The organism is Nocardia sp. CY41 (genome assembly GCF_009829325.1).
Lineage (GTDB): Bacteria > Actinomycetota > Actinomycetes > Mycobacteriales > Mycobacteriaceae > Nocardia.
Map to the genome: position 1 here is coordinate 112,994 of NZ_VUOS01000021.1, position 57,671 is coordinate 170,664.

The following is a 57,671-nucleotide window of genomic DNA, read 5'->3' on the forward strand; positions in this document are numbered from 1 at the left end:
ACCGGGCAGCATCGACCCCGCCATGGCCCCGGCCGGCGGAGGGATGCTATCAGCGCAGGTGAAGCTGCCGTTTATGTTGTTATCCCGCCGCACGCGCTGCTCACCCGGTGCTGATATCCCGCGCCGGGCAGCGGTGCGGGCCCCGAGATAGCTGGGCCGGATCGACTCGCGGCGCCCTGGCCGGTACCGCGACGCCGGAAACACGTAGCCGCCGGTCTTCCCGGGACGCCGCGCAGTCCGATCTCCAAGGCTGGGATCAGCCGAACGCCCCGCTGCCCGGCGGAACGCGAGCCCGTCACCCGCGATTCGACCGGTCGGGTGTCGATTTCGTGTGCCGGACGGCGACTGGTAACCTCGACCTTCGGCGCTGCGTTACCCGTCCACCTCGGGTATGTCGCGCGCTCGACGAACTTTCCCAGGACAGACCTACCAGACAGGAACACGAGGAACCGGCGTGGCCAACATCAAGTCCCAGCTGAAGCGGATCCGCACCAACGAGGAAGCGCGCAAGCGCAACCAGTCGGTCAAGTCCGCGCTGCGCACCGCCATCCGCGGCTTCCGCGAGGCCGCGGCCGCCGGTGACAAGGAAGCCGCCGCCGAGCGCCTGCAGTTCGCCAGCCGCAAGCTGGACAAGGCCGCCTCGAAGGGCGTCATCCACGCCAACCAGGCCGCCAACAAGAAGTCGGCGCTGGCGCTGGCCTTCAACAAGATTTGATCCACCCGGTACCGCAGGCCGGTACCGCGCTCGTGCTGTGACGCAGCCGCCGTGGCCTCGATGACCACGGCGGCTTTTGTCGTGCCCGGGCGGCAACCTGGCTGTGAGGCCGTTCTACCTGGGCTTTCAAGATTCGGCCCCCGCCGTGTCAGAGGTTCCAGCTACCATTCCGCGCATGGTAACCGTGTATGCCAATCAGACGGTCGTCCGCGCCGAGGATCTGCCGGACGTGATCCGCGCGGCCGAGGTGCTCGGCTTCGGACTGAAGATCGAGAATGTGCTCGTTCCCGACGACGACGGCGGTTACTCGTTGGAGTGGATCGTCACCCGGGACGAGGACGTGCCCGCCTACGAGGAGTGGGAAGGCCGCTACGAGGACGCGGACGACGACGGCGAACTGGTGCTGAGCTCGGCGGAATGACGCCCGGTCACGGCGCATCCAGGGCGGCGACGAGCCGGTCGAGCGCCGACTGGGATTCCGCGTCCGCGGCGCGGTAGATGATGATCCGCTGGTCGGGATCCTGCACGGGCATCAGCACCTCGTAGCTGACGACCAGCGGACCCACCAGCGGATGCCGCAACGGCTTGTTGCCCCGCCCCTGCACCCGCACGTCGTGGCGGGCCCACGCCTGCTCGAACTCCGCGCTGTACTCGGTGAACTCGGCGATCAACTCGGCCAGCGCCCGGTCGTCCGGGTGCGCGGCCCACGCCGCGCGCAGATCCGCGATGCCCTCCCGGATGATGCGTTCCCGCTCGACATAGAAATCCCGCATGCTCGGGTCGAGCAGGCACAGCCACATGGAGTTGCGCTGCCGCTCCGGCAGCGCGCCGAAATCCGTGATCAACGCCGCCATCTCCCGGTTCCAGGCCAGGATGTCGTAACGGTGATTGACCAGCATCGCGGGCAACGGCGAGAGGTCACACACCAGCATGGCCAGCGCGGGCGAGGGCACCGTGCTCGGCTTGCCGTGGTCGGGCTGCCGCTGCAGCGCCAGATCGAACAGGTAGGCGCGCTCGTCGTCGTTCAGGCACAGCGCCCGCGCCAGCGCGTTCAGCACCTCCACCGACGGTCGCAGGCCCCGCCCCTGCTCCAGCCGCACGATGTAGTCGGTACTCACGCCCGCCAGCTCGGCGACCTCTTCCCGCCGCAACCCGGGGGTCCGGCGCGTCTGCCTGCGCTGCGGCAAACCGAGATCGGCCGGCGTCAACCGCTCCCTGCGGGCACGGAGGAACGCTGCCATCTCGTGCACCCGATCCGCCCCACTGCCGGACCCCGCGTGGGTGCGCGGACTCCCACTGCCCGGCCCGAGATCACGGCGCTGAGCCGGGTCCGGGCCACTTCCGGGGCCGCCAGGGTCAGGCGAGCTGCCACCGCCTGGGCCGCGCTCGGGACCGAGACTTTCGGCCGGGTCCGCGCCCGGCCCTGGCCCACTGTCGTTCCGTGGGCCGCCGTCGGCCCTGGGATCGTGGTGCTGCGCCGACGCGGCGCCGCTCCCGGGCCCACCATGGTTACGCGGGCTGCCGCGGCCGGGCCTGAGGTCGCGGCGCGGTATGGGGTTCACCGTGCCAGTCATCACCGTCGATCCTACGGCTGCCTAGGACTGGGCTTCCCAGGATGAAGCTTCCCTTACTGGGCCGCGCGCGCCGTTGAAAACTGGCTTCCGACCACATGGCATCGCGAAACACAAGGAGCTGGACATGTCCGGAGCCCGCACCCTCGACACCTACCGGCTGCTCGGCCGCTCCGGCCTCAGGGTGTCTCCCCTGTCCTTGGGAACCATGACCTTCGGCGCCGACTGGGGCTGGGGCGCGGACCGGGACGAGGCCCGCAAGATCTTCGACACCTACGTCGACCGAGGTGGCAACTTCATCGACACGGCCAATCAGTACACCAATGGCACCTCAGAGCAACTGCTCGGCGAATTCACCGCGGACAACCGCGAAAGCCTGGTGCTGGCCACCAAATACACCATGCTGCGCCGCCCCGGCGACCCGAATTCCGGCGGCAACCACCGCAAGAGCATGGTCGGTTCGGTGGAGGCCAGCTTGCGCAGGCTGAAAACCGATTACATCGACCTGCTCTACCTGCACGCCTGGGACTTCCTGACCCCGGTCGAGGAAATCCTGCGCGGCATGGACGATTTGGTGCGCTCGGGCAAAGTGCTCTACGTCGGCATCTCCGACGCACCGGCCTGGCAGATCGCGCGGATGCAGACCATCGCCGACCTGCGCGGCTGGTCACCGCTGATCGCGCTGCAGATCGAGTACAGCCTGATCGAGCGGACCGTCGAGCGTGATCTCATCCCGATGGCACGCGAACTCGGGCTCGGCGTGATCCCGTGGTCGCCGCTGGCCAGCGGCGTGCTCACCGGTAAGTACAGCCGCGCCGACCTGGACCACGAAGTGGACGGATCGCCCGAGGGCAGCCGCAAGAACGTGGCCGCCGCCAACGGCTCGCTCACCGAACGCGGGCTCGCCATCGCCGACGTGGTGAAGCAGGTCGCGGGCGAGATCGGCAGAAGCCCGTCGCAAGTGGCGCTGGCGTGGACGCTGCTCGATCCCGCGGTCACGTCGCCGATCATCGGCGCGCGCACCGCCGCGCAACTGGAGGACAACCTCGGCGCGCTCGACGTGGAGTTCGACGCCACTCAGCTCGCCCGGCTCGACCAAGCCGGCGCGGTGGAGCTCGGATTCCCGCACGAATTCCTGAACCGCCCGATGACCCGAAGCGTCACCTTCGGCGATCTGAAAATCGAAGGGCGCGGCTGATCATCGCTGCGCGTGCGGCGAATCACCCTTCGATCAGTTCGGGGCCTCCGCACCGTCCACATCGGTGACAACACCGACCGCGGAGGACGACCATGGACTTGGACAAGATCACGAACTGGACGCGCGCCGAACGTCTCGGGCTCGCGGACTTCCTCGACGACCTGGACTACCCCGAGTGGGCGGTCGAGTCCCTGTGCCCGGGCTGGACCGTGCACGACGTCTTGGCCCACCTGACCCTGTCCAATCGGGTCACCCTCGGTGCGACGATCGCTGGAATCCTCCGGGCGCGTGGCGACTGGAACCGGATGACGGAGCGGATGGCGCGCGAGCGAGCGCGTCGGTACTCACCCACCGAACTGATCGCGCAATTGCGGGAAGGCGCCGCGTGGACCCGGCGGGCGCCAGGAGCAGGGCCACTGGACCCGCTGGTGGACACCATGATTCATGGGCAGGACATCGCCCGTCCGCTCGGCCGGCGACGCGTCGTGCCCGTCGAGCAAGCCGTCGTCGGGCTGGAACACGTGCTGCGCAGCCGGTTCTACGGCAGCCAGCAGCGGCTGCGCGGTATCCGTCTCGTGGCCACCGACGCGGAGTGGTCGTCGGGTACCGGGACAGCCGAGATCGGCGGACCGCTCAGCGATCTGCTGCTCGTGGCGACCGGTCGCGCGGCGGGGCTGGCCGGGTTGACCGGCACGGGTGTAGAACGGCTCACCAGCGCGTTACAGGCCCGTGCCCCGATGCCGTAACGAACCAAACTGTTTCTCCACAGTAACTTTGGTTGTCCGATCGGACCACCGGACCCCGGTCCTGGATTACAGCGAGGACTCCGAGCATGGCACATCGCTGGTGCCGGGGCGCGAAGACGGCAGGTGCCCTCCGGCGTCGCGCCGACCGTGGTGAAACTCCAGCGACGCCTCGTACTCCGCGCGCGTCCTCGACCCCGGCCAGTTCTCGCTGCGACCGGCATGCCGACGTGGCACTGATCGTGTGAGCTGATCACTCGACCTGGTCGATGTCGGCGGGCTGATCGAATCAGGCGCGATCAGCCCGTCCCGTGCAGATCGAGGATTCGGGTGAGGGCGTGTTCCAACGCGTAGCCCGTATCGGCGGCGCCGCCCTTCACATCGGCGTTGAGGGTGGCGACGACCTGGAGGGCGGAGCCGATGGTCGCGGGGGTCCAGTTGCGGGCCTGGGCTTGCGCCTTCTTCACCTTCCACGGCGGCATGCCGAGTTGCTGGGCCAGTTTGAACGGATCACCGCGGCCCGCCGAGCCGACGCGCGCGATGGTGTGCACCGAGTCGGCGAGCGCGTCGGCGAGCAGGACGTGCGGCACGCCACGGTCGTTCGCCCACCGCAGCGCCTCCATGGCACCGGGGCGATCGCCGGCCACCGCGAGTTCGGCCACGTCGAATCCGGAGACCTCGGCCTTGCCCGAGTAGTAGCGGCGCACGGCCGCCACATCGATCTTCCCGCCGGTGTCCGCGGCCAACTGCCCGCACGCCGCCGCCAGCTCACGCAGGTCCGAGCCCACTGTCTCCAGCACCACTTGGACGACCTCGCCGGATACCCGCACGCCGGCGGTGCGGAACTCACCGCGCACGAACTCGACGCGCTCGGCGGCTTTGGTCAGCTTCGCGCAGTCATGAGTAACGGCCCCGGCTTTCTGCAAGGCGGGAGCGAGCGCCTTGGCCCGGCCACCTCCGGAGTGCAGAACGACGAGCACCACGCCCTCGGGCGGGCTCTGCGCAGCCTCGGTGATCACCGCGACCGCGTCCTTGCCCGCCTCGGCCGCGGCCTCCAGGATGATCACCCGGTCTTCGGCGAACAGCGACGGGCTCAGCAGTTCCGCCAGTTCCGCGGTGCTGGCGTCCCCCGCGCGCAGTCGATCGACGGGCACCGCGTCCGGATCGGGAGCCAGCGCCCGGATCTGCGCGGTCAGCGCGCTCAACGCCCGCTCGATCAGCAACTCTTCTTCCCCGAGTACCAGGTGCACCGGCGCTGGTCGCTCGCTCACGACAGCGTTTCCCCGAGACAGGAGGGCACCGTGCTCGACGGCATTGCCGGATTGCTCTGTTCGCCGCGCTCGTCCACAGCCCGATCCTACGATCCGGGACCGACACCTCACCTCCCCCAGCCCACCGGATATCGTGGCCCCGCCACCCGGCAGACCGCGATGCTCGGCTCCCGCCGACCCCATCGGACCGAGCCACGGCTCGCACTGCGCCCGAACTTCTGTCCGCCACGGCTCCCGGCGGTTCCGCGCTAGCGGATCCGGCCCACCGAATGGCATCCGAACCGCATCGCGTTCCTGCACCCGACGGGGCTCGCAGTAACCGGATCCCACCGCACCCCAGGGGGCCACAGCATCCGGATGCACCCCAGGGGGCGCAGCATTCGGCCGCTCGGGTCGCCGTCAGAGCGGTAGAGGCCCGATCGCGTGGGCTTCGAGTCGCCCCTGGCATCTCGTGCCCGCCGGTCGTCATCGCGCACTCGTCACGCGGAGGTTGCCGTCGCTGCCGGAGACCACGAGGTCACCTTGCCGATCGGTGCGGACCACCGTCGCGCCGAGGGCGGACAAGTCCGCCAACACCGCGGCATCGGGATGTCCGAAGGTGTTGCCGACGCCGACGCTGACCAGTACGAGCCGAGGACGCACCGCGTCGAGGAACTGGCGTGTGGTGGTGCGTGATCCGTGGTGCGGGAGTTTGAGCACGTCCGCCTGAATGGGAAACCCGGGCCGCATCAGCGCGCGCTGGGCGGACGCCTCGATGTCCCCGGTGAGCAGGAGGCGTCCTGCGGGCGTGCGGGCGGTGACGACCACCGAACGGTCATTGGCGTCCTCGGTTTCGGCGCCCCGAACCGGTCGCGGGCCGTTTGTGGACGGCGCGAGCACCTCGAGCTCGATCGACCCGAAACTCAGCAGGTTTCCGGCCGACAATTCCACCAGCGGCACGCCCGCGCCTCCGGCGATGGTCACGACCTGGGCGAGACCTGAGACAGGGGCGCCCACCTCACCCGAGGAACGCGCCGGCCTTCCACTCGCGTATTCCGCTGGGCTACAGGCTATTTGCGTATGCCACTCCCGTTGAGAAGGACGACGATCTGCGGGCGACACGCTTCGCATCCCGCTCTGACCGACCAAACGGCTTCGGTCATCTTCCCCATAGGTTTTTCCGAAACCGGTGCGGCCGTATCCGCCCGCAGCCGGTGTCGGCGGGGAACCGCATCCGAGACCGACGTCCGGAGGCACCCGATGGGCTTCGCCGGGTGACGCAGGCGGCGGAAGCCCGTCGAGTTCGTGAATTCCGACGGCTATCGCGTCGACCGCGCGACCATGCAACGCGCCGGCGAGCCCGTCGATATGGTCGGCGTGCGGATGGGTGAGGATCAACAGGGGGATGCGCGATATGCGCAACCGGTCCAGACAGGTACGAATCGGGCGCGGGTCCGGCCCCACATCGATCACGACCGCGGCGCCGGGGCCGACCGACAGCGCCAGACCGTCTCCTTGTCCGACATCGCAGGCCGCGAAGACCCAGCCGCTGGGCGGCCAGCCCGGATGCCAGATCCGCACCGGCACCAGGACCACCGCGACACCGAGCACCATCGCGGCGGCGACCCGCCGCACGGCTCGGGCACGCGAGGCCGCGACCACGATCGCTACGACGACACCCGCGACCACTCCCCCGACCGCTCCGCCCGGCACCGCGACGGAGGCGCCGGGCAGCGCCGCCGCCTGGCGGGCCACCCACAGCAACCACCACAGCGGTGGCGCAGCGCAGCGCAGGACCAGGTCGGCGAGGGGTGACCACAGGCTCGCCAGCACCGCTCCGCCCGCCCCGGCGACGGTGACCGGCGCGATGACCGGGGTGACCAGCACATTCGCGAGCACCGCGACCAGGCTGAGCCGCCCGGTGAGCGCGATGACGATCGGCGTCGTCACCACGAACGCCGCGGCGGACACGGCGACGGTCTCGGCGGCCACCCGCCACCATCCCCGGGCGCGCAGCCAGTCGGCCCAGTTCGGCGCCAGCAGAATCAGGCCGCCCGTCGCGACGACCGACAGCGCGAACCCCGCGTTGACGGCGAGCGCGGGCCACAGGGCGAGCAACGCGATGATCGCGGCGCACAGCGCGGGCAGCGCCTGCTTACGCCGACCGGTGAGCACGGCCAGCAGGGTGATCGCGCCCATCGCGCCGGCGCGCAACACACTGGGGTCCGGCCGCGCGACGACCACGAACATGAGCAAGGCCGCGGCGGCGACGGCCGCGGCGGCGCGCGGGCCGAGCGTCAGCAGGCGCACGACGAACAACACGACCGAAAGCAAGATGGTGAAATTCGCCCCGCTGACCACCGTCAGGTGCTGCAGCCCGGCGATCTCGAAGTTCTCGCGCACTTGCTCGGACAGCGCTGAGGTGTCCCCGACGACCAGCGCGGGCAGCAGCCCCGCGGAGTCGGACGGCAGTGCGCGCACGGCCGATGCGGCGAAGGCGGCGCGCACCGTATCGGCGCCGCGCTGCCACCAGGGCAGCGGCCCGGCGGCGGGTGATCCTTGCGCGAGGAGGGTCACGACGGTGAGGTCGGCCCGGCGCGGCTGTTCCACCCGGGCGCGGAACTCGACCGGCCCGCCCGGCGACAAGCCGGCCCACTCCGGGCCGGAGGCGAGGACGACCACCGCGCCGCCGGTATGGACGGTCACACCACCGCGCCGGTACTCTCGCAGATCCGCGCGTACCACCCATTGCCGATCCGCACCGGAGACTCTGCCACGCAACGGTTTCGGGTCGTCCGTCGGTGTGACCACCACCTGCACGGACTGTCCCGCCGCCGCCCGCAGCGGGTGGGTCGCCACGCGATGTTCCCGCCATGCCGCGGCAGCCGCGAATCCCGCACCCAGCAGCACCGCCGCGAGCGCCACCACCGCTACCGCCCGCCGGCGTTCGCCGCGGTGCGCGAGGGCCCACAGCAGCAGCATCCACAGCCCGATGGCCGAGACCGTCAACGCGACCGCCAGCGCAACCCCCGCCCGCCACCCCGCTGCCACCGCCACAATGGTCGCGCCCCAACAGCACAACGCGGCGGGTAGCAGACGAGCGTCCAGCACCTGTACGGTGCCCGGTTCCTCCGCCGAAGCGCCCTCCTGCTGGTCTCGGATGTCTTCGGTGCTGGGACCGGCCGGCGACTTCGGGCGAGATCCGCCCCGTCGGTGAGATTCCGTCGATCCCCCGGCGGTCATACGCGCACCAGATCGCGCAACCGGGCCAGGCGGGCCGGACCGATGCCGTCGACTTCGCCGAGTTGCTCGACCGACGTGAAGCGGCCGTTGGTCGTCCGCCAGCCGACAATGGCGCGAGCGGTGACAGGCCCTACACCGGGAAGCGCGTCGAGTTCGGCTTCGGAGGCCGTATTCAGGTCGATCCGGCCCGCCGGGCTCGACGGACGGCTCGGTGCGGCGGCGGACCCGGAGGAGGGACGACCGCCCGCACCGATCGTGCTGCTGCCCTGCTGCGGCGCGCCGGAGCTCGGCGCGACCGGCCCCACCAGCACCTGATCGCCATCCGACAACCGCTGGGCCAGATTCAGGCCGGTGGTGTCCGCACCCGCGCTCGGGCCGCCCGCCGCGGCGAGCGCGTCCGCGACACGGGAACCTTCGGGCAGGCGGACCAAACCGGTGCGCTGGACCAAACCGACCACACTGACTACCAATTCGGCCGTCGGCGGGCCGGGCTCGGCACGCCTTGGTGATTCTCTGACGGCGCCCACCGGTGCGGGAGAGCCGGGTGTCGCCGCGACGGCGACTTGCCCGATCGCCGGCGGCACCGGGCGAGCGATCGGGCGCTCACGGAAAGCCATCACCCCGGCGATGACCATCGCGGCGATTCCGACCAGCGCGAGTGCGCGTACTCCGCGACGGCCCGGGTCCAGCCGGATGCCCCGGAACCGTTCGGGCACGAGCCGACGCCGCCAGTGCGGTCCGGCCGTCGGCTCCTCCAGCCAGCCGGGAGACCGGATGCGACCGACATCGTCTTCGGCTTCCCGATCGGGCGCCGGAGCGCCGGACAGCCGGAGCAGATCCCACTTCCCGGTACCGCCCGAACTCTCCTCCGGCAGCGGGTCACGCTGGTGCGCAGCGCCATCGGCGACGCCACTGGAGTGTGCCGAGCCGTGCCCGTCTGCGTCCTGCTCGGACCCCGCGCGGGAAGCCGCCGCACCGACGTCCCGAGCCACCGAGCGCCCCTTTCCGGCCACTGGACCGAAGCCGTCGACACGCGCCGCGCGACTCGTCTTCGATCCGTGATCCACCGCGCTTTCGGTAGCGAGCGGCGGTAGCACCGCCATGCCCGATCGTCCCGGGCGTTGGTCGGCGGCCGTTGCGCGGGCAGATTTCGTGCGGCGCGCACTGTCCTGATGGTCGGCGCTGCGCGGGGGCTCGCCGCGCGGGGAACGCGCCGTCGCCCAGCCGGACGGCCCGCGCTCTGCGTCCGGCTCGGCCGCCCCGATGCCCGCACCGGCCGTTCTGCTCGCGCCGACCCGGGCGGTCAGCTCTCCCAATCGCCGTCGTACCCGCTCGCGTTCGTCCTGTCGTGACATGGCGGCGACGGTAGTGCCGCCGACCGGCGAGAAAATCGGTCCGACTTGCCGATTCGACGAACCTGTTGAGAACACCCGGACTGTGCACAACTCGCGGTCGACCGGTCGGAGTCGTCATCCCGACGCGCCGTCGACTACGCATACGCGCCTTCCCCGCTCGACGCCCGCCCGAACGGTCGCACTCGACCGAAGCGCGGTGGTCGCCACCGATTTCCGACCGGCCGCGACGACCAACCGAGACATCGGGGCAGCGAATCCGTCCGCGCCCCGACGCAGCGACGGCGGGACAACGCTCATCCCGACGCTCGCGTAAGCAACCGGACAACGACGCCGCAACCCGACCGCAGGCGGAAGAAAGTAATTCGGGTCAGCCCAAATCCTTGGCGAAGCAATTCGACAAGGGGAGCACCTCGTACGGCGAGAAAATCGGGATCCGATGGTAGCCACTACGTTCGTAGAAGCGTACGGCTTCCGGTTGCAGGTGACCGGTCTGCAGGATCAACCGAGGGCGCCCGGCCGCCCGGGCGGCATCCTCTGCCGCGGTGAGCAACAACACCGCAGCGCCCGGAACCGCGATGCGCTGGGCGGACGAACATCCGCTTGACCTCGAGGTCCTCCGCGTTCCACCGCAACGCGGCGTGGCCGACCGGACCGTCGGAGTACGCCACGAACGTGCTGTGCACGGTGGCCGGGTCGACCGCATTCGGGTTCGTGGGCAACTGTCTCGCCAGATGGGCGTAACGCGGCCCGACCTCGGCGGCCATCTCGTCACGCAATGTCACCGCGTCCGGATGCTCCCAGTCCACCGCGGTCACAGTGAGCGGCGGGCGCACAGAACTCATCCCCCGACGCTAGCCGGACCGCCGGTGCCGCACGAGCGATCGGATCACCGAATTCATTGTCCGACCCGCCGTTCGGAAACGCTCAGTGACACCCGCCCGGGACGACCAGCACGCCCAGCGCTCCCACGCCGAGATGCACCGCCAGCGCGGGCCCGAATTCGGCGACGATGAGTTCTCGGATGCCGGGGACGAGTTCGCGCAGCTGGCCCGCGATGGTGTGGGCGGCGTCCTCGGCGCCGAGGTGTTGCACGGCAAGCGCGGCGCCGTCCTCACCCGCCGCGTCGACCGCCGCGGCGACGAGTTTCACGTACGCCTTGGAGCGTGTCCTGACCTTCTCGCGCAGTTCCAGCCGTCCCTCGACGATGTGCAGCAGCGGCTTGGTGACCAGCTCGCTGCCGAAGAACGTCGCCGCTGAAGACAGCCTGCCGCCGCGGCGCAGCTGCTCGGTGCGATTGACCAGGATGAACGTGCGGGCCCGCGCGGCGGCGGCGACCGCCGCGTCGTAGACCACATCCAGCGGCGCCCCGGCCTTGGCCCGCCGCGCCGCGGCCAGCGTGGGCAGCCCGGTGGCCAGCCCGGCGCCCAGCGAGTCGACCAGGCGGACCCGGTCCGCGGCGTCCATATCGCGCACGGCCTGCCGACCGGCCTCCCACGTTCCGGACAGCCGACGCGAGAGGTGCACCGCGACAACGCCGTCGCCGCCGCTGCGTTCCCAAGCCCGCTCGTACACCGCGCGCAGCTCGCCGGGCGAGGCGGCCGAGGTGGTCACGGTGTCGGACGCGTAGTCGATCTCGACCGGGTCGACGCCTTCCCGCATCGCTCGGTCACCGACCAGGACGTGTAGCGGGACGACGGCGATATCCAGCTCGTCGAGGTGTTCGGCAGGGAGGCTGGCGGACGAATCGGTGACGACCACGACTGCCACGGACTACCGAACCTCCTGCAAGGTCTTGACCATCGCGTTGGCCACCGCCGTATGACCGTCCCAGCCCCAATGGATGCCGTCCGGGTTCGCTTCGCCGGAGAAGATGTTGTCGCGCACCGCTTCACCCAGGTCGACCAGCGGCACCGAAGTACGGCCCGACCAGGCGCGTAGCGCCTGCACCGCCCGTGGCCGCCCGGAATGCACGCGACCGTAGGCCTCGCAGTTGTGCACCGAGGGCAGCACCGCGACGACCGGTAGGTCGGGACGCAACTGTGCCAGCGCGGTGCGGCACTGTTCCAGGTAGTCGACGCTCACCTTCGGCGGGAGCGCCACGGGCCTGCCGAGTTTCGACAGCTTGGGCTGCAGCCAGTTGTAGGTGGCGCGGACGACGCGGCGCAGCGCGGGCGGGCGCACATAGCGGATCAGTTCGCGCAGCGCGGTCGGCAGCGGCGAGGGCAGCGTGTCCATGCCGCCGACGGCGAAGACCACCGCGCCGGCGCGCGGCACCGCCGCCCACACCCGGGGATCACCGATCAGCGCCCAATAGGCGTCGCGGCAGGTCCAGCCGATGCGGGCGACCAGTTCTACGTCCCAATCCAGCTCGGCGGCAACGAGATTCGGCCAGATACGCGAATGGTCGGCGGGCAGCCCGCCCTTGGGTCCGAAGTAGGACAGGGAATCGGCGATCACCAGCAGCACCGGGCGCGCGGCTTCCCGCGTTTCGGCGGGCTCGTCGGCGGTCGCGGATTCCGGAACAGTAGTGGCGGACTCGGCCGGAGCAGGTTCGGGTTCCCTGGCCCCGGCGGGCTCGGTCGTCGCTGCGTTGGACTCGGTCGCGGCGACGGCCGGTGCGGGCGCCGCGAAGATCGCGTCGGCCCCGGGACCGTCCACCGCCGGTTCATCGAGCACCGGCGCGAGCTCTTCCGCCGCTGTAGCAACCGATTCGGCGATCACGTCGACCGCGGACTCGTCCACTGCTGACGCAACCGACACACCGAACGCGGCCGCAGATTCGTCCGCCACCGCGGCATCCGATCGAACGAGCCCTGCCGCGGACTCCGCCACTGCGACAACGGATCCACCGAGCCCTGCCGCAGAAACATCCGCAGCGGAGGCAACCGATTCGCCGAGCGCTTCCGCCGAATCGGCGGAAGCGTCGTTCCCGGTGCCGATGGACGAGGTGTCGCCGACGACGTTCGCCTGCGGCTGCGCTCCGGTGACGATGTCGCCGGATCCGTCGTCCTCCGCGTCGGATTCGTCGGCGGACTCGGATCCGCCGGTTCCGGCCGGGCCCGAAGCTCCTTCGGACGTAGCCTCGGGTTCGCGGGGAGCCGGTGGCGGGCCGAACAGGGCGTCCGGCAACTGCCGTTCGGGCTTCGCCGACACCTTACGGAACAATTCGTCCGGGACCGATCTGATCGGCTCTTCAGAGGACATCCGGTGCTACCTTCGCCGCTGCGTTCCACACATCCAGACGCCAGCCCGGCTGGTCGATGCTCGGGCCGTGACTGCTGAGCTGCACCCAGCTGGTGTTGGCCAGTCCTCCCAGGATGGGCCAGTTCTGTGGCGGCAGGTCGAGCAGCGCGGCCGTCAGGGCGGCGATCAGCCCGCCGTGCGCCACCAGGATGATAGTCCGGCCGGGCCAGTCCTGTCGCTCGACCAGCAACTCCCGCACCACCGGTAGCGACCGCGCCCCGACCTCGAGTTTGCTCTCGCCGTTGGGCGGGGTGTAGCGCGCGTCCAGCCGCCACGCCATGCGCGCGCCCGGATAGTCGGCGTCGACCTCCAGATGGGTCAATCCCTCCCAGTCACCGAGATTGGTCTCCCGCAACCGGACGTCGGGCACGACGGTGAGCCCGGTGTGCTCGGCCAGCGCTGTCGCGGTGTCGAAGGCCCGCCGCAGGTCCGAGGAGTGGATCGCGATGACATTGCGCGAAACCAGCTCGCGCGCCGCCTCTTTGGCCTGTCGGCGACCGAGTTCGGTGAGATCGGTGTCGATCTGACCCTGCATCCGGTCGGTGGCGTTCCATTCGGTCTGCCCGTGGCGCAACAGGATCAGGGTGCGCACGCCGGCATGTCTGCTCACGATCGCGCCTCGTCCTCCGTCGCCGCGGCGCGCGTCTCCGGCGCGGCCCCGGTGAGGCCGGCGACCGGCACGACGGGGCAGTCCTTCCACAACCGTTCCAGCGCATAGAAATTGCGCTCGTCGTTGTGCTGGATGTGCACGACGACGTCGACGTAGTCCAGCAGCGCCCAGCGGCCTTCGCGGGTGCCCTCGCGCCGGACCGGCTTGTGCCCGGCCGCGCGGAGCTTCTCCTCGACGTTGTCGACGATGGCGTTGACCTGACGCTCGTTGGGCGCGGACGCGATCACGAAGCAGTCGGTGATCACCAGTTGCTCGGAGACGTCGAGCACCACCACGTCGGACGCCAGCTTCTCGTCCGCGGCCAGCGCGGCGACCTGCGCGATCTCCACCGACTCCGTCGACGCGGTCATGCCCGCACCCCCATGGCGCTCGACTCCGGCTGGACCGCACTCACGGCCTGGTCGAGGGTTCGCTCGCTCATCCCCGCACCTTCGCTGCGCTCGCTCACGCTCAGCTACCTTCCGCTGCTCCGGGCACATACAGGTGCCGCTTCGATATGTACTGCACCACGCCGTCGGGGACGAGGTACCACACCGGCCGGTTCTCGGCGGCGCGGCGACGGCATTCGCTCGACGAGATCGCCAGCGCGGGGACCTCGACCATGGTCACGGCATCCGCCGGGAGATCCCGTAGATGCTCCTCGAGATGGTCGATGTTCAGCTCGTACCCCGGACGGCTCACCCCGACGAACTTCGCCAAGTCGAACAGTTCCGCCCAATCCTGCCATGTCAGGATGCTGGCCAGCGCGTCCGCACCGGTGATGAAGTACAGCTCGGCGTCGGGATACGTCGATTGCATCTCGCGCAGGGTGTCGACGGTGTAGGTCACCTTGCCGCGGTCGATGTCCGCGCGGCTCACCGAGAACCGGGGATTGGACGCGGTCGCGATGACGGTCATCAAGTACCGGTCCTCGGCCGGGCTGACCCGCTTGTGCGATTTCTGCCACGGCTGCCCGGTCGGGACGAAGATCACTTCGTCCAGGTCGAACCGGTGCGCGACCTCGCTGGCGGCGACCAGATGCCCGTGGTGGATGGGGTCGAACGTGCCGCCCATCACCCCGAGCTTGCGGCCGCGCCGACCTGTCTCGTGCATGACTGCCGAGCTTAACGGGTCGCGCGCGGCCCGCACGGGCCGGTCAGCGGGGCGGGCACCGAACTGGAGACACCCGCCCGCACTCCGGCCCGCCGCGGATCCGGTGGTACCGCGTCAGGCGCTGGTCTCGGTCACCCGGCCGATCCGCAGCATTCGGGCCAGTTGCTCGCGGGTGTGCGCGAGTTCCTCCGTCGCCTCGGCCGACTGCCCGGCCAGCGCGGCCAGGTCGGCGGTCAGCGTCCGCATCGAGGTGAGCCACGGTTCGGGATCGCCTCCAGGAGAAACCTGGAGCCAGGCCGCCGCCCGAACGCACCGCGCTCGGGCCGCCACCGCGCCCAGCCCCGCCCACAGTTCGGCGGCGCGGTGGTAGGCCGCCACGGCCTCGTCGTCCTGCCCGCACTGTTCGAGTGCGCCGGCGGCCGACCATGCCAGCTCGGCGTGCAGCCGCGTCCGCTCCGGGTCGTGCTCGATCAGCCGTGCCGCCTCGAGGAACTGCCGGGCGGCCTCGCGGTGGCGGGCCAGCGCGTGCAGGGACCGGCCGAACTGCGCGCGCACCACCGCCAGCTCGCCGGACGGATACGGTAGCGTCCCGCCGACCAGCGCCTGTTCGAACAGGGCGACGGCCTCGCCGTGGCGCTCGGCGCGGTGGAACGCGCGCGCGGCCACCACCGTGTGATGCAGCACGTCCGATTCGGACAGCCCTTCCCAGCGTGCGGCGGCGCGCACCGCGGCGTCGGCCAGATCGAGCGCACGGTCCGGCTGGCTCGCGATGGCGATGACCAGTTGCGCGCCCAACCGGGCGGCCTCCTCCCGGTCCAGCACCGGTGTACCGAGCGCCAGCGCTTCCCGCAGACGCGCTTCCGCTTCCTCGGGCGCATCGGCGAGCCGGGCCGCGCCGAGTTCGGCGAGTCGGTGTACCTCCGCGGCCCGGTCGCCGGAGAAGTCGTCGGTGACCGGAGCGTCGTCCGGCGCCGTCCCGACTCGGGGCAGCGTGCTACGCACCCCGAGGGGTAGTCGGTCGAGCAGCGGCTCGGCGGCGAGCCGGGCGGCCGTGCGCAGGCTGACCGCGCTGGTGCCGTTGCGGGCGTCGTAGCGGGCACACAGCGCGCCGATCTCGGTTTCCAGCTGCGCGCGCACCGATTCCACCGTGCCGTCCGCCAGCGGAAGATCGCCCAGGCGCAGCGCGACCAGCCTGCGCAGCAGCACGCACACGCCGGTCGCGAACGCCAGGCGGGCACCGGCGTCGGCACCGGCATCGGCCAGCCAGCCGGCGTGCTCGGCGAGGATCTCCAGCCCGCGCGCCTCGTTGCCGGTCAGCGCGCAGAACTCCACATGCAGCGCCACCGACGGGCGCAGGTCCTCGGTATGCCGGACCAGCGGATACCCGGTCAGGTGCGCACCGCGCGCCGCCGCGGCGCGACCGGTGCGCACCAGCGGCAACAATGCCTCGGCCAGCACGCGGTGCGGTTCCTCGGCGCAGACCCGGTCGCCGTCGAGCACGGGCTTCCAGTGTGCGAGCGCGGCCTCGTCATCGCCGAGATACACGCTGGTCACGCCCCATTCGCTACGCTCACAGGCGTCGCAGTCGGACATGCTGTCGCGGGCGGCGGCCCGCGCCTGCTCCAGCCATGCGGCGGCCGCCGCGGTGTCGCCGATCTCGCGCGCGAGTTCGGAGCGCAGGGCCTGCACCGGCCGCAGACTGTAGCCACGCTGCCGATACCGCTTGTCCAGTTCGCCGAACCAGCGGTCGATCGTGGGCAACGGTATCGCCGGATTGTCGATCATCCCCCACGTCACCCATTTCAGGTACCAGTGCACCGAATGCGTCATGGAGCCCAGCTCGGCCGGGTGGTCGTCGTAGATGCGCAGCAATCGGCCGTAGGCCACGGGCGCCAGGTCGCGTTCCCCGGCGTAGGTGTACGACTGCGCCAGCTCCAGCAGCACCCGGCCTTCGAGCGCGCGATCCGCTCCGCTTTTCGCGGCCGCGGCCAAGGTCTCCAGTCGCTCGGTCCGCGTCCGGCCGTGTGGCAGGGCGTAGACCTGCGCCAGTGCCGTGGTGATCTCGGCGGCGTCCATGCTCACTCCGTCTCTTCGCCGCGCCCGGCGGCGCGTTGGGTGGCCCAGCCGAGGAATTCGCCGAAGGCGCGGTTGAGCAACGCGGTGTCGGCCGCGCTCAGCGGCCGGTGGGTCATCAGCAGCGCCTGGCCGTAGAGCGATTCGACCGCCGTCTTCAGGAAGGCCGGGTCGCCGATGCGGGTCAGCCTGCGCACGATCGGGCTGTGATGGTTGAGCACGAGCTGCGCACGCGGCGTCGCGACCGCCAGTGCGCCGAGAATCTCGCTCCACAGTTCGTCGGCGTCCTCGGCGGTCTGCGCCCGCGCGCGTTCGTTGCGGGCGGCACGGCCGTCGAGGTACAGCGCGGGCACGGTGACCGGGTGGAACGCGCGCACGATCACATCGCACGCGAGCGGATCGAGCACGGTCCGCGCCAGCGCGAGCACCGGAGCCAGTGCCAGTTCCTCGCCCGGGTCGACCGGGTCGAGCGCCGCGGTGATCGCGTCGGTGTCCAGATCCACCACCTCGACGCCGGGCAGCAGCCGAGGCAGCAGCGCGACCAGCTCACGGTCGTAGGCGTAGCCGCCGTTGACGACGCCGATCCCCTGCGCGGCGGCGGTGGCCGCCACCTGGCGGAACTCCTCGACCGTCGCGGTCACCCGCACGGTGCGATGATTGCGGGCGAACTCGGTGAGCGGCACGCGCCCGTCGGTGGTCTCGAAATGCAGATGCGGCAGCATGATCCGCAGCAGGTCGGTCGAATGCCGGGCCAGGGCCTTCACCCCGAGCGCGTGCACGGACAGGAACGCCGCCAACCGCTGCGGCTGCGCGGCGGCGATCTCGGCGAGCCAGTCCCGGATCCGATCGCCGAGCACCTCACGGACGACGGCGAGCCGCTCGTCCTCGTAGAGCCCCTCGCGCGACGCCGTGGGCCGCAGCGTGTCGGTGTCGATCACACAGCGCACGAAGAACGCCCAGTCCGGCAGCACGCCCCGCACCGTGTCGCCCAGCAGCATCCCCTTCAGGTACACCCGATGCGCACTGCTGTCGGACGGGTTCCCCGGTCGGGACAGCACATAGGCCACCCCGCTGACCCCCGCCGCACCGGCATCGAGGTCGATCACGTCGAGCGGGGCGAAACCCAGCGTCCGGTGACCGTACTCGAGCAGGGCGACCCTGCGCTGTTCCGCCGACGGGTACGCGCGCCGCCAGACCGGCACACCCTCGGTGATCGTCGTCACTACGCCGTCCGACTCCACCGTCACCGCATAGGGCAGCAGGGACCCGAACTCGCGCGCCAGATCGGTCACCCGCTCCGGTCGGAACCACTCCCGTGCCCCGCCGCGTGGGCTGAGCCACACCGTGGTGCCCGGCTCCGCGTGGTCGCCCGGATCCAGCGAGCGCACCGCATAGGTGCCGTCGGCGCGGGCCAGCCATTCGACGGGCGGCGCGGCCGGATCGGTGGCCGAGCGGGTGACCACCCGGATGCTCTCGGCCACCGTGAAACAGGCCAGTAGCCCGATGCCGAACTGCCCGAGGAACTCGCGTCGGGCGCCTTCGATGTCGTCCCGCTTGGACGAGCGGCCGATGGTGGCGAGGAACCGGTGGACGTCACTCTCGGTCAGGCCGATGCCGGGATCACTGATCCGCACACCGGCCTCGTCCACGGTGAGGCGAATGGCGGTGGGAGCCAGGGAATCGAGCCGGGTGCGCGCGGTGACCGCGTCGACGGCGTTCTGCAACAGCTCGCGCAGGTAGACCCGAGGACTCGAGTAGAGGTGATGAGAAAGCAGGTCGACGATTCCGCGCAGGTCGACCTGGAACGAATAATTGTCGTGCACCGCCGCCGGACCGTGGGGCGTTGTGTTCACCATGGGCGCCGATCTTGTCGGCGCGCGCCAAAGGTTCGCTTAACGAACCCTTTTCGATCACACGGTCGGGCGTTTGCTCTTCGGCAGCTTGCGCACGACGGCCTCGTACGAGAGGTCGACCAGCTCGCGAATTTCGTCGTCCGGAACGGCGCCGCCCAGCTGAACGACGTTCCAGCCGTACCGGCCGATGTAGGCGGAGGCCGCCACGTCGTCCGGGTACACCCGGACCAGCTCGTCGGCCTCCTCGCGAGTGCGTCCGCACTTCAGGCCGACCGACGTCGCGCCGAGGAAGGCGAAGATCTTGTCCCCCACCTTGGCGACGACGTCGCCTTCCCACGGCTCGTCCTTCCAGGCGCCCGGCTTGGACAGGCAATAGCTCAGCAACGCGGCGTCGTCCATGCTCGACTTCCTACACCGGCAGCAGCCGGGACACGACCGCGGTGAGCTGTTTGGCCGAGCGGCATTCGTGCATCTCGATCACGTCGCGATATCTGTCCGCGGCGGAATCGCCGGAACCCCATTGGTTGCGCGGTTCCGGGTTGAGCCAGTGCGCGTGTTTGGCGACCTCGACCAGCGACCGCAACGTGTTCAGTTCGGGATCGCGGTAGTTGGTGCGGGCGTCGCCGAGGATCAGCAGCGAGCTGCGGCTGGTGACGGCATCCGGATAGTTCCGCGCGAATCCGGCCAGCGCGTTGCCGTAGTCGGAGTGCCCGTCCAGGCCGACGACGCTCGCCTCGCCGAAGATCCGGGCCATCGCCCGATCCAACTGGGTGTGCGGATCGAAGAACCTGGTCACCTCGTCGATCTGGTCGACGAACGCGAAGATGCGCACCCGGGAGAACTGTTCGCGCAGCGCGCTCACCAGCAACAGCGTGAAGTTGCTGAAGCCGGCCACCGACCCGGAGACGTCGCACAGCAGCACCAATTCGGGTCGCCCCGGCCGCGGCTTGCGGTGCACCAGATCGATGGGCACCCCGCCGGTGGACATGGACGCGCGCAACGTGCGGCGCAGGTCGATGGCGCCGCGGCGGGCGTGCCTGCGTCGCGCCGCCAAGCGGGCGGCGAGGATCCGGGCCAACCGTTGGGTACTGCGCTTGAGTTCGGCGAGTTCGGCTTCGGAGGCGCGCAGGAAGTCGACCTCCTCGGCTTGGCGGGCGACGCCGTAGGTCGCGACGCGTTCCCGGCCGATCCGCTCGGCGACCCGCCGCCTGGTCTCGGCCTCGACGGTCGCGCGGAAACCGGTGATGCGCTGCCGAACGGCGCGGCGGGCGATCTCGGCATCGAACTCGCTCGCGTCCGGTCCGAGGGCCATACCCGCGAGGATGCGCGCCAGCAGCGTCTGCGGCTGGACCTCCTTCAGCGCCTGATAGGACGAGAAGGACGGGCCGCGGGCGGACTGGTACTGGCCGAGCTGTTCGACCAGCTGCGCGGCCAGCGCCTCCAGCTGCGGCGTCGCCGACTCCTGCGCCAGCAGTTGCGCGAGCAGTTCGCGCAGCGCCGGGATGTCCACGTCACCCGAGGGCGTGTGCGGAATCTCGATCTCGTCCCGGGCGGCGGCGCGTTCCCCGACGGCGACCGGGAACCACAGGTCGAACAGCCCGTCGAAGGTAGCGCGATGGGTGGTGCGCCGCAGCAGCGCACAGGCCAGCCCTTCGCGCAGGACCTCCCGGTCCATCAGGTCGAGCACGGTCATCACCCGCCCCGCGTCCACCGTCTCCGACGGCCCGACCGGTATGCCGCGCGTCCGCAGCGCCTCGACGAATCCGACCAGATGCCCGGGGATACCGTGCGGCGCGCTCAGGGACGCGATCTCCGCGGGGACCGACCCGGTCGCCATGGCTCAGGCCAGCTTCAGTTCGGCCAGCGCGCGCTGGTGGTCGCTCTGATGCTTGAGGACGACGCCGAGGGTGGCGCGCACGGTCGTGTCGTCCAGATCCCGCAAGCCCAGCGCCAGCAGAGTGCGGCCCCAGTCGATCGATTCCGCGACCGAAGGCAGCTTCTTCAGCTGCATGCCACGCAGCACGTGCACGATCCGCACCAGCTGCGCGGCGACCGCAGCCGACAGCTCGGGCACCCGGCTGGCCAGGATGCGCCGCTCCAGCTCCTCGTCCGGGAAATCCAGGTGCAGGTACAGGCAGCGGCGCTTGAGCGCCTCGGACAGCTCGCGGGTGGCGTTCGAGGTGAGCACCACGAACGGTTTGCGGCTGGCGGTGATCGTGCCCAGCTCCGGCACCGTCACCGCGAAATCGCTGAGCACCTCGAGCAGCAAGCCCTCGATCTCGACGTCGGCCTTGTCGGTCTCGTCGATCAGCAGCACGGTGGGATCGGCGCGCCGGATCGCGGTCAGCAGCGGGCGCGACAGCAGGAACTCCTCGGTGAAGACGTCGGCCTTCGTCTCTTCCCAGTCGTTCTCGCTGGAGGCCTGGATGCGCAAGATCTGCTTGGCGTGGTTCCACTCGTACAGCGCGCGGGCCTCGTCGACGCCCTCGTAGCACTGCAACCGCACCAGCTCCGCACCCGAGGTCTGCGCGACCGCGCGGGCGAGTTCGGTCTTGCCCACCCCCGCCGGCCCCTCGATCAGCAGCGGCTTGCCGAGGCGATCGGCGAGGAACACCGAGGTGGCGGTGGCCTTGTCCGCCAGGTACCCCGTGCTCGCCAACCGTTCGATCACGTCGTCCACCGACGCGAAGATCGGCTCCTGTACTGCGCTCTCCGACACCACCCGGCACCTTCCTTCCGAACCATCCCCCACGCTACGGCAGCGCTGCGCCGACGCCGACTCGGCGTCGCCCGCGACCGCCGCGCACGTGGGTCAGACCGGCCGGATCTGTCCGTCGCCCCAGACGATCCACTTCGTGGAGGTCAGCTCCGGCAGCGCCATCGGACCGCGCGCATGCAGCTTCTGGGTGGAGATGCCGATCTCGGCGCCGAAGCCGAACTGCTCGCCGTCGGTGAACGCGGTGGAGGCGTTCACCATCACGGCGGCGGCATCGACCCGGCCGGTGAACTCGCGCGCGGCGGCGAGGTCGCCGGTGACGATGGCCTCGGTGTGGCCGGTGCCCCAGGTGTTGATGTGCTCCACCGCCGCGTCCAGGCCCTCGACCACCTTGAGCGCGATGTCCAGGGTGAGGTACTCCTCGCCCCAGTCGGCGTCGGTGGCCGGAACCTGGCCGGGCAGATCACCGTGGATGGTGACGCCGGAGCGCTCCAGCGCCGCGGTCAGCCGGGGCAGCGCGGTCTCGGCGATCGCCGCGTCGATCAGGACGGTCTCGGCGGCATTGCACACGCTCGGACGACGGGTCTTGGCGTTGATCAGGATCCGCTCGGCCATCTCCAGATCGGCGGCGGCGTGCACGTAGACGTGGCAGTTGCCGGTGCCGGTCTCGATGGTCGGCACCTGCGCGTCGCGCACGACCGCGTTGATCAACCCGGCGCCACCGCGCGGAATGACCACGTCGACCAGGCCGCGGGCCTGGATCAGATGGGTGACGCTGGAACGGTCCTCGCTCGGCAGCAACTGCACGGCGTCGGCCGGGATGTCCTGCGCGGCAAGCGCTTCGCGCAGCACCGCGACGAGCGCGGCGTTCGACCGGGCCGCCGAGGACGAGCCGCGCAGCAGAGCGGCGTTACCGGACTTGAGCGCGAGCCCGAACGCGTCGACGGTGACGTTCGGCCGGGCCTCGTACACCATGCCGACCACGCCGAGCGGCACGCGCACCTGCCGGATCTCCAGGCCGTTGGGCAGGGTCGAGCCGCGCACCACGACACCGACCGGGTCGGGCAGCCCGGCCACCTGCCGCAGCCCCGAGGCGATGCCGTCGATGCGCGGCTTCGTCAGCCGCAGCCGGTCCAGCAGCGACTCCTCGATGCCCGCGGCCTGCGCCGCGGCGATGTCCTCGGCGTTGGCGGCCAGCACCCGGTCGGCGGCGGCCAGCAGCGCGTCGGCGGCGGCGTGCAGGGCGTCGTTCTTCTGCGCGGTCGTCAGCTGGGCGAGTGCCCGCGACGCGACCCTGGCCTTGCGGGCGGCCTCGTGCACCACCTCGCGGACATCCGGCTGGGTGGTCGTTCCTACCGTCATGGGTACAGCCTACGCACCGGGCACAACGCCGATTCCACCCGCTGTGACGCGGACTCGCAGTGCGTGCGCGACTCGCGCCGGGCGACTACCGTCCGGCGATATGACGGTCGAACCGGACGCTCCCGCGATCGTGGTGCTCGGCAGCATCAACATGGACTTGGTGACCACGACCGCACGCAGGCCGGTCCCCGGCGAGACGGTCCTCGGCAGCGGCTTCGCCATGGTGCCGGGCGGGAAAGGCGCCAATCAAGCCATCGCGGCGCAGCGGGCGGGGGGTGCGGTGCGCTTTCTCGGGGCGGTCGGCGACGACGTCTTCGCCGCCGAACTGCGCGGCGCGCTCACGGATGCGGCGGTGTCGGCCGACCGGCTGCGCACCGTCGCGGGGCCGAGCGGCATCGCCACGATCGTGGTGGACGACGACGGCGAGAACAGCATCATCGTGGTCGGGGGCGCCAACTCCCGGATGACCGAGCTGACCGACGACGATCTCGCGGCCATCGCGGCGGCCGATATCTTGTTGTGCCAACTGGAGATTCCGGTCGAAACGGTCGCCGCCGCGGCGCGCCACGCACACGCCAACGACACGACGGTGCTGTTGAATCCCTCACCGGCCCGCCCCTTGCCCGCCGACCTGTGGGCCGATGTCGATGTGGCCGTGGTGAATTCGGGCGAGGCGGAGCAGCTTGGCGCGGAACTCGACGCCGTCGCGCACGTGGTCGTCACCCGCGGGGCGGCGGGCGCGGACTATCGCGGGCCGGGCGGCGCCCGCCTGTCCCGGCCGAGCCCGCGGGTGGACGTCGTCGACACCACCGGCGCGGGCGACGCCTTCACCGGTGCGCTGGCCGCCGCCTGGCATCGCGGCCCCGAGTGGGCGCTGACCTGGGCTTGTGCGGCAGGAGCACTGGCGACGACCCGGTTGGGCGCGAGCAGCTCGATCCCGGCCCGCGAGGAGATCACCGCCGCTCTGGTCGCGGAGTAGCGGCGATATCGTGATGGCATGGCTACGCCGGAGCGCATTCCCGCCGATAGCGATACCGCGCATATCCAAGGACTGGACGCGTCCATGGTCGCGCTGAGCTTCGTGGACAACGCGGGTATCACGCGCGTGAAAGCCGTCCCGAAGCAGCGGCTCGGCCCGGCGGCCAGGTACGGCGTCGGGGTGTCGCCGTGCTTCGAGACCTTCGCCTTCGACGACCTGATGGCGGTCGGGCGCTATCTCGGCGGGCCCGACGGCGATCTGCGGCTCATCCCGGATCTGTCCAGGCTGACCGAATTGGCCTGTCAGCCCGGCTGGGCGTGGGCGCCCACGGACAAATACACCCAGGATGGAAGCCGTTTCGTCGCCTGTCAGCGCCACTTCGCGGCCCGCCAGACCGCGGCGGCGCGGGCGGCGGGGCTGCGGTTGGCCATGGCATTCGAGACCGAATGGGCGGTGGGGCGCGCCGACGACGTCGACGGCTTCACCCCGGCGATCGACGGCCCCGCCTACGGCCTGGTGCGGCTCGGGCAGGTCGCCGACTACGCCGCCGACCTGGTCGCGGCGCTGGAGCGGCAAGGGATCGCCGTCGCGCAATTCCACCCGGAATACGCGCTCGGGCAACTGGAACTGTCGGTCGAACCGTCCACACCGGTCGCCGCCGCGGACGATGCCGTTCTGGTCCGGCACACGATCCGTCAGGTGAGCGCGCGGCACGGCATGCGGGCGTTGCTGGCTCCGTGCATCGAGCCGGACGGCGCCGGTTCCGGCGCGCACCTGCACCTGTCGGTGACCGACGACGACGGCCCGCTGTTCGCGGGCGGCGACGGTCCGCACGGCATACGACCGATCGGTGCGGCGTTCCTGGCGGGAGTGCTGCGGGAACTGCCCGCGCTGGTCGCGGTCGGCGCGGGCAATCCGGCGAGCTTCCTGCGGTTGGCGCCGTCGCGCTGGGCCGGGGTCTGGCAGTGCTGGGGACGCGAGACCAGAGAGGCCGGGTTGCGGTTCGTCACCGGGGTGCGCGGCACCGAGGGGTGGGCGGCCAACGCCGAGATCAAGTGCTTCGACGCGACCGGCAATCCGTACCTGATCGTAGGGTCGGTGATCGCCGCCGGGCTCGCCGGTGTCGCCGAACGGTTACGTCTTCCGGCGGAGATCACCGGTGACCCCGCGAATTTCGACGCCGAAGCACGCATGATGGCGGATGTGCACCGCCTCCCCACCACGCCGGCCGAAGCCGCCGACCACCTCGCCGCGTCCGAGGTGCTCGCCGACGCCATGGGCGTCGAACTGCACGACGCGCTGCTCACGGTGCGCCGCGCGGAAGCGCAGCGGTACGCCGACGCGAGCGCCGAAGAGCTCGTCGCCCTGACGCGCAGGCGGTTCTGACATGCTCACCGACGGTGTCCGGCTCACCGACCACCACTGCCACGGCGTGGACACCGCGAATCCGGACCGGCGCGGCTTCGAGCGCCTGCTCGGTGAGGGCGCCCATGGCAGTTTCGATTCCGCGATCGGGCTCGCCGTGCGCCGCTGGTGCGCGCCCGCGCTCGACCTGCCCGCCCACGTCGGCCCGGATGTCTACCTCCGGCATCGGGCGAGGCTCGGCGGGCGCGAGGTCGCGGCGCGGCTGTTGCGCGCGACCGGGGTGACCCGATGGTGCCTGGACACCGGAATCGGCGGAGGCACGGCCGATTTCGCCGCCCTGGTGGACGGCGAGGTGCGCGAGGTGGTGCGGCTCGAAGCGGTGGCCGAGCGGGTCATCGCCCAGGTCGGCGCGGTGTCCGGGGTGTACGAGCACATCGAGGCGGAGGTGCGGGCGCGGGCCGCGGGCGCCGTCGGGCTCAAGACGATCGTCGCCTACCGGTGCGGTTTGGACTTCCCGCTGCGGGATCACCCGCCGACCAGTTTCGCGCCCGAACACCGGCTCACCGATCCGCAGTTCCTCGGCTGGCTGGTCGGGCTCGGCGCGCGGATCGGCGCCGAACTCGGTCTCCCCCTGCAATTCCACACCGGGTTCGGCGATCCGGATCTGCGCCTCCGGCACGGCGACCCGCTGCTGCTCACCGACTTCCTGCGCCGGACCGCGGGCACCGGCCTGTCGGTGATGCTGCTGCACTGCTGGCCCTTCCACCGTCACGCCGCCTATCTCGCGCACGTCTTCGACCACGTCCACCTCGATCTCGGCCTGACCATCCCCTACGTGGGACAGCGGGCCGGGGCCGTGCTCGCCGAGACGCTGGAACTCGCCCCGTTCCGTGCGCTGTGCTACTCCTCGGACGGCTACGGGCTGCCGGAACTGCACTACCTCGGCGCGCTGCTCTGGCGGCGCGGCCTCGGCAAACTGATCGACGAGTGGATCGCCGACGACGCGATCACCACCGCCGACGCCGAAACGCTGGTCGGCGCCATCGCCCATGGCAACGCCGAGCGCGCCTACCGGGCGCGGTTCGAGACCGCCGTTCGCTGATCCACCATCCCGGTCGGTCGTATATTCGGGTGCGCCGGGTGCCACCGGTCCCTACCGTTGATGTGGAAGACCAACGGAAGGATCGAAACCATGTTTCCCGTCGAGCTGCGCGGCACCAGGGCGCAGACGCTGATGTGGGCCCACGAGCACGAGGTCGAGCAGGCCGCGCTCCAGCAGCTGCGCAATATCGCCGCGCTGAAATGGGTCCACGGCATCCGCGTGATGCCGGACGTGCACCTCGGCAAGGGGGCCACGGTCGGCTCGGTGATCGCGATGCGGGACGCGGTGTCGCCCGCCGCGGTGGGCGTGGACATCGGCTGCGGCATGGAGAGCGTGCGCACCGACCTCACCGCGGCGGATCTACCCGACAACCTGCGTTCGCTGCGGTCGCGCATCGAGGCAGCGGTGCCGGTGGGCTTCCAGGCACATCGCGACGCCGTCGACGTCATCCGGCTCGGCCACCAGGTCGCCGGGCTCGGCGCGAGCACCGCGACGCTGCGGGCGGGCTGGGACCGTTTCTGGGGGTCGTTCGGGGTGTTGGACGACCGGGTGCAGGCTCGGGAGTCCAAGGCGCACAAGCAGATGGGCACGCTCGGCGGCGGAAACCACTTCATCGAGGTCTGCCTCGACCAGGACGACCACGTGTGGATCCTGCTGCACTCCGGCAGCCGCAACATCGGCAAGGAACTCGCCGAGCGGCACATGGCGATCGCGCGCGGGCTGCCGCACAACGTCGATCTGCCCGACCGCGACCTGGCGGTCTTCGTCTCCGGCACGCCGGAGATGGAGGCCTACCGGCGTGACCTCACCTGGGCGCAGGAGTACGCGGCGCGCAACCGCGCGGTGATGCTCGCCCTGGTCTGCCGCGCGGTCGCCGTCGAATTCGCCGAGCGCGGTGTGCGTTTCGAGCAGCCCATCAGCTGCTTCGCCGGAGAGACCTCGGTGCTGACGGAACAAGGCTGCCGCCCCATTGCCGAACTCGCAGGTGGCATGCATACCTTGCTCACAGAGGGCGGCAACTGGGTGAAGGCGCCTGTGGTGTCCTTCGGGTATCAACCACTCTGGGAGCTGGTCGTTGGGCGCTACGGACAAGAGCGTACGATCCGCACGACAGCCGAGCACCGCTGGCTTCTCCGACCGAAGGTGGCACATCACCGCACCGAAGCGATCACTTCGGGGCTCCGCGTCGGAGACCGCCTTGCCTACGTCTTCCCGAAGCGGCCGGATGACCTCCGACCGTCTCGGGAAGGAATCGCCCGCGGCTTCGTGTTCGGCGACGGCAGCATCGCTGGTGACGCGCTGGCACATGCCGTCTTCTTCGGGTCGAAGGACTTGGCACTACTGCCCTACTTCGACAACCTCGAACGCGTACGAACCTACTATTACCTGCACTCGGACGACCCGGCACGGAAGACCTACGTGAGGTTGAACGAGGTCGCGCAACTTCGAGAACAGGGCCAGAACGTACAAGCGTACAAGCGGCTCGGCGGACTTCCGCGCGAGTGGAAGCGCGAGTACCCGGCACTCGACGGATCCACTTCCGATCTGTACGGCTGGCTCGCGGGCTACTTCGCGGCAGACGGAGAGGTCGGTAAGACGGGCCGTCCGGCCATCTGGTCTGCGAATCGCGAGGATCTCGAATTCTTCAAGAGCGCCTGCGACGTGCTCGGCATCTGGACCCTTCCGATTCGGAGGAGGACACGTGAAGGGTTCGGCCGACGCAAGTCCGACATGTTCGTAATGGGCATCTCACCCAGCGACGTGACTCCCGAGTTCTTCGTCCATGCGAAGCACCGCTCGCGGTGGGCTGCCAACAGGAGCGCTGTCGAGCGACGCGGATGGACCGTCCGCTCGGTAAGGCCCATTGGAGATGTGGAAGAGGTGTTTTGCGCTGTCGTGGAGGACACGCACTCCTTCGCACTCGAAGGGAACATCCTCACCGGAAACTGCCACCACAATTATGTGGCGGAGGAGTTCATCGACGGCGTGCCGATGCTGGTGACCAGGAAAGGGGCCGTACGCGCGGGCGAAGGCGATCTGGCGCTGATTCCCGGCTCCATGGGTACCCGCTCCTATGTCGTGCGCGGCAAGGGTAATCCGGCGTCGTTCCAGTCCGCCTCGCATGGCGCGGGACGGCGGATGAGTCGCAACGCGGCCAAGAAGCAGTTCACCGTCGCCGATCTCATCGCCCAGACCGAGGGCGTCGAGTCCCGCAAGGACGCGGGCGTGGTGGACGAGATCCCAGCCGCGTACAAAGACATCGACGAGGTCATCGAGGCACAGCGGGACCTGGTCGACGTGGTCGCGACGCTGCGGCAGGTGCTCTGCGTCAAGGGCTGATCGGCGCATCCGACCGCGCGCCGGGCGATCCGCTCGCCCGGCGCGATGTCGCGGTCGGCGCCGCTGCGATGTGGCGCCGAACCGTTCCCACGGACACCGTGCCTGCCCCCGAACACTCGGTCCTGGGCGGGCCCGGCTCGGTTCCCGTGACGGTGACGGCGCCCGCTCGGTCGAGCGCCGGATTGGACGCACCCGTTCCCTGTGGTCTGGCTCTCCCGGCGGTTTCCTCGATACGATCGGATATGCCCTGGCGGCCCTCCTTCTTCGCGCCCGCTCCGGATTCCGACCCGGCGGCGGGCCCACCGGAGATTCCCGGCGTACGACGGTCGGAGGTGTCCGCCCGCGGTGTGCGTTTCCACGTCACCGAGGCGGGTCCGGCGGACGGACGCCCGGTGCTCGTGCTGCACGGCTGGCCCGAGCATCACTACGCCTACCGTCACCTGCTCGCCGATCCGCCGGACGGATTGCGAATCATCGCGCCCGACCTGCCCGGCTACGGCTGGTCGGGCCCCGCTCCGCACCGATGGGCCAAGGATGACGTCGCCTCCGACCTGCTCGCATTGCTGGACGCGCTCGGACTCGACCGCGTCTTGCTGGTCGGTCACGACTGGGGCGGCTATATCGCGCACCTGCTGGTCCTGCGTGAACCGGAGCGATTCGATGCCCTGCTGGCGCTCAACATCGCCCACCCGTGGCAGACCCCGCGCCGTTTTCTCCCGCACGCGTGGCGGTTCCTGCTCTATCAGCCTGCCGTCGCCGCGTTCGGCGGGTATCTGCACCGGCGTACTCGCTTCCTGGAGCAACTCGTCTTCACCCGCGGCGTGCGCGATCGCGCGGCGTTCGGCCCGGAAGTGACCCGGGCCTACGCGGACCGTTTCCGCGACCCCGTCTGCGCCCGCACGGCGACCGACACCTACCGCACCTTCTTGCTGCGCGAAGTTCCCCGGTCGGCCGGGCGCGGCGAACGACGCCGTGCGCGGGTACCGATCCTGACCCTGTTCGGCGTCGAGGACGCGGCGATCCATCCGTCGCTCGCGTCCGCCGAAACCGCCCACGCCGACGACTACCGTCTGGAACTCGTCCCGGACTGCGGCCACTTCATCATCGAGGAACGACCGGACCTGGTCCGCGCCCGTCTGGTCGAGCTGGCGGCGGCGACCGCGCGACCCGCCTGAGCACGGTCGCCGTGTCGGCGACGAGTCAGGCGCGGCGACCGCAGGGAAAGCTGACCTGTGCGTATGTGAAACTCGGGATCGAGCTGCGAGTCGCATACGGCCGCCGGTGACGACGGCATAGGAGAAACCTGCATGGTGCGCATCGGGGTCACAGGGCATACGAACGTCACGCCGACCACCGAGCCCCTGGTCTACACCGCGATCGGTGCACTTCTCGCCCCGTACGCCGCCGCGGAGCTGGTCGGCGTCAGCTGCCTCGCCCGTGGCGCCGACTCGGTGTTCGCCAAGGCGGTCCTCGACGCGGGCGGGCGGCTCGAAGTGGTGTTGCCGTCGCGGAACTACCGGGCGGCACAAGTGCGGCCCGACCACGCCGGCCTGTTCGACGAACTCGTCGAGCGCGCGACGGCGGTGCGGGTGATGGACTTCGACGAGGCGGGAAGCGAAGCCTACGAGGCGGCGAACGAGGCGATGCTGGCCTCGTGTGACCGGCTGATCGCGATATGGGACGGCGCGGCCGGGCAACGCGGCGGCACCGGATCGGTGGTCGTCCTCGCCCGGCAGCAGAACGTGCCGGTCGAGATCGTGTGGCCGGACGGCGCGGCACGCGGCTGACGCGGCTGACGCAGTCGGCGGCGGTCGGCGGTCGGCGGTCGGCGGTCGGCCGCGACGTCACCTGTCGGTGTCGTCGGGCACGATGGAGCGCATGACCACGGCCACCGGCGCGTCTCCGATCGACCTCACGGCCCCCGACCTGCGCGAGCACGCCGAACAGCTGCTGCGCGAACTGGCCGGGGCGAACGCTCGGCTGCGCGAGGACCAGTGGACCGCGATCGAGGCGCTCGTGGTACGGCGGCGCCGGGCGCTGGTCGTGCAGCGCACCGGCTGGGGGAAGTCGGCGGTGTACTTCATCGCCGCCAAATTGCTGCGCCGGGCCGGGCACGGGCCCACCGTGATCGTGTCGCCGCTGCTGGCGCTGATGCGCAACCAGGTGGCCGCGGCGCAGCGCGCGGGGGTGGTCGCGGCCACCATAAACTCGGGCAACGTCACCGAGTGGGACGAGATCCACGCAGGCGTCGCCGCGGGTGCGGTCGACGTGCTGCTGGTCAGCCCGGAGCGGTTGAACAATCCGGACTTCCGCGATCAGGTGCTGCCCCGGCTCGCCGCCGATGCCGGGCTGGTGGTGATCGACGAAGCGCACTGCGTCTCGGACTGGGGCCACGATTTCCGGCCCGATTACCGGCGCATCCGGACGCTGATCGCCGACCTCGGCTCGGACGTCCCGGTGCTCGCCACCACGGCGACCGCCAACGACCGGGTGGTCACCGACGTCGCCACCCAGATCGGCACCGACACCTTGGTGCTGCGCGGCACGCTGGATCGCGAGTCGCTGCACTTGTCGGTGGTCCGCTTCGACGACGCCGTGGAACGCACCGCCTGGCTCAGCGATCATCTGCACCGGCTGCCCGGCTCCGGCATCGTCTACACGCTCACCGTCGCCGCCGCGCACGACTTGGCCGACGTGCTGACCGCGCACGGCCACACCGTCGCCGCCTACACCGGGCAGACCGACCCGGCCGAGCGCGAGGCGCTGGAGGCGGCGTTGCTGGACAACCAGGTCAAGGCGCTCATCGCCACCTCCGCGCTGGGCATGGGCTTCGACAAACCCGATCTGGGGTTCGTGGTGCACGTCGGTGCGCCGTCCTCTCCCATCGCCTACTACCAACAGGTGGGACGGGCCGGGCGCGGCACCGACCGGGCCGAGGTGATCCTGCTTCCCGGTCCCGAGGACGCGCGGATCTGGAGTTACTTCGCCTCGGTCGCCTTCCCGCGCGAGCACATCGTGCGCGCGGTGCTCGACGCGCTGGACTCCGAGCGGGCGCTGTCCACCGCGGCGCTGGAGCCGTTGGTGGAGCTGAATCGCTCGCGGTTGGAAATGGTGCTGAAAGTGCTCGATGTGGACGGTGCGGTGCGCCGGGTGCGCGGCGGCTGGATCGCCACCGGTCGGCCGTGGACCTACGACACCGAGCGCTACGAGCGGCTGTCCATCGCCCGCGAGGCCGAACAGCAGGCCATGATCGACTACCAGTCGACCGCCGATTGCCGCATGGAATTCCTCCGCCGCCAGCTCGACGACCCGGGGCTGTCCGCCGACGCGTCGGCTGCGCCCGGCTGCGGCCGCTGCGACAACTGCACCGGCAGCCGCCCGGACCGCACCGTCGCCGCCGACGCGGTCGCCGCGACCAAGGCCCGGCTCGACCGTCCCGGCATCGATCTCGCTCCGCGTAAGCAGTGGCCCACCGGCATGGCCAAACTCGGTGTCCCGTTGTCCGGCAAGATCACCGGCGGCGCCGAGACCGGCCGCGTCCTGGGCAGGCTGACCGACCTCGGCTGGGGGCAGCGCCTGCGGACGCTGCTCGACGGCCCGGACGACCCGGTGCCCGACGCGGTCTTCGACGCCTGCGTCGCCGTCCTGCGCGAATGGGATTGGGCCGCCCGTCCCACCTCGGTGCTCGCGCTGGAATCCCCGCGCCACCCCGTGCTCACCGCCACTCTCGCCGCCCGGCTCGCCGAAGTCGGTCGCCTGCACGACCTCGGCACCCTGCGCACCCGCCCCGGCCGCCCGCCCGTCTCGGCGGCCAACTCCGCCCATCGCGTAGCCGGACTGTTCGACTTCTGGGAGGTCCCCGACCTCACCCAGGTACAAGGCCCGATCCTGCTGGTGGACGCCATCACCGACACCGGCTGGACCTTCACCGTCGCCGCCCACGCCCTCCGAGTAGCCGGCGCCGACGCCATCCTGCCCTTCGCGCTGGCGACGCCGACTTAGCGACGAGGCCCGGCGGCCCCGAGCCGGTCGGCCACCTGCTCCAGCAGTCGATGACGCTCGAAGGACCCGGGCCGGTTCCTCGACGCGGGGATAGCCCGGCTGCGCCAACCGTCCCGTACCGCGTATCGAGCTCGTGCGGGCCCGAGAAGTCAGCCGCTCCGACCCGCGAACCGTGCCCACAAACCGACGACAACGCACCAAGCCCGCCTGAACCCCCGGTTCGAGCGAAGCGAGTCCGACCGTCCGACGCCGGCAGAGCACGTCGACTACGAACCACACCTCACCAGCTTCCATCGCGACACCTGCGGATTCCGAACCACCGACGCCGGCCTACCCCGACTGAACTGACACCGAACGCCACGACGGCGCAACCAGCCACGACCGATCCAGCTCGACCTGAACCATAGGGACACCACCCGGTTCGAGGGCAACACAATTCGGGTCATGCGTGGTGCGGGCTTGCCGATTAGGTTCGGCCGTCTATCCGATACACGAGGAGTTCGAATGTTCGCAGTACGTGGATTTGCCGCCGCCCTGGTCGGTGCCGCAACCCTGACCGGTGCCGGGGCGGCCGCCGCGGCGCCGTTGCCGCTCGAACCGCAGTCGCCCGCACCGGCCGTGTCGGTCGCAGGGAGCTGTGGTGGTATCACCGATCCGTTCGTGGCGCTGGTCTGCGCGATCAGCAGCCTGTCCGGCGGAGGCGGCACGGCCGTTCGATGAGCAGCCGTGAAGTCGGCTCAGCCGCGCACGAACGGCGCCGAGTTCGGCAGTGACGCGTTCACTGCCGAACCAGCCGAGCGGAAGCTGAGCGCGCACCGACCAATCGCATTTTCGAGCCACCGGACGAATCCGACTCGTCGAAGCGTTCACCGAAGTTCGTTCCGCCCCCAGGCCCCGGGCGCGGCCGCCGCGTCCGGGACGAAGGATCAAGCGGTGTCCGCGCACACGCGAGCCACAAGGGGGCCGCGAACACGCAGCGCCGCAGGCGCTGCACTAAAGACTGAGTGTCGCTCGCAGACGCGCGTCGAGGGATTCCGTCTCGGCCTGGGTGAGCACGCCGAGGTGTTCGGTGAGCCACGGGCGGTAGGCGCGGTGCAGTTTCATGGTGTCGGCCCAACCGTGCTCGGTGTGGGTGGCCAGCACGTGGCCGGGGTCGGCGTCGCGCAGCGGGACGACCTGCAGCCAGCGGGAGCGCGAGGTGATCACCGCCGAATCGGACACCAGCACGACCGTCATGCGTCGCGGGAAGGGAGTGCCGTCGCTGAGCGTCGGGGCGTAGCGCCAGACCTCGCCGCGTCTCATGCGGCGTCGTCTTCGGCGGCTTGGCCGAGCCGGAGGTCGTCGTAGGCGGCGGCCAGTTCGGCTTCCTCGTCGATGGTCAGCGCGGTCAGGCTCTCGTGCACGAGGGTGGTGCGCAGCGCGGCGTTGATCACCGCCGACAGGCTGCGGTTCTGGCGATCGGCGGCTTCCCTGGCCCACTCGGCCACCTGCGGATCCAACGTGACGGTCACGCGCGTCGCCCTGCTCATACGCGTATGCATACCAGAGCGATGCGCTACCGGGAACTCGTCCGGGGCATCGGAGCCGGCGGACTGGAAGTTCGTGGCCGGATTTCCGTCGGTTCGCCCACTACAGTCGAGCCGTGGCCAGCAAATCCACCGGGTCGGCGATCGAGCTCGAGGTCGGCGACCATACGATCCGCGTCTCCAACCCGGACCGCGTCTACTTCCCCGAGTCCGGCGCGACCAAGCTCGATCTGGTGCGGTACTACCTGAGCGTCGGGGACGGCATCGTCAACGCGCTGCGCGATCGGCCCTGCATGCTGCACCGGTTTCCCAAAGGACTCGCGGGCGACAAGGTGCATCAGAAGCGGCTTCCCGCGGGCGCGCCGGACTGGATTCCGACTGTGCGCGTGTACTTCCCACGCTACGGCAGGCACGCCGACGAGTTGTGCGTCGAGAAACTCGCCGACGTCATCTGGGCGGTGCAGATGTCGACGGTCGAGTTCCATCCATGGAATTCGCGCGCCGCCGACACCGAGCGCCCGGACGAGTGGCGCATCGACCTCGATCCGATGCCCGACTGCCCGTGGTCGCGCGTGCAGCGGGTCGCCGCGGTGGTGCGCGAAGTCCTCGACGAACTCGGCGCGGTCGGGTGGCCGAAGACCTCCGGCGGCAATGGTTTGCACGTGTACGTACGGATCGCGCCCCAGTGGGGTTTCCAGGAGGTGCGCCGGGCGGCGCTCGCGTTCGCCCGCGAGGTGGAGCGCCGCGCGCCCGATGACGTGACCACCACCTGGTGGCGCCGCGACCGCGACCCGAAGCTGCTGTTCGTCGACTACAACCAGAACGCACGCGATCACACCATCGCCGCCGCTTACTCGGTGCGCGGCGTCCCCGCCGCCACGGTCTCCACACCGGTAGGCTGGGACGAGATTCCCGACATCGATCCGCGCGACTTCACCATGGCCTCCGTGCCCGCTCGCTTCGCCGAACTCGGCGATCTGCACGCGGGCATGGACGACGCGGTGTTCCACCTGGATCCTCTCCTGGAGTGGGCCGAGCGGGACAAGGTGGACGTGGAGCTCGACGAGGAGCGCGGCGAGGCCTAGCGCCGCGACGCACGGCCACCGGCGACCGGTCTGCGCACGCCCGGCGGTGCTACGGTCGCAACGTCCACCCGCTCGCGACCACGTCCTACTGCTCCGAAGGAGGTCCATCCATGAACCGACCGGCAGTGACGATCGCGATCGGCCCCACCGAGCCTCCGCCCACCTTGGTGGAGAAGGCCGTGGTGGAGGCGGGCGCCACCGTCGCCGATCTCGACGAGGCGCGCGGACTGATCTGGGTCGGCGGGGTCGACGAGTTCCCGGACGAACTGCCTGCCGGGGTGGAGTGGGTGCAGCTTTCGGCCGCCGGTATCGAGGATTGGTTCACCGCGGGTGTCATCGCCAGGCATCCCGCCGTGCGGTTCACTTCCGCCGCAGGGGCTTTCGCGGCGAGCGTCGCCGAGCACGCGCTCATGCTGCTGCTCGCGGGTGTCCGGTATCTGCCCGAGCACCTGCGCGCGTCCGACTGGCGGCAACAGGACTTCTTTCCGCACATCCGCTCGCTGCGCGGCAAGACGGTGACGATCGTCGGCGCGGGCGGCATCGGCCGCGCGCTGATCCCGATGCTGGTCCCGCTCGGCGCGCACATCATCGCGGTGAACCGCAGCGGGCGGCCGGTCACCGGCCCCGGTATTCCCTCGTCGGTCGAGACGTTCCCCGCCGAGCATCTCGGCCGGATCTGGCCGCACACCGATCACGTGGTGGTCGCCGCGCCCGCGACGCCCGCCACCAGGCATCTCATCGGCGCGGACGAGTTGGCGCGGCTGAAGCCGTCCTCGTGGATCGTCAACGTCGCGCGCGGCAGCCTCATCGATACCGACGCCCTGGTGGCCGCGCTGAGTTCCGGCGCGATCGGCGGCGCCGGCCTCGACGTCACCGATCCCGAGCCGCTCCCGGCGGGTCACCCGCTCTGGTCGCTGCCGAATGCCATTGTCACTCCGCACGATTCGAATCCACCGCAGCTGCGGCTGGCGGCCTTCGCCGATCACGTCGAAGCGAACGTCGAGCGTTTCATCGCGGGCCGCCCGCTGCTCGCACCGATCGATCCCGCCCTCGGGTACTGAATCCGCCGGGCCACAATGAATTCGAGCCTTCCACCGGATCCACCAGCGCAGTGGATGCAGTGAGCATGATCCGCGCGATCCCGCCCCCTGCCGCTGCGCGAGCGTGCCCCCTAGTGCGAGTAAGCACTCCGCAATGTACTGCGTCGGTAGCGAATTCGGTGCCCCTACCTGGCCGACATCAGCCGGGCAGCGCTCGTCCGAGGATTTCCTCGATGACCGCGCTCTTGGCGTTGGCGTAGTGCTGCACGGATTGCCAGTCGCGCTGCGCCAGTTCACGTTTGACCCGCTCGTAGTACGCCCGGTCATCCTCGTGGGTGCGCAGCCAGTCGCGGAACGCCAGGATCCGCTCGATCTCCGGCGCGCCCGATTCCGGCGAGAGCACGTGCAGATTCACATCCCTCGGCGCACCATTGCCCACCCGGCGAACCAGACAGCGATGCTGATACCAGCCCGGTTGCCGGACACGCAAGACATACCCGGCTGCCTCGAGAGCCGGTAGATAGGCAGCCTCATCGGAGGCCTCCGGGACCAACAGCAGAATGTCGATCAGCGCCTTGGCCGCGAGGCCGGGAACCGACGTGGACCCCGTGTGCTCGATCCGCAGGGCCACGTCGCCGAGCGCCGCACGTATCGCGATTTCTTCCTCGGCGTACCAGTTCGGCCACGCGGGGTTGTACTCCTCGACAACCACCCTGACCCCATAGGGCTGCGGTTCGCCGACTGTCGCCGCCGCGATCTCGTCGTCGTCCAACGTCGCCACACGACACAGTAACCCCGATGGAAAAAAGCCTTCTCACAATGTGCCATTGACAACTGGCACATTCATGAATGATTCTTAGCGCATGACAAGGTCAACGAGGACCTCGGTCCCTCGCGTTCCGGCCGCGCCATCCACCCGCGCCACCGTGGCCGCGGCGGCTACCAGGCTCACGCTGCGTCCGCTGAACTGCGCGGTGCCGATGAACGCGCCGGGCGTCTGGTTCGCGCGCAAGCTCATCGCGACGCTGATGGCCGTAGGCGGTCCGGTTCCGCCCGGCACTTCGGTAACCCAGATCCGATCGGGGGCGGTGCGCGGCGAATGGGTGCGGGCGGCAGGCGTGCCGTTCGGGGCGCGGGCCGTCTACTACATCCATGGCAGCGGGTACGTGATCTGCTCGGCTCGCACGCATCGCGCTCTCGCGGCCCGGCTGTCGGCGAAGACCGGGCTCCCCGTCTTCCTCACCGACTATCGCCTCGCGCCCGAACACCGGTTCCCGGCCGCGGCCGACGACGTCGAGGCGGGCTATCGCTGGCTGCTCGGCCGTGGCATCGCCGCGGACGATCTGGTGATCGCCTGCGACTCCGCGGGCGGGCATCTCGCCCTCGATCTGCTCGTCGAGAACGGACGGCACCGGCGCCCGCAACCCGCGGCCGTGGCGATGTTCTCCCCGCTGCTGGACCTGACCCTCGGCTTGGCGGCCGAGCGGGAACGCGTCCGGACCGATCCCCTGATCTCGGCCGCCGCCGCGCGCAGGCTGCCCGCGGCCTACACCAGCGGCCACCCGGCCGACGCGGCGCGCCTGCGGCTGGCCGTCCCGCAGGGTCTGCCGCTGCCGCCGATCCTGGTGCAGGTCGGCGGCACCGAGATGCTCGGCGCCGACGCGCGGGCACTGTGCGAGATGGTCCGGCGTGCAGGCGGCAGTTGCGAGCTCGAGATCTGGCCGGGGCAACTGCACGTCTTCCAAGCCCTTCCCCTGGTGGTGCCCGAGGCCGATCAGGCCCTCGCCCGCGCCGCCGACTTCCTGCGCGCGGCGCTGGTCGCTACCTCCGGCACGGAAAAGGTGAGCTGAGATGTTCGGATTGGACAAGCTGGCGGCCCTGGGCCGCCCCCGGCGCACGCACGGCGCGCGAGCCGTGGTCACCGGCGCGGGCAGCGGCATCGGCCGCGCGTTCGCGCTGGAGATCGCGGCCCGTGGCGGCCGGGTGATCTGCGCCGACATCGATGAGGAGCGCGCCGACGAGACGGTCGCCCTGATCGAACGCGACCACCCGGGCGCCGCACACGCCTTCCGCTGCGACGTGGCGCAACGGGAGGACGTGGAGCTGCTCGCCCGCTTCGCCGAGACGCTGTTCGACCGCCCGGTCAGCCTGGTGATCAACAACGCGGGCGTCGGCATCGGCGGAAAGCCGGTGGGGCGCATCGGCTTCGACGACTGGCAGTGGGCGCTTGGCATCAACCTGTGGGGCGTGGTGCACGGCTGTGAAGTCTTCGCCCCGCGCCTGCGCGCCGCGGGCAACGGCGGCATCATCAACGTCGCCTCGGCCGCGGGATTCGCCGCCGCGCCGTCGATGGCCGCCTACAACGTGTCCAAGGCGGGCGTGCTGTCGCTGTCGGAGACCATGGCCGCCGAACTGAGCGGCACCGGCGTCGCGGTCACCGTGCTGTGCCCGACGTTCGTCCGCACGAACGTCGCCCGCGACGGCCGGATCACCGAGGGATCGGCGCAGCTGGCCGACTTCCTCATGCGCTGGACCGGCTTCTCCCCCGAGCGCGTCGCGCGCACCGCCCTCGACGCGCACGACCGCGGGCAGCTCTACGTGCTCCCCCAACTGGACGCGCACGCCGTCTGGCTGCTCAAGCGGTGCTTCCCGGCGCAATACACCTTCGTCCTCGGACTCCTGGAGCGGCTGCTGCCCCAGGACCACTCGACCGCCACCGACCGCACGCCGGTCACCGACAAGACAGGAGTCTGACATGGCCGCCATCGCGATGGACTTCGACGACATGCTCCGCAAGATCAAGGACCGCCAGTGGGCGCTGGCCGACATCGACTGGGACGCGCCCGGCGCGGAGACGATCACTCCCGAACTGCACGCCAAGCTCAAGCCGTTCATGGCCGATCTGATGTGGATCGAGAACGTCGGCGCGCGCGGCTTCGCGGCGATGGCGAAGAAGGCGCCGAACGAGACGCTGCGCGAGATCTACCGCTACTTCCACGCCGAGGAGCAGAAGCACGCCAACGCCGAGCTGGCGCTGATGCGCCGGTGGGGCATGCTCGACGGCGACGAGATCCCGCAGCCGAACGTGAACGTCAAGCTGGTGATCGACTTCCTGGACAAGTACTCCGACGACATGTCGCTGTCGTTCCTGGGCACCGTCATCCCGATGCTGGAGGTCGCGCTGGACGGCGCGCTGATCAAGTTCATCATGGACGAGATCGAGGACCCGGTCTGCCAGGAGGCGTTCAAGAAGATCAACTCCGACGAATCCCGGCATCTGGCGGTCGATTTCGCCGTGATGGATCTGCTCGGGCACGCGGAGATGCGCAAGCTGCTCATCGACCTGGTCGGCGGCTGGGCCAAGCCGTCGCTGATCATCGGCGTGCTGAGCTATGTGCCGCTGCTGAACAAGATGCGCGACAACATCGTGGCGATGGGCGTGGACGAGGAGAAGCTCTACGGCGCGCTGAGACGGTACGCGAACGTCGGCGAGCGCAGCGACTTCGCCCGCAGGCTGCCGATGTACCAGATCGTCAAGATGCACGGCAGCTGGGTGATCGACCGCGGCCACCCCTATCACCTGGTCGCCGACGCGCTGGTGAAGATCACCGGACTGGTGCCGAAGGCGCTGCTGCGCAACAACCCGACCTGGTCGAAGGAACTGACCTACGAGCCCGCGGCATGACAGGGAACCCGATGAGCACGCACACCCTCGACGTCGCCGTCATCGGCGGCGGGTTCGCCGGAATCGGCACGGCCATCCGCCTGAAGCAGCGCGGAGTCCACGACTTCGCGATCTTGGAGCGTGGCACTGCGATCGGCGGCACCTGGCGCGACAACACCTATCCCGGTGCGGCGTGCGACATTCCGTCGCGGCTGTACTCCTACAGTTTCGCGCCGAACCCGAACTGGTCGCGCACCTATTCCGGCAGCAACGAGATCCTCGGTTACATCGAGGCGATGGCGGCGGAGTTCCGGCTCGGTCCGCACATCCGGTTCGGGCACAATGTTTCCGGCATCGCGTTCGACGAGCAGGCCGGGGTCTGGGAGATTTCGGTCGAGGGTCACGCGGAGCCGATCCGCGCCCGGGCCGTCGTGCTGGCGTCCGGGCCGCTGGCCAACGCGAGCTTCCCCGATATCCGCGGGATCGAGACCTACCGTGGCCACAAGATCCACAGCGCCCGCTGGGATCACGAGTACGACTTCACCGGCAAGCGCGTGGCGGTCGTCGGCACCGGGGCCAGCGCGGTCCAGATCATTCCGGAGCTGGTCGACAAGGCCGCCTCGGTGAAGGTGTTCCAGCGCACGCCCGGCTGGGTGCTGCCACGGGTCGACCGGCGGACCAACGGCCTGACCAAGGAGCTCTACCGCCGGGTGCCCGCGGCCGAACAACTGGCCCGGCGCGCCTGGTTCTACGGCCATGAGTCGGTGGCGCTGGGCGTGGTCTGGAACACGCCGCTGACCAGGGTGGTCGAACTGGTCGGCAAGGCACAGCTGCGCAGGCAGGTCAAGGATCCGTGGCTGCGCCGCCAGCTCACCCCGGATTTCCGGGCCGGCTGCAAACGCCTGCTGATGACCGACGACTACTACCCCGCCCTGCAACGGGACAACTGCAAGCTGATCACCTGGCCGATCGCGCGGATCTCCGAGCACGGCATCCGCACCGCCGAAGGCATCGAGCATCAAGCGGATTGCATCGTCTTCGCGACCGGGTTCGACGTCTCCAAGACCGGGACACCCGTTCCGGTGGTCGGGCGCGACGGCCGGAATCTCGCGGAGGAATGGTCGCGCGGGGCTTACGCGTACAAGAGCGTCGCGGTCTCCGGATATCCCAACCTGTTCCTCACCTTCGGACCCAATTCCGGCCCGGGGCACAACTCGGCGCTGGTCTACATGGAAGCCCAGATCGATTACCTCGTCGGCGCGATCGGCATCATCCTGGACCGGGACCTGCGCATGCTGGACGTGCGACGGGATCGGCAGGACCGCTACAACGCCGCCATCCAGCGCAAGCTCTCCGCCACAACCTGGAACTCGGGGTGCCGCAGCTGGTATCTCACCGAGGACGGCTTCAACGCGACCATGTACCCGGGTTTCGCCACCCAGTACGTCCATCAGCTGCGCGCGGTCGATCTCGACGACTACCTCGTCGTCGAACAGACCGCCGACCAGCGGCGACAGCGGGTGGCGCCGGTTTCCTAGGTGCCGAGGCGCCGGCGGCGCGGACGATAGACTCGGTCCGCAGGGAGTTCCATCAGCGTGCCGCCGGTCCATCGGCGCCCTGGGCAGCGAGGGAGGTGAGGTCGACGCCGGAGTACCGGATCGATGACCTCGCGCGCGCCGCGGGCACCACCACCCGCAACGTGCGCGCCTACCAGGAACGTGGTCTGCTGCCGCCGCCGGTCGGCAAGGACGGCCGGGCCAGCATCTACGACGACGCGCACCTCGAGCGGCTGCGCCTGATCGACGCGCTGTTGCAGCGCGGCTTCACCACCGCGCACATCGCCGACTTCATCACCAGCTGGGAGACCGGCAAAGACCTCACCGAGGTGCTCGGCCTGCAACACGCCGTGACGGCGTCCTGGGCCAAGGACGAGACTTTCGAGGTGCCCCGCGAGCTGATCGGCACCATCCTCGGCGCAGACGCCGACGAGCTGGTCGACCGGCTGCGCGAGATGAAGCTGGTCCGACTGGAGGGCGACACGGTGGTCTTCACCGAGACCCAGCTGCTCACCTCGTTCGCCGAGTTGCACGAGTACGGCCTCGAACTGCGCACGCTCATCGAGATCTACGCCAAGGTGGCCGACCGGATCGATGACATCACGCACATCATGATCACCGCCGCCAAACAGCACATCATCGACGAGCACGGCCCCGGCTGGATGCCCGACACCAGCGGCGAAATCGCCGAGACCACAACGATGCTGAACAAGATGCGGGAGCTGGCGGTGGCCTCGGTGCACGCCACGCTGGCCCGCTCGCTGGACGTCACGCTGCGCCGCGAACTCGGCGACTACCTCGCCACGGCGGCCGAGCGCGAGAAACAGCGCAGCGAATCCGGTCGCGACGTACCCTCCTAGACAAGCGCAGAGTGCCGACCTTCGACGGATGGAGTCGCTGTGGCGTCCGACCGACCGAGAATCCCACCGCCGCCGCTGATCCGGGCCGTCGAGTCGGTGCGCGGCGCGTTGGCGGTCGCGTTCCGCAAACTGGTGCCGGGGCACGTCGCGCTGATGGAGCTGATCGCGGCCGGATGGATCTCGCAAGCCATCCACGCCGCCGCGGCGCTCGGCGTGGCCGACGAACTCGCGGCGGGACCGCGGTCCGGTGCGGACCTCGCGGCGGCGGTCGGCGCCGACGAGGGCGCGCTGCGGCGATTGCTGCGGCTGCTGATCAGCTACGGCATCTTCACGCAACGGCGCGACGGACGCTACGCGCTGACGCCGATGGCGCGAGCGCTGCGCCGCGACGCGGATGTGTCGCTGCGCGACGCGGTGCTGTTCTTCGGGTCGCCCGGACACCGCAACCACTGGTCGCATCTGGTCGACGCGGTGCGCACCGGCGAACCGGTCGGCGAGAAACTCGAAGGGATGTCGTTCTTCGACTACGTCCGGCACGACCGCGAATTCGGCGACCTGTTCGACCGCGCGATGACCAGCATCGGCACCCTGGCGATGGAACCGTTGTTCGCGGCCTACGATTTCGGGCGCTACGAGACCCTGGTCGACGTGGGCGGAGGCGAGGGAACGTTGCTGGCCGAAATCCTGCGCCGCGCGCCGCGATCGCGCGGCATCCTGTTCGACCTGCCCGAGGTGGTGGCCTCGGCGTCCGCTCGGCTCGCCGAACTCGGTCTCGCCGACCGCTGTGCGGTGGAGAGCGGGTCGTTCTTCGACCGCGTCCCCGGCGGAGGCGACGCCTACATCCTCAAGCACATTCTGCACGACTGGGCCGAAGCCGACGCGGGGCGCATCCTGCGCACCGTGCGTGCGGCCATGGCTCCCGAGGCCCGGCTGCTGATCGTCGAACTCGTCGTCCCGGAACACACCGCACCGCACCCGAGTAAGTTCATCGACCTGGAAATGCTGGTCAACGCGGGCGGCCGGGAACGCACCGAGGCCGAGTACCGCGAATTCCTCGCCCGGCACGGATTCACGCTCACGAAGATCGTGCCGACGGCTTCCCCGGACAACGTGCTCGAGGCCCGGCCGAGCTGACCTCCCCGGATTCCGAAGCGGCCGAATGTGTCGTAGGTCGGCGTTACGAAGCCGCCGCGGGGACGAGGAACGCGAGAGTGGCGATCCCCACCGCGCCGTCGGCCACACAGGTGACGCGCATCGGCGTGCCGACCGGCGTCTGCCGCGATTCGAACCCGCTGTAGTAGCCGAACACCGGCCCGGACCGCTCCGACGGCAGGAAGAAGCCGAGACATTCCGCCTCCAGCACCGACGCCCCTTCACCGCTGTGGCACAGGGCGGCCGCGTCGGTGACACCGCGGTCGACATAACAGCCGGGCGGATCCGCGCTCGCGGGCGCGGATGCCCAGACGAGACCGCTTGCCAGGAACAGCAGAACGGTTCCCGCGCCTACTCGCCGCCTCGTGATGTGCACCGCAATCCCTCCTCGGCAGATCTCAGCCATACCCGGTTGTTGCCGTGCGGGGTTCTTCCGCCCTCGCATCTCGAACCCTTTCGAATATTTCAGCAGAATCGGCGGGGAGGGTCGAGCGCGACACCGTCACGAACCGCCTTTTCCAGGCTGGATACGGGAAGCCTGCGCGGTGACCGGAGCGTCGCCGTGCGGTACATCCGGACTCCCGGCGCCGAGACCGCTAGGCTACGAGCAGCATTGGCGGTTCGGTGAGGATGTGATTCGGCCGTGGAATGGACCTTCACTCCGGACGAGTTCGCCCATATCTGGCGCGAAACGGATCTGGATCGGCACCCGTACCCGCTGCGCATCCTGGAGACGCCCCGTACCGAGGACGAGGCCGAGAAGTTGCGCATCGTCCTGGCCGAGCGGCTGCCGCTCCGCTCCGACCCCGACCTCTCGGCTTGCCTGCGTATTCTGGCCGAGCCGCACACCAGGATCGTGGCGATCGGCGGTACGCACCGGCCGGGCGGCGAACTGCGTCTGCTGGCCGCGGCCATCTACGACCGTGCCGTGCTCGCGGTGCAGGAACCCGGCACGAGCCCGGATTTCGGTGGAATCGTGCGTATTTCGATCGGGCACAGTGCCAAATTGGGCCGGCGGATCGCGGCGCTGCTGCCGAAGACTCCGGCGGGCCGCGAACCCGCGCGCGTCGCGCCGGGTGACGCGGTACGCGACCAGGAGACCGTGCCGGCGCGGCAACAGGCGGCGCCGCGAATTCGCAAGCTGCTGCTCGAACCGCACACCGCCGAGGGGCACATCAGAATCGAACCGCGGCTCGATCGTCCGACGCCGCCCCCGCCGATCCACTACACCTGGATCGATGTCCGCGACGACGGGCGATATCTGATCAAAGCGGGCGACGAAGTGCGCATCGCACCTGCTTCCGTCGAGCAGATCGCCACCCAATTGCAGAAGCGCATACCGATATAGCCGTCTTTCGTGACCGCGGCCGCGGCCTATTGCTGACCCGGCACCGGGCTTCCGGTTAGTCTGGGGCGGACCGACCGATCTCAGGGGTGAGCGATGACGATCGAGACCAACCGAGCCGATATCGCCCGATTCAAGCAGGCCGCGCAGGCCGGGACCGTCCAGTTCGACCCGGCGGCGGCTCGGCAGTGCGCCGAAATGTACGAATGCCAGGCCGATCGGCTGCTCCACCTACAGCAGAGCCTCGAATCCGCGGCGGAACTCGGTGGATTCGGCGGGTTCATCTCCGCGCAGCAGTTACAGGCCGGATTCGGCCACAAAGCGCGGGACGCGGCGGCGCTGCTCGACCACTACATCGAAGCGGCCTACCGCATGAAGGAAGCGTTCCTGATCAGCGGAGGACTGTTCGAAGAGGCCGACGCCGCCGGCGCCGCCGCCCTGCGCGCGGTCCGGACGAGGTTGCCCCGATGACCGGCACGGATCCCACTTACATCAGCTCGATGGAGCATTTCGAGTCCCTGCGGCACGAGGAGATCTACGCGAAAGCGCAGCAGATCGACGCCGCGCAGGTGCTGCGCGCCTCGACGATCTGGCTCGAGGCGGCAGGGGCGCTCACCACGTCGTTCCCGCTCACCCACGCCGGGGTGGACCGCGTGATGGACACGGCCGAATGGAAAGGCGCCGCCGCCGACGCCGCTCAGGCTTGCGCACGCAGTTTCGCGGCATCGGCCGACGAACTGGCCGCGGTGCTGGGTCAAGTCGGCGCCCGGCTCGGTGGCGTCGCCGCGGCCGCCGAGGCGGTCAAACTCGCGGTGGTGCCGCCGGGTGCTTCCGGACCGGTGGGCGCGATCGCGCAACTGCTGGAGGCGGCGCACGTCATCGACGCGCAGATGGCGCAAGAAGCGCTGCGCCAGGAGGCCGTGCTCGCGATGAACATGGTCTACAAGCCCGCCTATTCCGCCGCGGGTAGCGCCGTGCCCGCGCTGCCCGAACCACCCGCGGTCGCCGCACCGGCCGCTCCGCCCTCGGTCTCCCCCGGCACGCCGCGATACTCGGCGCCGGAACAGACGCCGCCGAACGGCCAATGGTCGCCGGACACAACGCAACCCGCGCCTCCCGCACCGGAATCGTCCGCGCCGTCGCACAATCCGGCGCCGCAGGTCCAGCCGAAACCGGATCCGCAGCGAACCCCTTCCGAGCCGCCCGCCCAGCAGGCTCCGCCACCGCAGCAGGCTCCGTCCACTCAGGCGCCGCAGCCCACGACGCCGTCACCTGAGCCGGCTCCGCCGACCCAGCAGGCACCGTCCACGACCGCGCCGCCGCCCACCACACCGCCGAGTACGCCTCCGGCGCCGCAAGCCCCGGAGCCGACGCAACCGCCGAGTTCGTCCGCACCGCCGCCGCCACCGGCACCCCCTGCCCCCGCGCCACCGCCGACCCCAGCGGCACCACCCGCGCCGCAGGTCCCGGAACCGACGCAACCGCCGAGTTCGTCCGCACCACCGCCGCCACCGGCACCCCCTGCCCCCGCGCCACCGCCGACCCCAGCGGCACCACCCGCGCCGCAGGTCCCGGAACCGACGCAACCGCCGAGCCCGCCTCCGCCGAGCCCGCAGCCCGCACCGCCGCCGCCCGCACCGTCTCCTGCGCCCGGCCCCGCGGTACCGATGCCCGACCCGAACGGCCAACCCGGAGTCACCGGGCCGGTGGATGGCAGCCAGCAGCAGATTCCGACGACCAATCAACCCGGCGTCGTGCCGTCCTGACAGCTCGCGGGGACACGGTCATAGCGTTGCGGGGCCGGAGCCGAATCCGGCCCCCGACACTTCACCATCAGTGGCGAACTGGACAGAGAAGACTCGACATCCGGTGTGCGCCGGTGCCCGGCCGCGGGTTCAGCACCAGGTGCGCTCAGACCTTGACCAGGTCGTCGGCGTGGATGACGGGCCGTTGCATGGTGTCGGGGAGTTCGGCGGTGGAACGGCCGAGCATGCCCGCCAGTTCGGTGCTGTCGTATTCGACGACGCCACGGGCGACCACGCGGCCGTCGGGCGCGACCAGGTCGACCACGTCGCCACCGTAGAAGCGGCCGCGGACGCCCACGATCCCGGCCGCGAGCAGCGACCGGCGCCGATGGGCCACCGCTTGGACGGCGCCGTCGTCGATGAGCAGCGCGCCGCGGCTGTCGGCGGCGTGCCGGACCCAGAACTTGCGGGCGGACAACCGCACCGGGCGCGCGGCGAACGCGGTGCCCACGGTGCCGGTGGTCAGCGCGGTGGCGGCCGACGAGGCGGCGGCGAGCAAGACCGGCACGCCGGCGTCCGCGGCCAGCCGCGCCGCCGACAGCTTGGACGCCATGCCGCCGGTGCCGAGCGCACCGCCGCTGCCCGCGATCACGCCGTCCAGGTCGGCGCTGCTGCGCACTTCGGGGATCAGCGTGGCCGCTCCTTTGCGCGGGTCGCCGTCGTAGAGGCCCGCCACGTCCGACAGCAGCACGAGCGCGTCGGCGCCGACCAGGTGGGCGACCAGCGCGGCGAGCCGGTCGTTGTCGCCGAAGCGGATCTCCTCCGTCGCGACCGTGTCGTTCTCGTTCACCACGGCCACCGCACCGAGCGAGCGCAGACGGTCGAGAGTGCGCTGCGCATTGCGGTGGTGCTCGCGGCGCGCGAAGTCGTCGGCGCTCAGCAGCACCTGCCCGACCGTGCGGTGGTAGCGGGCGAACGACGTGCCCCACGCGTGCGCGAGGGCGAGCTGCCCGACGCTCGCGGCGGCCTGCTTGGTGGCCAGGTCACGCGGACGGCTGGTCAAGCCGAGTGGCGCGATACCGGCGCCGATCGCGCCGGAGGACACGACCACCACGTCGGATCCGGCGCGCATCCGCGCCTCCACCGCGTCCGCGAGCCGATCCAGCCGAGCGGTGTCCAGACCGCCCTTCAGACTGGTCAGCGCCGACGAACCGATCTTCACCACGACCCGGCGCGCCGCCGCGATCGCCAGCCGCGCCTCGCTCAGGCCCGAGGAATCCGCCTCGGCGCTGATAGACCTCACCCGCATCGCCACCGAACTCCCTGCACCACAATCGAATCCACGGTAGCCGGGACGAACGCCCCGGCTACTCCTCGTCTTCCCGTACCAGCCCGCGTCGCACCCGGGACGCGTGCTTGCGCTCGGCCGCGCTGACCCGGTCGGTCTGCTCCAGCCGGATGTCGGTGCCGCGCCCGGTGGGCACCATGTCGATGCCCGCCGAGATCTGCGGCTCCCAGTCGAACGTCACGTCGCCGATGGTCACCGGTGCGCCCGGTTCCGCGCCCTGCCGCACCAGCTCGTCTTCCACGCCCAGGCGGGCCAGACGATCGGCCAGATAGCCGACGGCTTCGTCGTTGTCGAATTGGGTCTGCCGCACCCAGCGCTCCGGCCGGGTACCGCGCACGATGAAGCCGCCCGGCTCCTCCGGGTCGGCGATGACGCTGAATCCGGTCTCGTCCACCGCGATCGGGCGGATGACCGGGCGCTTCGGCGCGGCCCGCGGGTGCTCCTCGCGGTACCGGCGCACCAGGTCGGCGAGAGCGAAGGTCAGCGGGCGCAGGCCCGCCCGGCTCACCGCGGAGATCTCGAACACCGGCCAGCCGCGCTCGGTGAACTCCGGAGTCACCATCTCGGCCAGTTCGGCCGCGTCGGGCACGTCGATCTTGTTCAAGATCACCACCCGGGGCCGGTCGGCCAGATCGCCGAGCCCGGCGTCCGCGCTCAGCGCGGGCTGATAGGCGGCGAGCTCGGCTTCGAGCGCATCGACGTCGGAGACGGGGTCGCGGCCCGGTTCCAGCGTCGCGCAGTCCACCACGTGGGCGAGCACCGCGCAGCGCTCGAGGTGCCGCAGGAAATCCAGGCCCAGTCCGCGGCCCTCACTGGCGCCGGGAATCAGCCCGGGCACATCGGCGACTGTGAAGGTGGTGTCCCCGCTGGCGACGACGCCGAGATTGGGCACGAGCGTGGTGAACGGGTAGTCGGCGATCTTCGGCTTGGCCGCCGACAGCACCGAGACCAGTGAGGACTTGCCCGCCGAAGGGAAGCCGACGAGCCCGACATCGGCTACCGACTTCAGTTCCAGAACCAGGTCCAGTTCTTCGCCGTCCTCGCCGAGCAGCGCGAAACCCGGCGCCTTGCGGGCCTTCGACGCCAGCGCGGCATTGCCGAGCCCGCCCCGGCCGCCACGCGCGACGATGAAACGGTTGCCGGCACCGACCAGGTCGACGATTACTTTGCCGTCGTCGTCGAGCACAACGGTGCCGTCGGGCACCTTCAGCACCAGGTCGCCGCCCTGCTTGCCGTCCCGGTTACCGCCCTCGCCCGGTTTGCCGTTGCCCGCCTTCGCGTGCGGGTGGAAGTGGAAGTCCAGCAGGGTGTGCACATTGGAGTCGACCTCGAGGATCACGTCTCCGCCGTTGCCGCCGTTGCCGCCGTCCGGCCCGCCGAGCGGCTTGAACTTCTCGCGGTGCACCGAGGCGCAACCGTGGCCGCCTTTACCCGCACGCACATGTAGTACGACGCGGTCGATGAACTTGGACATACGCCGAATCATCCTCCTTCGGGACTGGTCGTACTGGGCGCCGGTCGTTCGAGAACACGAAAAACGGGCCAGGGTTCCGAGACCCTGACCCGCTCGCTGTAAATCCGGAGGTGGTTCGGCGGTCAGGCCTGAACCGGCTCCGGGATCACGATGTTGACGGTCTTGCGTCCACGCTTGGTGCCGAACTCCACCGCGCCCGCCGCCAGGGCGAACAGGGTGTCGTCACCGCCACGGCCGACGTTCACGCCGGGGTGGAAGTGGGTGCCGCGCTGACGCACCAGGATCTCGCCCGCCTTGACCGACTGGCCGCCGAAGCGCTTGACGCCGAGTCGCTGGGCGTTGGAATCACGTCCGTTCCGGGAGCTGGACGCGCCCTTCTTGTGTGCCATAGCTGGTTCTCCTCGGGATGTCTTACTTGATGCCGGTGACCTTGAGGACCGTCAGCGGCTGACGGTGACCCTGGCGCTTGTGGTAGCCGGTCTTGTTCTTGAACTTGTGGATGCGGATCTTCGGGCCCTTGGTCTGCTCGACCACCTCGGCGGCCACGGAGACCTTGGCCAGCTTGTCGGCATCGGTGGTCAGCTCCGCGCCATCGACGACGAGAACGGGATCCAGCGCCACGGCGGTGCCCGGCGCACCCTCGATCTTCTCGACCTTCACCAGGTCACCGACCGCGACCTTGTACTGCTTTCCGCCGGTCTTGACGATCGCGTACGTTGCCATCGGTCGGCTGCCCTTCTTCCTATAGTGCTCGGCACTTGCTCACGCAGCGACTCCTCCGGTCTGAAACCACCGGAAACCGCCACACGACTGGTCTGGTAATCGCCACCGCCTCGGCATCTGGTGGCTCTCGGTATAGAACTGTCGAGAACCGGGCCACGGAGACAAAACATGTTGTCACCGGGCAGCGACTGTCCAAGATTACAGGACGGCCACCGCGACGACCAAACCGGCGTCCACGCCCACGCCGCGGTGATGCCACCGGTTCGCTGCCGAGACGCACGTGGCCCCCACCGGAACGACCGGCAGGGGCCACGGAACGGGCGCGAGAACTCAGTTCGACGCTTCGGGCGCACCGGCGGGGCGGCCGACCGACCGCCTGCGCGGCCGGTTGCGCTGCGGCAATTCGACCGGCTCCGGCTGGGAGTAGTCGACCGAGGGCGCGGACACCTGATCGCCGGTGGGCAGCACGAACACCGCGCCCGAACTGTCCGCCGCGGGCGCGGCGGCCGAACGGGCAACCCTTCGGCGACGAGCCGGACGGACGGCGGATTCGGCGACACCGTTGGCGGCCGCTCCGTTCTCCGATGCCGGAACGGGCTCGGCAGCCGAGACGGGTTCGGCGACGGGCTCGGGCTCGGCGGCCGGAGCGGACTCCGCGACGGAGACCGGCTCCTCCGCCGGTACCGGCTCGACCTTCTCGACTTCCTCGATGACCTCGACCACTTCGGCGGGCTCGGTCTCCGGCTCCTCGGCGGGCACCGCCACCGCAGCTTCGACGGTCTCCGCGACCACCGGCTCCGCGGCGGGTTCGTCGGCGGCCGCGACCTGCGGCTCGACGGCGTCCTCGGCTTGTTCGGGCTCCTCGGACTGGTGCGCCGCCATCGCCAGCGCCACCGGATGCGCCCGCTTGACCACCGCCCCCTCCTCGGGGTGCTCGGGCGCGGGACCGGATCCGTTCGCCGGCTGGGCGGGCGCGGCCGCACCCTTGTCCCGGCCCCGCCGCCTGCGCGAACCGCTCTCGCGGGTGCGCCCTGCGGTCTCTTCGCCGGAACCGGGCTCCACCGGGTAGGTGTGCACGAGGAGGCCGCGGCCGTGGCAGTGCTCGCAGGTGGTGGAGAACGCCTCGACCAGGCCGGTGCCGAGCTTCTTACGGGTCATCTGGACCAGCCCCAGCGAGGTGACCTCGGAGACCTGGTGGCGGGTGCGGTCCCGGCCCAGCGCCTCGGTCAGGCGGCGCAGCACCAGATCGCGATTGGACTCGAGCACCATGTCGATGAAGTCGACGACGATCATGCCGCCGATGTCGCGCAGCCGCATCTGGCGCACGATCTCCTCGGCCGCCTCCAGGTTGTTCCTGGTGACCGTCTCTTCCAGATTGCTGCCGCCGGAACCGGTGAACTTGCCGGTGTTCACGTCGATCACCGTCATGGCCTCGGTGCGGTCGATCACCAGGGTGCCGCCCGACGGCAGCCACACCTTGCGATCCAGCGCCTTGGCCAACTGCTCATCGATCCGGTAGGTCTCGAACACGTCGACGCCGTTGTTCTCGTGCCGGTCGACCCGGGCGAGCAGATCCGGCGCGACGGTGCCGATGTACTTCTCGACCGTGCTCCAGGCCCGGTCACCCTCGATGACCAGCTTGGAGAAGTCCTCGTTGAACAGGTCGCGGATGACCTTGACCAGCAGGTCGGGCTCTTCGTAGAGCGTCTTGGGCGCGTTGTTGTCCTTGCCGGTCTGCTCCTGGATCGTGCGCCAGGTGGCCTGCAGCCGCTCCACGTCGCGGGCCAGCTCGGTCTCGCTGACGCCTTCGGAAGCGGTGCGGATGATCACACCGGCGTCGGCGGGCACGATGTCGCGCAGGATCTCCTTCAGCCGCTTGCGCTCGGTGTCGGGCAGCTTGCGGCTGATGCCGGTGGAGGTGCCGCCGGGCACGTACACCAGGAACCGACCGGCCAGGCTGATCTGCGTGGTCAACCGCGCGCCCTTGTGGCCGACCGGGTCCTTGCTCACCTGGACCAGCACCTGGTCGCCGGGCTTGAGCGCCTGCTCGATCTTGCGCTCTCTGCCGCCGAGACCGGCGGCCTCCCAGTTGACCTCACCGGCGTAGAGCACGCCGTTGCGGCCGCGGCCGATGTCGACGAACGCGGCTTCCATGCTGGGCAGCACGTTCTGCACCTTGCCCAGGTAGACGTTGCCCACCATGGACGCGGAGCCGGTGCTGGTCACGAAGTGCTCGACCAGCACGTTGTCCTCGAGCACGGCCACCTGCGTCGCGGTGGGGTGGTCCGGGAAGGACTTCTCGCGCACGACCATCACGCGGTCCACGGCCTCTCGCCGGGCCAGGAACTCCGACTCGGTCAGGATCGGCGGACGGCGGCGGCCTGCCTCGCGTCCGTCGCGACGGCGCTGCCGCTTGGCTTCCAGCCTTGTGGAGCCGGTGATGCCCTGGACCTCGTCGGACGCGGCGCGGCTGCGGGCTTTGTTGCGCGGCTCGCGCTCGTGCACGACCGTGTTCGGCGGATCGTCGTCGGCGGCCTCGTTCTCGCCGGACTCACCGGCCACCTTGCGACGGCGACGGCGACGGCGGCGACGGCTCGAGCCTTCCGGCACGCCGTCCTCGTCCTCGCCCTCGCCGGTCTCCGCGGACTCCGCCTCGGCGGGCTCGGAAGCGGCGGTGGCCGGCTCGTCCACGGTCTCGGTGTCGGTGTCGGTCTCGTCGTCGGCGTCCTCGCCCTCGGACTGCTGCTCACCCCGGCCACGGCCACGCCCCCGGCGGCCACGGCGCCTGCGCCGGGGCTGGCCGTCTGCGTCGCCCTGCTGGTCGGCCGACTCGCGCTCGTCCTCGGTGACCTCGGTCTCGTCCTCGGCGGGCTCGGGCGCCTGCTGCTCGGTGTGCCGGGCTTCTCGCTCGGCGCGCCGCTGTCTGCGCGCCTGCTCGGCGGCCGCGGCGTCCGGTGGAAGGAACAGCGGCGCCTGCACGACGGCGGCGGACTCGAACACCGCCGAGACCACCGGCTCGGCCTCTGGTCGCTCCACGTGCGTGAACAGCTGCGTGTGGTGCGCCGTCGCGCCGGTGGACGGCTGCGAGGGGCTCGACACGTCCGGTGCGGAGAAGATGACGCCCGCACCGGTGAAGGAAGCGTCGGCCTGGGCTGCGCGCGGTGGTTGTGGCGGTTCGGCCGCGTCCGCCGCGGGCTCGGCGGCCTGCGCCGGTGCGGGGGGCTCGGCCTGCTCCACGGCAGGCTGTTCGGCGGCGGCGTCGGCCTCGACCGTCACCAAGGCGTCGCGCACCGACTCCGCGACGGCCCGGTCGACGTTCGACTGCGCGCTACGCGCGTCCGCCCCCATCTCGGTCAGCTTGGCCAGGATGCGCTTGCTGGTCACCCCCAGCAGCTTGGCGAGTGCGTGAACTCGGATTCGCTCCGGCAATTGTTCGGCATCCTGTGATGTTGTATCCAGCGGCTCTTGATCGGCCACGAAGTCTCCTCGGGCCCCCGGGCGCGTCCCTCCCGGCGGGAGTGACGCGGCCGACGCGGGGGCGCTGTCCGTTCGACTCGCACCCGGTGGGCGCGAGATCAAGTGGTCTCGCCCCGCGTGCCCGGTTATCTCCTCGGTTGTTCGTCGTTCGGGCTAACTGGTCACGCGGCGCCTGGCTGTATGGCTGAACTCCGCGGTTCGAGCGCTCATCCAGCGTGCCTACACGGACAGCCGACCCGGTGACCAGGCCGTTTGTCCATGGCAGCGATGATCGGCATCGAGCCGTGGTGTCATCCGGCTGCGCTCGTCACGTCTCGTTCGCGCACCTGCACGAACAGTCGGCGTCGAGAGCAGCCGATGCCAGTATCCCACACCCCGCGCCGGGCGTTCGCCATCGGCGCTCGACTCGGTCCGGCCCGCGGCGCGAACACCGGTGTCACGGCGGCGCGGGCACGACGATCGAGACGTCGTCAGGCGGGCCGCTCGGGGAACCAGAGCGCGATCTCCCGCTTGGCCGATTCGGGCGAATCCGAGCCGTGGACCAGGTTCTCCTGGGTCTCCAGAGCGAAGTCTCCGCGAATGCTGCCCGGCACGGCCTTCTCCACCGGATCGGTGCCGCCGGCGATCTGGCGGAACGCGGCGATGGCGCGGGGGCCCTCCAGGATGGCCGCGACGACCGGGCCCGAGGTGATGAACTCGATCAGGGATCCGAAGAACGGCTTCTCGGCGTGCTCGGCGTAGTGGCCCTCGGCCAGTTCCTCCGACACGTGCTTCAGTTCGAGGGCGACGATCTTCAGGCCCTTGCGCTCGATTCGTGCCAGCACCTCGCCGACAAGGCCACGGGCCACACCGTCCGGCTTGATGAGTACCAACGTCTGCTCAGTCACGGCGAACAGCCTATCCGGCACACTTTCGGGCAGCGCACCAGCGGTCCGGCTGATCGGCGTCGCGGCGCCGCCGCCCCCTCGGCAACACACCGGCAGCGTCCTCGCCTGCCGCCTCGCGGCTACGACCGCTGGATGCGCTGGCTGGGCAGCAGGCCCTTCTCCATCCGGCCGCGCACATCTGCGCGCAGCACCAGGATGAAGCCCCAGACCACGCCGAACACCACGCCGATCACACCGATGGACAGGTGGATGAACGCACCGAGCAGGACCAGCACTTGCAGGCCGAGATTGAACGGCAATGCCCAGGACCGCCGCTGCACCCCGGCCCCGAGGAACATCACCACCGCGAGAACCACGAGATAGGTGCCCGACAACCAGGTCACCCCGCCCCCGACATCCGCCACCACCGGCAGGGCCAGCAGCACCACGATCGCCTCGAGCACCAGCGTCCCCGCCATCACCCCGCGGAAGCCCTTCCACGGGTCGGTCGCTGGGGCGGGCACCGCCTGCTCGTCTCGGTCGGCCGGTTCGCTCATGCTGCGCCCTCCTCGGCGTCCACCGGGCTCACGAAGCGTCCGGCGTTCCTGCGGTGGTTCTCGGCGGCCACGGGCCCGCCGTGGCCGGATAGGCCGCCGTCCGCGCACCCGGCGCTCACGCCGGGTCCTTCCCGAACAGCGCGCGGGCCGCGCCCGCCGTGACCACCGAACCCGTCACGATCACTCCGGCGCCGGAGACCATCTCGCCCGCGTCGCCCACCTCTTCGGCGATCGCGATCGCGGTCTCCAGCGCGTCGGGCAGGGTGGCGGCGGAGACCACGCGCTCGTCACCGAACCGCTGGACCGCGAGGTCGGCGAGCGTCTCCACGTCCAGCGCGCGGGGCGAACCGTTGCTGGTGACGACGATCTCGTCCAGCACCGGCTCCAGCGCGGTGAGGATGCCGTCGGCGTCCTTGTCACCGAGCACCGCGACCACGCCGACCAGTTTGCGGAAGTCGAACTCGTCGGTCAGCGTCGCGGCCAGCGCCTGCGCACCGGCCGGATTGTGCGCGGCGTCGATGAAGATGGTGGGCGCGCTGCGCATCCGCTCCAGCCGCCCGGGGCTGGTGACGCTCGCGAAACCGGCGCGCACGGCGTCCACGTCGAGCTTGCGCTGCGCGCCCGCGCCGAAGAACGCCTCCACCGCCGCCAGCGCGAGCACCGCGTTGCGCGCTTGGTGCTCGCCGTGCAATGGCAGGAAGATCTCGTCGTACACCCCGCCGAGGCCCTGCAACTCGAGTTGCTGCCCGCCCACCGCGATCTGCCGGGCGAGCACGCGGAACTCCGAGCCCTCGCGCGCGACCGCGGCGTCCATCTCGACGGCGCGGCGCAGCAGCACCTCCATCGCCTCCGGTTCCTGCTGCGCGATCACCGCGACGTTGTCGCGCGGGACCAGGCCCTCCGGGGCGCGTTTGATGATCCCGGCCTTCTCGCCCGCGATCGAGGCGAGATCCGGGCCGAGGTATTCGGTGTGATCCAAGCCGATCGGCGTGATCACCGCGACCTGCCCGTCCACCACGTTCGTGGCGTCCCAGGTGCCGCCCAATCCCGTCTCGACGACGGCCACGTCGACCGGCGCCTCGGCGAAGGCGGCGAACGCCATGCCGGTGAGCACCTCGAACTTGCTCATCGCGGGACCGCCCGCGGCCGCCGACTGCTTGTCGATCATTTCGACGTACGGCAGCAACTCGCGGTAGATCTCCACGTACCGCGCGGGCGTGATCGGCGCGTTGTCGATACTGATCCGCTCGGTGGCCAGTTGCAGATGCGGACTGGTGATCCGGCCGGTGCGCCGATGCAGCGCGGTGAGCAGCGCGTCGATCATCCTGGTCACCGAGGTCTTGCCGTTGGTGCCCGCGATGTGGATCGCCGGGTAGCTCTGCTGTGGTGAGCCCAGCAGATCCATCAGCGTGGCGATCCGGGTGAGCGAGGGCTCGATCTTGGTCTCCGGCCAGCGCCGGTCGAGTTCCGCCTCGACCAGCGCCATCTCGGCCAGCTCCACCGGAGAGGGACCGGAGCCGAGCCGCGCACCGCCGCCACGGCTCTCGTCGTCGCCGTATTGCGGTTCCGGCTCTTGGTTCACTTGCCGCTCAACTCCGCCAGTCGCGCCCCGATCCGCGCCACCTCGTCGGAGGCGATCTGCTGCCTGCCGCGGATCTTGTCGACCACGTGCTCGGGCGCCTTGGCCAGGAACGCCTCGTTGCCGAGCTTGGCGGCGGTGCCCTGGAGCTCCTTCTGCGCGGCGGCGAGGTCCTTCTCCAGCCTGCGGCGTTCGGCGTCCAGGTCGACCGCGCCCGAGGTGTCCAGCTCCACGGTGACCGTTCCGGCGCTCAGGCGGACCTCCACCGACGCGGTGGCGGCGAACTCGGACCCGGGCTCGGTGAGCCGCGCCAGGTTCGCCACCGACGCCGCCTGCTCGCCGAGGCCGGCCGCGTCCAGGCCGATCAGCTTGGCCGCGACCTTCTGCTTGTCCGCCAGGCCTTGGTCGCTGCGGAACCGCCGGATCTCCGTGATCAACCGCTGCGTATCGGAGATACGTTGCGCGCCTTCCTGATCCGCGGGCACACCGGATGCCTGCGGCCACGGCGCGACCACCACCGACTCGCCGCCGGTCAGCGCCTGCCACAACGTCTCGGTGACGAACGGGATGACCGGATGCAGCAGGCGCAGCACGGCGTCGAGCACGGAGCCGAGCACGAGCTGGGTCGCCTCGGCGCGCGCGCCGTCGGCGGCGAACTGCACCTTGGCCAGTTCCAGGTACCAGTCGCACAGCTCGTCCCAGGCGAAGTGGTAGAGGGCCTCGCAGGCCTTGCCGAACTCGTAGGCGTCGAACGCGGCGTCGGCTTCGGCGCGCACCGCGTCCAGCCGGTCCAGGATCCAGC

53 protein-coding genes and 1 pseudogene (1 of these 54 cut by a window edge) are annotated in these 57,671 nt (G+C 70.4%); 24 read left to right on the forward strand and 30 right to left on the reverse strand.

Annotated elements, in window-relative coordinates:
* Positions 1-454 precede the first annotated feature (454 nt).
* Positions 455-715, forward strand: a complete 261-nt coding sequence (gene rpsT / locus GVY64_RS23455; RefSeq protein ID WP_159845212.1) for a 30S ribosomal protein S20 — start codon at positions 455-457, stop codon at positions 713-715.
* Between the two features lie 175 nt (positions 716-890).
* Positions 891-1,136: a hypothetical protein gene (locus tag GVY64_RS23460; RefSeq protein ID WP_159845215.1), complete on the forward strand. Its 246-nt coding sequence runs from the start codon at positions 891-893 to the stop codon at positions 1,134-1,136.
* A gap of 7 nt (positions 1,137-1,143) precedes the next feature.
* Here the strand turns inward: GVY64_RS23460 and GVY64_RS23465 are convergent, their stop codons facing one another.
* Complete coding sequence (locus tag GVY64_RS23465) at positions 1,144-1,956, reverse strand: helix-turn-helix transcriptional regulator (RefSeq protein WP_159845219.1); 813 nt, start codon at positions 1,954-1,956, stop codon at positions 1,144-1,146.
* A 457-nt stretch (positions 1,957-2,413) separates the two neighbouring features.
* Here GVY64_RS23465 and GVY64_RS23470 point away from each other — a divergent pair, with 457 nt between their 5' ends.
* Together GVY64_RS23470 and GVY64_RS23475 are read left to right on the forward strand one after the other, a co-directional pair.
* Positions 2,414-3,484: an aldo/keto reductase gene (locus GVY64_RS23470; protein ID WP_159845222.1), complete on the forward strand. Its 1,071-nt coding sequence runs from the start codon at positions 2,414-2,416 to the stop codon at positions 3,482-3,484.
* 92 nt (positions 3,485-3,576) lie between these two features.
* Positions 3,577-4,230 (forward strand): maleylpyruvate isomerase family mycothiol-dependent enzyme, encoded by a 654-nt coding sequence (locus tag GVY64_RS23475; protein WP_159845225.1) that lies wholly within the window; start codon positions 3,577-3,579, stop codon positions 4,228-4,230.
* A gap of 296 nt (positions 4,231-4,526) precedes the next feature.
* On the opposite strand, the gene holA is transcribed toward GVY64_RS23475, so the two are convergent.
* The 15 genes from holA to GVY64_RS23550 all read right to left on the reverse strand — a co-directional run bounded on the left by holA (position 4,527) and on the right by GVY64_RS23550 (position 23,084).
* Positions 4,527-5,498 (reverse strand): DNA polymerase III subunit delta, encoded by a 972-nt coding sequence (holA, locus tag GVY64_RS23480; protein WP_159845228.1) that lies wholly within the window; start codon positions 5,496-5,498, stop codon positions 4,527-4,529.
* Positions 5,499-5,963: 465 nt separating this feature from the next.
* On the reverse strand, positions 5,964-8,528 hold the full coding sequence (locus GVY64_RS23485) for a ComEC/Rec2 family competence protein (RefSeq protein ID WP_268895670.1): 2,565 nt from the start codon (positions 8,526-8,528) through the stop codon (positions 5,964-5,966).
* A 188-nt stretch (positions 8,529-8,716) separates the two neighbouring features.
* A complete protein-coding gene (locus tag GVY64_RS38005) occupies positions 8,717-10,075 on the reverse strand; it encodes a ComEA family DNA-binding protein (RefSeq protein WP_236567087.1) in 1,359 nt (452 codons plus the stop codon).
* A gap of 446 nt (positions 10,076-10,521) precedes the next feature.
* Complete coding sequence (locus GVY64_RS23495; protein ID WP_236567088.1) at positions 10,522-10,917, reverse strand: GNAT family N-acetyltransferase; 396 nt, start codon at positions 10,915-10,917, stop codon at positions 10,522-10,524.
* 82 nt (positions 10,918-10,999) lie between these two features.
* Positions 11,000-11,842, reverse strand: coding sequence for a DegV family protein (locus tag GVY64_RS23500; protein ID WP_159845234.1), 843 nt, complete (start codon positions 11,840-11,842; stop codon positions 11,000-11,002).
* A gap of 3 nt (positions 11,843-11,845) precedes the next feature.
* Positions 11,846-12,541, reverse strand: coding sequence for a diglucosylglycerate octanoyltransferase (octT, locus tag GVY64_RS38910; protein ID WP_159845445.1), 696 nt, complete (start codon positions 12,539-12,541; stop codon positions 11,846-11,848).
* A 727-nt stretch (positions 12,542-13,268) separates the two neighbouring features.
* Positions 13,269-13,928 carry a histidine phosphatase family protein gene (locus tag GVY64_RS23510; RefSeq protein ID WP_159845238.1) on the reverse strand — a complete coding sequence of 220 codons (660 nt, stop codon included), beginning with the start codon at positions 13,926-13,928 and terminating at the stop codon, positions 13,269-13,271.
* A complete protein-coding gene (gene rsfS / locus GVY64_RS23515) occupies positions 13,925-14,338 on the reverse strand; it encodes a ribosome silencing factor (protein WP_159845241.1) in 414 nt (137 codons plus the stop codon). Before rsfS ends, GVY64_RS23510 begins: the two co-directional genes overlap by 4 nt.
* Positions 14,339-14,438: 100 nt before the next feature.
* On the reverse strand, positions 14,439-15,080 hold the full coding sequence (gene nadD, locus GVY64_RS23520; RefSeq protein ID WP_084489301.1) for a nicotinate-nucleotide adenylyltransferase: 642 nt from the start codon (positions 15,078-15,080) through the stop codon (positions 14,439-14,441).
* Positions 15,081-15,194: 114 nt separating this feature from the next.
* On the reverse strand, positions 15,195-17,156 hold the full coding sequence (locus tag GVY64_RS23525; protein WP_236567092.1) for a hypothetical protein: 1,962 nt from the start codon (positions 17,154-17,156) through the stop codon (positions 15,195-15,197).
* Positions 17,157-17,158: 2 nt separating this feature from the next.
* Positions 17,159-19,009 carry an HSP90 family protein gene (locus tag GVY64_RS23530; protein WP_159845248.1) on the reverse strand — a complete coding sequence of 617 codons (1,851 nt, stop codon included), beginning with the start codon at positions 19,007-19,009 and terminating at the stop codon, positions 17,159-17,161.
* Positions 19,010-19,063: 54 nt separating this feature from the next.
* Positions 19,064-19,405, reverse strand: coding sequence for an MmcQ/YjbR family DNA-binding protein (locus tag GVY64_RS23535; RefSeq protein ID WP_159845253.1), 342 nt, complete (start codon positions 19,403-19,405; stop codon positions 19,064-19,066).
* Positions 19,406-19,415: 10 nt separating this feature from the next.
* Positions 19,416-20,843 carry a vWA domain-containing protein gene (locus GVY64_RS23540; RefSeq protein ID WP_159845256.1) on the reverse strand — a complete coding sequence of 476 codons (1,428 nt, stop codon included), beginning with the start codon at positions 20,841-20,843 and terminating at the stop codon, positions 19,416-19,418.
* A gap of 3 nt (positions 20,844-20,846) precedes the next feature.
* Entirely contained in the window at positions 20,847-21,728 is an 882-nt protein-coding gene (locus GVY64_RS23545) for an AAA family ATPase (RefSeq protein ID WP_159845261.1), read from the reverse strand.
* Between the two features lie 90 nt (positions 21,729-21,818).
* Entirely contained in the window at positions 21,819-23,084 is a 1,266-nt protein-coding gene (locus GVY64_RS23550) for a glutamate-5-semialdehyde dehydrogenase (protein ID WP_159845264.1), read from the reverse strand.
* A gap of 100 nt (positions 23,085-23,184) precedes the next feature.
* Between GVY64_RS23550 and GVY64_RS23555 the strand changes: the two genes are divergently transcribed.
* From GVY64_RS23555 to GVY64_RS23595, 9 genes and pseudogenes are all read left to right on the forward strand, one after another.
* Entirely contained in the window at positions 23,185-24,063 is an 879-nt protein-coding gene (locus GVY64_RS23555) for a ribokinase (RefSeq protein ID WP_159845267.1), read from the forward strand.
* 18 nt (positions 24,064-24,081) lie between these two features.
* Entirely contained in the window at positions 24,082-25,449 is a 1,368-nt protein-coding gene (locus GVY64_RS23560; protein WP_159845271.1) for a glutamine synthetase family protein, read from the forward strand.
* A 1-nt stretch (position 25,450) separates the two neighbouring features.
* Positions 25,451-26,530: an amidohydrolase family protein gene (locus tag GVY64_RS23565; RefSeq protein WP_159845274.1), complete on the forward strand. Its 1,080-nt coding sequence runs from the start codon at positions 25,451-25,453 to the stop codon at positions 26,528-26,530.
* A gap of 90 nt (positions 26,531-26,620) precedes the next feature.
* Positions 26,621-27,490: pseudogene (locus GVY64_RS23570) on the forward strand (RtcB family protein); the annotation flags it as partial.
* Between the two features lie 780 nt (positions 27,491-28,270).
* Positions 28,271-28,870, forward strand: coding sequence for an RtcB family protein (locus GVY64_RS23575; RefSeq protein ID WP_236567112.1), 600 nt, complete (start codon positions 28,271-28,273; stop codon positions 28,868-28,870).
* Positions 28,871-29,112: 242 nt separating this feature from the next.
* Positions 29,113-30,045 (forward strand): alpha/beta fold hydrolase, encoded by a 933-nt coding sequence (locus GVY64_RS23580; protein WP_159845277.1) that lies wholly within the window; start codon positions 29,113-29,115, stop codon positions 30,043-30,045.
* A gap of 132 nt (positions 30,046-30,177) precedes the next feature.
* Positions 30,178-30,657, forward strand: a complete 480-nt coding sequence (locus GVY64_RS23585) for a hypothetical protein (RefSeq protein WP_159845280.1) — start codon at positions 30,178-30,180, stop codon at positions 30,655-30,657.
* 91 nt (positions 30,658-30,748) lie between these two features.
* On the forward strand, positions 30,749-32,872 hold the full coding sequence (locus GVY64_RS23590) for a RecQ family ATP-dependent DNA helicase (RefSeq protein WP_159845283.1): 2,124 nt from the start codon (positions 30,749-30,751) through the stop codon (positions 32,870-32,872).
* A 504-nt stretch (positions 32,873-33,376) separates the two neighbouring features.
* A complete protein-coding gene (locus GVY64_RS23595) occupies positions 33,377-33,592 on the forward strand; it encodes a hypothetical protein (protein ID WP_063022607.1) in 216 nt (71 codons plus the stop codon).
* 273 nt (positions 33,593-33,865) lie between these two features.
* On the opposite strand, the gene GVY64_RS23600 is transcribed toward GVY64_RS23595, so the two are convergent.
* Complete coding sequence (locus GVY64_RS23600) at positions 33,866-34,174, reverse strand: hypothetical protein (RefSeq protein WP_236567094.1); 309 nt, start codon at positions 34,172-34,174, stop codon at positions 33,866-33,868.
* Positions 34,171-34,401 (reverse strand): hypothetical protein, encoded by a 231-nt coding sequence (locus tag GVY64_RS23605; protein WP_159845286.1) that lies wholly within the window; start codon positions 34,399-34,401, stop codon positions 34,171-34,173. The genes GVY64_RS23600 and GVY64_RS23605 overlap by 4 nt, the downstream gene beginning before the upstream one ends.
* A 113-nt stretch (positions 34,402-34,514) precedes the next feature.
* Here GVY64_RS23605 and ligD point away from each other — a divergent pair, with 113 nt between their 5' ends.
* Both ligD and GVY64_RS23615 read left to right on the forward strand, forming a co-directional pair.
* Positions 34,515-35,483 (forward strand): non-homologous end-joining DNA ligase, encoded by a 969-nt coding sequence (ligD, locus tag GVY64_RS23610; RefSeq protein ID WP_159845289.1) that lies wholly within the window; start codon positions 34,515-34,517, stop codon positions 35,481-35,483.
* A 110-nt stretch (positions 35,484-35,593) separates the two neighbouring features.
* Entirely contained in the window at positions 35,594-36,544 is a 951-nt protein-coding gene (locus GVY64_RS23615; protein ID WP_159845292.1) for a D-isomer specific 2-hydroxyacid dehydrogenase family protein, read from the forward strand.
* A gap of 178 nt (positions 36,545-36,722) precedes the next feature.
* Here the strand turns inward: GVY64_RS23615 and GVY64_RS23620 are convergent, their stop codons facing one another.
* Entirely contained in the window at positions 36,723-37,304 is a 582-nt protein-coding gene (locus GVY64_RS23620; protein WP_236567096.1) for a GrpB family protein, read from the reverse strand.
* Positions 37,305-37,386: 82 nt separating this feature from the next.
* On the opposite strand from GVY64_RS23620, the gene GVY64_RS23625 reads away from it, so the two are divergent.
* The 6 genes from GVY64_RS23625 to GVY64_RS23650 all read left to right on the forward strand — a co-directional run bounded on the left by GVY64_RS23625 (position 37,387) and on the right by GVY64_RS23650 (position 43,737).
* Positions 37,387-38,373: an alpha/beta hydrolase gene (locus GVY64_RS23625; RefSeq protein ID WP_159845295.1), complete on the forward strand. Its 987-nt coding sequence runs from the start codon at positions 37,387-37,389 to the stop codon at positions 38,371-38,373.
* A gap of 1 nt (position 38,374) precedes the next feature.
* Positions 38,375-39,277 carry an SDR family NAD(P)-dependent oxidoreductase gene (locus GVY64_RS23630; protein ID WP_159845298.1) on the forward strand — a complete coding sequence of 301 codons (903 nt, stop codon included), beginning with the start codon at positions 38,375-38,377 and terminating at the stop codon, positions 39,275-39,277.
* Positions 39,278-39,287: 10 nt separating this feature from the next.
* Positions 39,288-40,208, forward strand: a complete 921-nt coding sequence (locus GVY64_RS23635) for a ferritin-like domain-containing protein (protein WP_159845453.1) — start codon at positions 39,288-39,290, stop codon at positions 40,206-40,208.
* Between the two features lie 11 nt (positions 40,209-40,219).
* Positions 40,220-41,725 (forward strand): flavin-containing monooxygenase, encoded by a 1,506-nt coding sequence (locus tag GVY64_RS23640; protein WP_159845302.1) that lies wholly within the window; start codon positions 40,220-40,222, stop codon positions 41,723-41,725.
* A gap of 95 nt (positions 41,726-41,820) precedes the next feature.
* Entirely contained in the window at positions 41,821-42,603 is a 783-nt protein-coding gene (locus tag GVY64_RS23645; protein WP_062977487.1) for a MerR family transcriptional regulator, read from the forward strand.
* 39 nt (positions 42,604-42,642) lie between these two features.
* Positions 42,643-43,737, forward strand: coding sequence for a methyltransferase (locus GVY64_RS23650; RefSeq protein ID WP_159845306.1), 1,095 nt, complete (start codon positions 42,643-42,645; stop codon positions 43,735-43,737).
* A gap of 43 nt (positions 43,738-43,780) precedes the next feature.
* Here GVY64_RS23650 and GVY64_RS23655 read toward each other — a convergent pair whose 3' ends face one another.
* Complete coding sequence (locus GVY64_RS23655; RefSeq protein ID WP_159845310.1) at positions 43,781-44,131, reverse strand: hypothetical protein; 351 nt, start codon at positions 44,129-44,131, stop codon at positions 43,781-43,783.
* A gap of 267 nt (positions 44,132-44,398) precedes the next feature.
* On the opposite strand from GVY64_RS23655, the gene GVY64_RS23660 reads away from it, so the two are divergent.
* From GVY64_RS23660 to GVY64_RS37315, 3 genes are all read left to right on the forward strand, one after another.
* Positions 44,399-45,103, forward strand: a complete 705-nt coding sequence (locus tag GVY64_RS23660) for an ESX secretion-associated protein EspG (protein ID WP_159845313.1) — start codon at positions 44,399-44,401, stop codon at positions 45,101-45,103.
* 93 nt (positions 45,104-45,196) lie between these two features.
* A complete protein-coding gene (locus GVY64_RS23665) occupies positions 45,197-45,571 on the forward strand; it encodes a hypothetical protein (protein WP_159845316.1) in 375 nt (124 codons plus the stop codon).
* On the forward strand, positions 45,568-46,866 hold the full coding sequence (locus tag GVY64_RS37315) for a hypothetical protein (RefSeq protein WP_201298129.1): 1,299 nt from the start codon (positions 45,568-45,570) through the stop codon (positions 46,864-46,866). The genes GVY64_RS23665 and GVY64_RS37315 overlap by 4 nt, the downstream gene beginning before the upstream one ends.
* Positions 46,867-47,011: 145 nt before the next feature.
* On the opposite strand, the gene proB is transcribed toward GVY64_RS37315, so the two are convergent.
* From proB to GVY64_RS23720, 10 genes are all read right to left on the reverse strand, one after another.
* Positions 47,012-48,154, reverse strand: a complete 1,143-nt coding sequence (gene proB, locus GVY64_RS23680) for a glutamate 5-kinase (protein ID WP_442939620.1) — start codon at positions 48,152-48,154, stop codon at positions 47,012-47,014.
* Positions 48,155-48,212: 58 nt separating this feature from the next.
* Positions 48,213-49,667: a GTPase ObgE gene (obgE, locus tag GVY64_RS23685; protein ID WP_159845322.1), complete on the reverse strand. Its 1,455-nt coding sequence runs from the start codon at positions 49,665-49,667 to the stop codon at positions 48,213-48,215.
* A 122-nt stretch (positions 49,668-49,789) separates the two neighbouring features.
* Positions 49,790-50,056 carry a 50S ribosomal protein L27 gene (gene rpmA, locus GVY64_RS23690; protein WP_159845326.1) on the reverse strand — a complete coding sequence of 89 codons (267 nt, stop codon included), beginning with the start codon at positions 50,054-50,056 and terminating at the stop codon, positions 49,790-49,792.
* A gap of 22 nt (positions 50,057-50,078) precedes the next feature.
* Positions 50,079-50,390 (reverse strand): 50S ribosomal protein L21, encoded by a 312-nt coding sequence (gene rplU, locus GVY64_RS23695; protein WP_039796660.1) that lies wholly within the window; start codon positions 50,388-50,390, stop codon positions 50,079-50,081.
* Positions 50,391-50,720: 330 nt separating this feature from the next.
* Positions 50,721-53,867, reverse strand: a complete 3,147-nt coding sequence (locus GVY64_RS23700; protein ID WP_159845329.1) for a translation initiation factor IF-2 N-terminal domain-containing protein — start codon at positions 53,865-53,867, stop codon at positions 50,721-50,723.
* 470 nt (positions 53,868-54,337) lie between these two features.
* Positions 54,338-54,754 carry a nucleoside-diphosphate kinase gene (gene ndk, locus GVY64_RS23705; protein WP_043688631.1) on the reverse strand — a complete coding sequence of 139 codons (417 nt, stop codon included), beginning with the start codon at positions 54,752-54,754 and terminating at the stop codon, positions 54,338-54,340.
* A 119-nt stretch (positions 54,755-54,873) separates the two neighbouring features.
* On the reverse strand, positions 54,874-55,290 hold the full coding sequence (locus GVY64_RS23710; protein WP_159845332.1) for a DUF4233 domain-containing protein: 417 nt from the start codon (positions 55,288-55,290) through the stop codon (positions 54,874-54,876).
* A complete protein-coding gene (locus GVY64_RS38765) occupies positions 55,287-55,409 on the reverse strand; it encodes a hypothetical protein (protein WP_267470338.1) in 123 nt (40 codons plus the stop codon). Before GVY64_RS38765 ends, GVY64_RS23710 begins: the two co-directional genes overlap by 4 nt.
* Positions 55,406-56,872: a bifunctional tetrahydrofolate synthase/dihydrofolate synthase gene (folC, locus tag GVY64_RS23715; RefSeq protein WP_442939621.1), complete on the reverse strand. Its 1,467-nt coding sequence runs from the start codon at positions 56,870-56,872 to the stop codon at positions 55,406-55,408. Before folC ends, GVY64_RS38765 begins: the two co-directional genes overlap by 4 nt.
* Positions 56,869-57,671: the final stretch of a valine--tRNA ligase gene (locus GVY64_RS23720; RefSeq protein WP_159845336.1), read on the reverse strand. The gene runs 1,876 nt beyond the window's last position; the window shows 803 of its 2,679 coding nt (coding positions 1,877-2,679); the start codon falls outside the window, past its right edge; it ends in the stop codon at positions 56,869-56,871. The genes folC and GVY64_RS23720 overlap by 4 nt, the downstream gene beginning before the upstream one ends.

Bases quoted from the DNA above. Each gene is read 5' to 3' on its own strand.
- GVY64_RS23560 (WP_159845271.1), top strand. From the start codon at position 24,082: ATGGCTACGCCGGAGCGCATTCCCGCCGATAGCGATACCGCGCATATC.
- GVY64_RS23475 (WP_159845225.1), top strand. From the start codon at position 3,577: ATGGACTTGGACAAGATCACGAACTGGACGCGCGCCGAACGTCTCGGG.
- GVY64_RS23525 (WP_236567092.1), bottom strand. From the start codon at position 17,156: ATGGACGCCGCCGAGATCACCACGGCACTGGCGCAGGTCTACGCCCTG.
- rsfS (WP_159845241.1), bottom strand. From the start codon at position 14,338: ATGACCGCGTCGACGGAGTCGGTGGAGATCGCGCAGGTCGCCGCGCTG.
- nadD (WP_084489301.1), bottom strand. From the start codon at position 15,080: ATGCACGAGACAGGTCGGCGCGGCCGCAAGCTCGGGGTGATGGGCGGC.
- rpmA (WP_159845326.1), bottom strand. From the start codon at position 50,056: ATGGCACACAAGAAGGGCGCGTCCAGCTCCCGGAACGGACGTGATTCC.
- GVY64_RS23600 (WP_236567094.1), bottom strand. From the start codon at position 34,174: ATGAGACGCGGCGAGGTCTGGCGCTACGCCCCGACGCTCAGCGACGGC.
- GVY64_RS23530 (WP_159845248.1), bottom strand. From the start codon at position 19,009: ATGGTGAACACAACGCCCCACGGTCCGGCGGCGGTGCACGACAATTAT.
- GVY64_RS23640 (WP_159845302.1), top strand. From the start codon at position 40,220: ATGAGCACGCACACCCTCGACGTCGCCGTCATCGGCGGCGGGTTCGCC.
- GVY64_RS23580 (WP_159845277.1), top strand. From the start codon at position 29,113: ATGCCCTGGCGGCCCTCCTTCTTCGCGCCCGCTCCGGATTCCGACCCG.
- GVY64_RS23470 (WP_159845222.1), top strand. From the start codon at position 2,414: ATGTCCGGAGCCCGCACCCTCGACACCTACCGGCTGCTCGGCCGCTCC.
- GVY64_RS23555 (WP_159845267.1), top strand. From the start codon at position 23,185: ATGACGGTCGAACCGGACGCTCCCGCGATCGTGGTGCTCGGCAGCATC.
- GVY64_RS38005 (WP_236567087.1), bottom strand. From the start codon at position 10,075: ATGTCACGACAGGACGAACGCGAGCGGGTACGACGGCGATTGGGAGAG.
- GVY64_RS23550 (WP_159845264.1), bottom strand. From the start codon at position 23,084: ATGACGGTAGGAACGACCACCCAGCCGGATGTCCGCGAGGTGGTGCAC.
- GVY64_RS23460 (WP_159845215.1), top strand. From the start codon at position 891: ATGGTAACCGTGTATGCCAATCAGACGGTCGTCCGCGCCGAGGATCTG.
- GVY64_RS23630 (WP_159845298.1), top strand. From the start codon at position 38,375: ATGTTCGGATTGGACAAGCTGGCGGCCCTGGGCCGCCCCCGGCGCACG.
- GVY64_RS23590 (WP_159845283.1), top strand. From the start codon at position 30,749: ATGACCACGGCCACCGGCGCGTCTCCGATCGACCTCACGGCCCCCGAC.
- GVY64_RS23575 (WP_236567112.1), top strand. From the start codon at position 28,271: ATGGGCATCTCACCCAGCGACGTGACTCCCGAGTTCTTCGTCCATGCG.
- GVY64_RS23710 (WP_159845332.1), bottom strand. From the start codon at position 55,290: ATGAGCGAACCGGCCGACCGAGACGAGCAGGCGGTGCCCGCCCCAGCG.
- GVY64_RS23665 (WP_159845316.1), top strand. From the start codon at position 45,197: ATGACGATCGAGACCAACCGAGCCGATATCGCCCGATTCAAGCAGGCC.
- GVY64_RS23465 (WP_159845219.1), bottom strand. From the start codon at position 1,956: ATGGCAGCGTTCCTCCGTGCCCGCAGGGAGCGGTTGACGCCGGCCGAT.
- GVY64_RS23565 (WP_159845274.1), top strand. From the start codon at position 25,451: ATGCTCACCGACGGTGTCCGGCTCACCGACCACCACTGCCACGGCGTG.
- GVY64_RS23605 (WP_159845286.1), bottom strand. From the start codon at position 34,401: ATGAGCAGGGCGACGCGCGTGACCGTCACGTTGGATCCGCAGGTGGCC.
- proB (WP_442939620.1), bottom strand. From the start codon at position 48,154: ATGCGGGTGAGGTCTATCAGCGCCGAGGCGGATTCCTCGGGCCTGAGC.
- GVY64_RS37315 (WP_201298129.1), top strand. From the start codon at position 45,568: ATGACCGGCACGGATCCCACTTACATCAGCTCGATGGAGCATTTCGAG.
- GVY64_RS23625 (WP_159845295.1), top strand. From the start codon at position 37,387: ATGACAAGGTCAACGAGGACCTCGGTCCCTCGCGTTCCGGCCGCGCCA.
- obgE (WP_159845322.1), bottom strand. From the start codon at position 49,667: ATGTCCAAGTTCATCGACCGCGTCGTACTACATGTGCGTGCGGGTAAA.
- GVY64_RS23495 (WP_236567088.1), bottom strand. From the start codon at position 10,917: ATGAGTTCTGTGCGCCCGCCGCTCACTGTGACCGCGGTGGACTGGGAG.
- GVY64_RS23540 (WP_159845256.1), bottom strand. From the start codon at position 20,843: ATGGCGACCGGGTCGGTCCCCGCGGAGATCGCGTCCCTGAGCGCGCCG.
- GVY64_RS23595 (WP_063022607.1), top strand. From the start codon at position 33,377: ATGTTCGCAGTACGTGGATTTGCCGCCGCCCTGGTCGGTGCCGCAACC.
- GVY64_RS23535 (WP_159845253.1), bottom strand. From the start codon at position 19,405: ATGGACGACGCCGCGTTGCTGAGCTATTGCCTGTCCAAGCCGGGCGCC.
- rplU (WP_039796660.1), bottom strand. From the start codon at position 50,390: ATGGCAACGTACGCGATCGTCAAGACCGGCGGAAAGCAGTACAAGGTC.
- GVY64_RS23585 (WP_159845280.1), top strand. From the start codon at position 30,178: ATGGTGCGCATCGGGGTCACAGGGCATACGAACGTCACGCCGACCACC.
- GVY64_RS23615 (WP_159845292.1), top strand. From the start codon at position 35,594: ATGAACCGACCGGCAGTGACGATCGCGATCGGCCCCACCGAGCCTCCG.